General features: G+C 56.0%; 56 protein-coding genes and 5 tRNA genes (2 of these 61 running past the window's edge). 23 read left to right on the top strand and 38 right to left on the bottom strand.

All coding sequences use genetic code 11. From position 1 onward, the window contains the following. Positions 1–50, top strand: partial view of a pyridoxal phosphatase gene (locus WFN61_RS01970; RefSeq protein ID WP_312178157.1) — the final stretch only. It extends 769 nt beyond the left edge of the window; only the last 50 of its 819 coding nucleotides appear in the window; its start codon lies beyond the left edge, outside the window; its stop codon occupies positions 48–50. Here the strand turns inward: WFN61_RS01970 and modC are convergent, their stop codons facing one another. The 4 genes from modC to WFN61_RS01950 all read right to left on the bottom strand — a co-directional run bounded on the left by modC (position 51) and on the right by WFN61_RS01950 (position 2,897). Further along, positions 51–1,109 carry a molybdenum ABC transporter ATP-binding protein ModC gene (gene modC, locus WFN61_RS01965; protein ID WP_312178158.1) on the bottom strand — a complete coding sequence of 353 codons (1,059 nt, stop codon included), beginning with the start codon at positions 1,107–1,109 and terminating at the stop codon, positions 51–53. Between the two features lie 3 nt (positions 1,110–1,112). Next, the gene (modB, locus tag WFN61_RS01960; protein ID WP_144813431.1) at positions 1,113–1,802 is read right to left on the bottom strand and encodes a molybdate ABC transporter permease subunit; all 690 of its coding nucleotides are present in this window, start codon (positions 1,800–1,802) and stop codon (positions 1,113–1,115) included. Continuing rightward, entirely contained in the window at positions 1,799–2,575 is a 777-nt protein-coding gene (gene modA, locus WFN61_RS01955) for a molybdate ABC transporter substrate-binding protein (protein ID WP_337037402.1), read from the bottom strand. Before modA ends, modB begins: the two co-directional genes overlap by 4 nt. Positions 2,576–2,747: 172 nt before the next feature. Beyond that, the gene (locus WFN61_RS01950) at positions 2,748–2,897 is read right to left on the bottom strand and encodes an AcrZ family multidrug efflux pump-associated protein (RefSeq protein WP_144813437.1); all 150 of its coding nucleotides are present in this window, start codon (positions 2,895–2,897) and stop codon (positions 2,748–2,750) included. Between the two features lie 127 nt (positions 2,898–3,024). Here WFN61_RS01950 and modE point away from each other — a divergent pair, with 127 nt between their 5' ends. The 7 genes from modE (at position 3,025) to gpmA (ending at position 10,769) form a co-directional block, all read left to right on the top strand. Beyond that, positions 3,025–3,813 carry a molybdenum-dependent transcriptional regulator gene (gene modE / locus WFN61_RS01945; protein ID WP_144813440.1) on the top strand — a complete coding sequence of 263 codons (789 nt, stop codon included), beginning with the start codon at positions 3,025–3,027 and terminating at the stop codon, positions 3,811–3,813. A gap of 72 nt (positions 3,814–3,885) precedes the next feature. Then, complete coding sequence (modF, locus tag WFN61_RS01940) at positions 3,886–5,358, top strand: molybdate ABC transporter ATP-binding protein ModF (protein ID WP_337037398.1); 1,473 nt, start codon at positions 3,886–3,888, stop codon at positions 5,356–5,358. A gap of 192 nt (positions 5,359–5,550) precedes the next feature. Next, a complete protein-coding gene (gene galE / locus WFN61_RS01935) occupies positions 5,551–6,567 on the top strand; it encodes a UDP-glucose 4-epimerase GalE (RefSeq protein WP_042392200.1) in 1,017 nt (338 codons plus the stop codon). Positions 6,568–6,577: 10 nt separating this feature from the next. Then, complete coding sequence (gene galT, locus WFN61_RS01930; RefSeq protein WP_312178160.1) at positions 6,578–7,624, top strand: galactose-1-phosphate uridylyltransferase; 1,047 nt, start codon at positions 6,578–6,580, stop codon at positions 7,622–7,624. Between the two features lie 2 nt (positions 7,625–7,626). Continuing rightward, positions 7,627–8,775, top strand: coding sequence for a galactokinase (galK, locus tag WFN61_RS01925; protein WP_337037391.1), 1,149 nt, complete (start codon positions 7,627–7,629; stop codon positions 8,773–8,775). Then, a complete protein-coding gene (gene galM, locus WFN61_RS01920; RefSeq protein ID WP_337037389.1) occupies positions 8,769–9,809 on the top strand; it encodes a galactose-1-epimerase in 1,041 nt (346 codons plus the stop codon). Before galK ends, galM begins: the two co-directional genes overlap by 7 nt. A 207-nt stretch (positions 9,810–10,016) precedes the next feature. Further along, positions 10,017–10,769: a 2,3-diphosphoglycerate-dependent phosphoglycerate mutase gene (gene gpmA, locus WFN61_RS01915; RefSeq protein WP_042392192.1), complete on the top strand. Its 753-nt coding sequence runs from the start codon at positions 10,017–10,019 to the stop codon at positions 10,767–10,769. Positions 10,770–10,810: 41 nt separating this feature from the next. Here the strand turns inward: gpmA and aroG are convergent, their stop codons facing one another. Further along, positions 10,811–11,863, bottom strand: coding sequence for a 3-deoxy-7-phosphoheptulonate synthase AroG (gene aroG, locus WFN61_RS01910; protein ID WP_144813459.1), 1,053 nt, complete (start codon positions 11,861–11,863; stop codon positions 10,811–10,813). Between the two features lie 320 nt (positions 11,864–12,183). Between aroG and WFN61_RS01905 the strand changes: the two genes are divergently transcribed. Together WFN61_RS01905 and zitB are read left to right on the top strand one after the other, a co-directional pair. Continuing rightward, positions 12,184–12,621: a protein YbgS gene (locus tag WFN61_RS01905; protein ID WP_144813462.1), complete on the top strand. Its 438-nt coding sequence runs from the start codon at positions 12,184–12,186 to the stop codon at positions 12,619–12,621. Positions 12,622–12,735: 114 nt separating this feature from the next. Further along, complete coding sequence (zitB, locus tag WFN61_RS01900; RefSeq protein WP_337037386.1) at positions 12,736–13,680, top strand: CDF family zinc transporter ZitB; 945 nt, start codon at positions 12,736–12,738, stop codon at positions 13,678–13,680. Here zitB and pnuC read toward each other — a convergent pair. Both pnuC and nadA read right to left on the bottom strand, forming a co-directional pair. Continuing rightward, positions 13,677–14,396 carry a nicotinamide riboside transporter PnuC gene (gene pnuC, locus WFN61_RS01895; RefSeq protein ID WP_257756954.1) on the bottom strand — a complete coding sequence of 240 codons (720 nt, stop codon included), beginning with the start codon at positions 14,394–14,396 and terminating at the stop codon, positions 13,677–13,679. The two genes, zitB and pnuC, sit on opposite strands and share 4 nt — an antisense overlap. A gap of 66 nt (positions 14,397–14,462) precedes the next feature. Further along, positions 14,463–15,503, bottom strand: coding sequence for a quinolinate synthase NadA (gene nadA / locus WFN61_RS01890; protein WP_222890575.1), 1,041 nt, complete (start codon positions 15,501–15,503; stop codon positions 14,463–14,465). Between the two features lie 258 nt (positions 15,504–15,761). Between nadA and WFN61_RS01885 the strand changes: the two genes are divergently transcribed. Genes WFN61_RS01885 through WFN61_RS01875 form a run of 3 tightly spaced genes read left to right on the top strand, consistent with a single transcriptional unit; the run spans position 15,762 to position 17,370 of the window. Beyond that, positions 15,762–16,466, top strand: coding sequence for a hypothetical protein (locus WFN61_RS01885; protein ID WP_337037384.1), 705 nt, complete (start codon positions 15,762–15,764; stop codon positions 16,464–16,466). Next, on the top strand, positions 16,463–16,897 hold the full coding sequence (locus WFN61_RS01880) for a hypothetical protein (protein WP_257756951.1): 435 nt from the start codon (positions 16,463–16,465) through the stop codon (positions 16,895–16,897). The genes WFN61_RS01885 and WFN61_RS01880 overlap by 4 nt, the downstream gene beginning before the upstream one ends. Next, positions 16,897–17,370, top strand: coding sequence for a hypothetical protein (locus WFN61_RS01875; RefSeq protein WP_337037381.1), 474 nt, complete (start codon positions 16,897–16,899; stop codon positions 17,368–17,370). The genes WFN61_RS01880 and WFN61_RS01875 overlap by 1 nt, the downstream gene beginning before the upstream one ends. A gap of 260 nt (positions 17,371–17,630) precedes the next feature. Here the strand turns inward: WFN61_RS01875 and WFN61_RS01870 are convergent. The 16 genes from WFN61_RS01870 to cydA form a co-directional block, all read right to left on the bottom strand. Then, a tRNA-Lys gene (locus tag WFN61_RS01870) sits at positions 17,631–17,706 on the bottom strand. Between the two features lie 23 nt (positions 17,707–17,729). Continuing rightward, positions 17,730–17,805, bottom strand: a tRNA-Lys gene (locus tag WFN61_RS01865). Between the two features lie 48 nt (positions 17,806–17,853). Continuing rightward, a tRNA-Lys gene (locus WFN61_RS01860) sits at positions 17,854–17,929 on the bottom strand. Positions 17,930–17,932: 3 nt separating this feature from the next. After that, positions 17,933–18,008: transfer RNA gene (locus WFN61_RS01855), tRNA-Val, on the bottom strand. A 27-nt stretch (positions 18,009–18,035) separates the two neighbouring features. Beyond that, positions 18,036–18,111 (bottom strand) — tRNA-Lys (locus WFN61_RS01850). Positions 18,112–18,286: 175 nt separating this feature from the next. Next, entirely contained in the window at positions 18,287–19,087 is an 801-nt protein-coding gene (gene cpoB / locus WFN61_RS01845; protein ID WP_144813474.1) for a cell division protein CpoB, read from the bottom strand. 9 nt (positions 19,088–19,096) lie between these two features. After that, positions 19,097–19,618, bottom strand: a complete 522-nt coding sequence (gene pal, locus WFN61_RS01840; RefSeq protein ID WP_144813477.1) for a peptidoglycan-associated lipoprotein Pal — start codon at positions 19,616–19,618, stop codon at positions 19,097–19,099. A 34-nt stretch (positions 19,619–19,652) separates the two neighbouring features. Then, a complete protein-coding gene (tolB, locus tag WFN61_RS01835) occupies positions 19,653–20,945 on the bottom strand; it encodes a Tol-Pal system beta propeller repeat protein TolB (RefSeq protein WP_144813479.1) in 1,293 nt (430 codons plus the stop codon). Positions 20,946–21,075: 130 nt separating this feature from the next. Continuing rightward, positions 21,076–22,428 carry a cell envelope integrity protein TolA gene (tolA, locus tag WFN61_RS01830; RefSeq protein WP_257756948.1) on the bottom strand — a complete coding sequence of 451 codons (1,353 nt, stop codon included), beginning with the start codon at positions 22,426–22,428 and terminating at the stop codon, positions 21,076–21,078. Positions 22,429–22,467: 39 nt separating this feature from the next. Beyond that, positions 22,468–22,896 carry a colicin uptake protein TolR gene (gene tolR, locus WFN61_RS01825; protein ID WP_103819804.1) on the bottom strand — a complete coding sequence of 143 codons (429 nt, stop codon included), beginning with the start codon at positions 22,894–22,896 and terminating at the stop codon, positions 22,468–22,470. A 3-nt stretch (positions 22,897–22,899) separates the two neighbouring features. Then, positions 22,900–23,592, bottom strand: coding sequence for a Tol-Pal system protein TolQ (gene tolQ / locus WFN61_RS01820; RefSeq protein WP_144813485.1), 693 nt, complete (start codon positions 23,590–23,592; stop codon positions 22,900–22,902). Further along, a complete protein-coding gene (ybgC, locus tag WFN61_RS01815; RefSeq protein WP_042392171.1) occupies positions 23,589–23,993 on the bottom strand; it encodes a tol-pal system-associated acyl-CoA thioesterase in 405 nt (134 codons plus the stop codon). The genes tolQ and ybgC overlap by 4 nt, the downstream gene beginning before the upstream one ends. Before the next feature lie 147 nt (positions 23,994–24,140). Beyond that, entirely contained in the window at positions 24,141–24,434 is a 294-nt protein-coding gene (ybgE, locus tag WFN61_RS01810) for a cyd operon protein YbgE (RefSeq protein WP_144813489.1), read from the bottom strand. After that, the gene (cydX, locus tag WFN61_RS01805) at positions 24,434–24,547 is read right to left on the bottom strand and encodes a cytochrome bd-I oxidase subunit CydX (protein WP_103819808.1); all 114 of its coding nucleotides are present in this window, start codon (positions 24,545–24,547) and stop codon (positions 24,434–24,436) included. Before cydX ends, ybgE begins: the two co-directional genes overlap by 1 nt. A 14-nt stretch (positions 24,548–24,561) precedes the next feature. After that, on the bottom strand, positions 24,562–25,701 hold the full coding sequence (cydB, locus tag WFN61_RS01800) for a cytochrome d ubiquinol oxidase subunit II (protein WP_144813491.1): 1,140 nt from the start codon (positions 25,699–25,701) through the stop codon (positions 24,562–24,564). Between the two features lie 15 nt (positions 25,702–25,716). Further along, complete coding sequence (gene cydA / locus WFN61_RS01795) at positions 25,717–27,318, bottom strand: cytochrome ubiquinol oxidase subunit I (protein WP_337038081.1); 1,602 nt, start codon at positions 27,316–27,318, stop codon at positions 25,717–25,719. Between the two features lie 847 nt (positions 27,319–28,165). On the opposite strand from cydA, the gene glmS reads away from it, so the two are divergent. The 9 genes from glmS to WFN61_RS01750 all read left to right on the top strand — a co-directional run bounded on the left by glmS (position 28,166) and on the right by WFN61_RS01750 (position 38,506). Next, positions 28,166–28,615, top strand: coding sequence for a methylaspartate mutase subunit S (gene glmS / locus WFN61_RS01790; RefSeq protein WP_257756945.1), 450 nt, complete (start codon positions 28,166–28,168; stop codon positions 28,613–28,615). Then, complete coding sequence (gene glmL, locus WFN61_RS01785; RefSeq protein ID WP_257756944.1) at positions 28,615–30,015, top strand: methylaspartate mutase accessory protein GlmL; 1,401 nt, start codon at positions 28,615–28,617, stop codon at positions 30,013–30,015. Before glmS ends, glmL begins: the two co-directional genes overlap by 1 nt. Before the next feature lie 6 nt (positions 30,016–30,021). Then, positions 30,022–31,470, top strand: coding sequence for a methylaspartate mutase subunit E (locus WFN61_RS01780; protein ID WP_257756943.1), 1,449 nt, complete (start codon positions 30,022–30,024; stop codon positions 31,468–31,470). Next, positions 31,467–32,708 (top strand): methylaspartate ammonia-lyase, encoded by a 1,242-nt coding sequence (locus tag WFN61_RS01775; protein ID WP_312282834.1) that lies wholly within the window; start codon positions 31,467–31,469, stop codon positions 32,706–32,708. The genes WFN61_RS01780 and WFN61_RS01775 overlap by 4 nt, the downstream gene beginning before the upstream one ends. 3 nt (positions 32,709–32,711) lie before the next feature. Continuing rightward, positions 32,712–34,082: a DUF1446 domain-containing protein gene (locus tag WFN61_RS01770; protein WP_257756940.1), complete on the top strand. Its 1,371-nt coding sequence runs from the start codon at positions 32,712–32,714 to the stop codon at positions 34,080–34,082. Then, entirely contained in the window at positions 34,079–34,396 is a 318-nt protein-coding gene (locus WFN61_RS01765) for a DUF4387 domain-containing protein (protein WP_144813505.1), read from the top strand. Before WFN61_RS01770 ends, WFN61_RS01765 begins: the two co-directional genes overlap by 4 nt. Before the next feature lie 124 nt (positions 34,397–34,520). Further along, positions 34,521–35,804: a dicarboxylate/amino acid:cation symporter gene (locus tag WFN61_RS01760; RefSeq protein ID WP_257756939.1), complete on the top strand. Its 1,284-nt coding sequence runs from the start codon at positions 34,521–34,523 to the stop codon at positions 35,802–35,804. Then, the gene (gene glsA / locus WFN61_RS01755) at positions 35,797–36,795 is read left to right on the top strand and encodes a glutaminase A (protein ID WP_257756938.1); all 999 of its coding nucleotides are present in this window, start codon (positions 35,797–35,799) and stop codon (positions 36,793–36,795) included. The genes WFN61_RS01760 and glsA overlap by 8 nt, the downstream gene beginning before the upstream one ends. A 52-nt stretch (positions 36,796–36,847) precedes the next feature. Beyond that, positions 36,848–38,506: a class I fumarate hydratase gene (locus WFN61_RS01750; RefSeq protein ID WP_257756937.1), complete on the top strand. Its 1,659-nt coding sequence runs from the start codon at positions 36,848–36,850 to the stop codon at positions 38,504–38,506. On the opposite strand, the gene WFN61_RS01745 is transcribed toward WFN61_RS01750, so the two are convergent. The 9 genes from WFN61_RS01745 to sdhC form a co-directional block, all read right to left on the bottom strand. Next, positions 38,489–39,409: a LysR substrate-binding domain-containing protein gene (locus WFN61_RS01745; protein WP_257756935.1), complete on the bottom strand. Its 921-nt coding sequence runs from the start codon at positions 39,407–39,409 to the stop codon at positions 38,489–38,491. The genes WFN61_RS01750 and WFN61_RS01745 overlap by 18 nt on opposite strands. Before the next feature lie 204 nt (positions 39,410–39,613). After that, the gene (gene sucD / locus WFN61_RS01740) at positions 39,614–40,483 is read right to left on the bottom strand and encodes a succinate--CoA ligase subunit alpha (RefSeq protein WP_144813515.1); all 870 of its coding nucleotides are present in this window, start codon (positions 40,481–40,483) and stop codon (positions 39,614–39,616) included. After that, positions 40,483–41,649: an ADP-forming succinate--CoA ligase subunit beta gene (sucC, locus tag WFN61_RS01735; RefSeq protein ID WP_042392144.1), complete on the bottom strand. Its 1,167-nt coding sequence runs from the start codon at positions 41,647–41,649 to the stop codon at positions 40,483–40,485. The genes sucD and sucC overlap by 1 nt, the downstream gene beginning before the upstream one ends. A gap of 85 nt (positions 41,650–41,734) precedes the next feature. After that, positions 41,735–42,970, bottom strand: a complete 1,236-nt coding sequence (gene odhB / locus WFN61_RS01730; RefSeq protein WP_312282833.1) for a 2-oxoglutarate dehydrogenase complex dihydrolipoyllysine-residue succinyltransferase — start codon at positions 42,968–42,970, stop codon at positions 41,735–41,737. Positions 42,971–42,984: 14 nt separating this feature from the next. Beyond that, the gene (gene sucA / locus WFN61_RS01725; protein ID WP_144813519.1) at positions 42,985–45,792 is read right to left on the bottom strand and encodes a 2-oxoglutarate dehydrogenase E1 component; all 2,808 of its coding nucleotides are present in this window, start codon (positions 45,790–45,792) and stop codon (positions 42,985–42,987) included. Positions 45,793–45,990: 198 nt separating this feature from the next. Further along, positions 45,991–46,707 (bottom strand): succinate dehydrogenase iron-sulfur subunit SdhB, encoded by a 717-nt coding sequence (gene sdhB / locus WFN61_RS01720; RefSeq protein WP_144813521.1) that lies wholly within the window; start codon positions 46,705–46,707, stop codon positions 45,991–45,993. Positions 46,708–46,721: 14 nt separating this feature from the next. Continuing rightward, complete coding sequence (gene sdhA, locus WFN61_RS01715; RefSeq protein ID WP_042392136.1) at positions 46,722–48,488, bottom strand: succinate dehydrogenase flavoprotein subunit; 1,767 nt, start codon at positions 48,486–48,488, stop codon at positions 46,722–46,724. Next, positions 48,488–48,835: a succinate dehydrogenase membrane anchor subunit gene (gene sdhD / locus WFN61_RS01710; RefSeq protein WP_042392134.1), complete on the bottom strand. Its 348-nt coding sequence runs from the start codon at positions 48,833–48,835 to the stop codon at positions 48,488–48,490. Before sdhD ends, sdhA begins: the two co-directional genes overlap by 1 nt. Next, a complete protein-coding gene (gene sdhC / locus WFN61_RS01705; RefSeq protein WP_257756929.1) occupies positions 48,829–49,233 on the bottom strand; it encodes a succinate dehydrogenase cytochrome b556 subunit in 405 nt (134 codons plus the stop codon). The genes sdhD and sdhC overlap by 7 nt, the downstream gene beginning before the upstream one ends. A 639-nt stretch (positions 49,234–49,872) precedes the next feature. On the opposite strand from sdhC, the gene WFN61_RS01700 reads away from it, so the two are divergent. Further along, positions 49,873–51,159: a citrate synthase gene (locus tag WFN61_RS01700; protein WP_144813523.1), complete on the top strand. Its 1,287-nt coding sequence runs from the start codon at positions 49,873–49,875 to the stop codon at positions 51,157–51,159. A 44-nt stretch (positions 51,160–51,203) separates the two neighbouring features. Here the strand turns inward: WFN61_RS01700 and nei are convergent, their stop codons facing one another. The 6 genes in view from nei to phrB are tightly spaced (at most 17 nt apart) and all read right to left on the bottom strand, a layout consistent with a single transcriptional unit that may run on beyond the window. After that, positions 51,204–51,995 (bottom strand): endonuclease VIII, encoded by a 792-nt coding sequence (gene nei, locus WFN61_RS01695; RefSeq protein ID WP_144813526.1) that lies wholly within the window; start codon positions 51,993–51,995, stop codon positions 51,204–51,206. Positions 51,996–52,012: 17 nt separating this feature from the next. After that, a complete protein-coding gene (pxpA, locus tag WFN61_RS01690) occupies positions 52,013–52,753 on the bottom strand; it encodes a 5-oxoprolinase subunit PxpA (protein WP_222889908.1) in 741 nt (246 codons plus the stop codon). Then, entirely contained in the window at positions 52,740–53,672 is a 933-nt protein-coding gene (gene pxpC / locus WFN61_RS01685) for a 5-oxoprolinase subunit PxpC (protein WP_144813531.1), read from the bottom strand. The genes pxpA and pxpC overlap by 14 nt, the downstream gene beginning before the upstream one ends. Then, a complete protein-coding gene (pxpB, locus tag WFN61_RS01680; protein WP_222889907.1) occupies positions 53,666–54,322 on the bottom strand; it encodes a 5-oxoprolinase subunit PxpB in 657 nt (218 codons plus the stop codon). Before pxpB ends, pxpC begins: the two co-directional genes overlap by 7 nt. Positions 54,323–54,337: 15 nt before the next feature. After that, the gene (locus WFN61_RS01675) at positions 54,338–55,081 is read right to left on the bottom strand and encodes a type 2 GTP cyclohydrolase I (RefSeq protein WP_144813538.1); all 744 of its coding nucleotides are present in this window, start codon (positions 55,079–55,081) and stop codon (positions 54,338–54,340) included. Between the two features lie 9 nt (positions 55,082–55,090). Then, on the bottom strand, positions 55,091–56,458 hold the 3' portion of the coding sequence (gene phrB / locus WFN61_RS01670; RefSeq protein WP_257756924.1) for a deoxyribodipyrimidine photo-lyase. Its footprint extends 51 nt past the window's final position; only the last 1,368 of its 1,419 coding nucleotides appear in the window; its start codon lies off the right edge, out of view — the gene reads right to left on this strand; the stop codon is at positions 55,091–55,093.

Here is a 56,458-nt window from a genome sequence, read left to right as displayed (position 1 = left end):
ATAACACCACCGATACCATCGCCGAGTTTATCTATACCCACCTGCTGTGATCAGGTGGTGATCGAGACGCTCTTGATCTGCGCGTAGAGCCACAGGCCAGGCTTGATGCCTAGCTCATCCCTGGCCCATGGGCTGATGCGCGCCCAGAGCGTGCGGCTGCCCACCTCCAGCTGAACCTCAACCTGGCCCTGGTCGTCATAGCACTGGGCCACCTTCGCCCGCAGGATATTACGGATGCTGCTGTTGACCGGCGGCTGCAACACCAGCGACACGTCCGAGGCCTGGATGCGAATACGCAGCGCCGTCTGTAATGGGCTATCGAGCTTGTTGACCCACAGGTGCTGATCTCCCAGCGCCAGCGCGGTCATGGCATAGTGCGGATGGTGCTCCAGCACGCTGACCTTCAGCACGCTGCTCTGCTGCTCTGGCGGCAGCCACGGGTTCATCACCCGGCTACCCCAAATATCCTCGAGGTTGCCAAAGGCTTTTACCTCTCCCGCCTCGAGCACCATCACCTTATCGGCAAGATGCAGGATCTCATCCAGCGAGTGACTCACGTAGAGCATCGGGATATTAATCTCCCGCGCCAGCCGTTGCAGGTAGGGCAGCAGCTCGCGCTTGCGGGGGATATCCAGCGAGGCCAGCGGCTCGTCGAGCAGCAGCAGCTCGGGGGCGGTAAGCAGCGCCCGGCCAATCGCCACCCGCTGTTTCTCCCCGCCGGAGAGGCTCCCCGGCAGCCTGTCGAGCAGCGGCTCGATGCCCAGCAGGGTCACCAGCCGGTCAAACTGTCCGGCCATGCTTTTCGCCATGCCGTAGCGCAGGTTGCCGAGCACCTTATAGTGGGGAAAGAGACGCGCATCCTGGAAGACGTAGCCGATCCGGCGCTTCTCTGGCGGCAGGCAGATGTTTTTTTCGGTATCGTTCAGCACCCGCTCATTGAGTACGATGCGCCCCTGCTGCGGGCGCGTCAGGCCGCCGACAGCGTTAATCAGCGAGGTTTTCCCCGCCCCGGAGACGCCAAAGATGGCGGTGATACCGCTGGCGGGCAAATTCGCCTCAACGCGCAGCCGGTGCGTGCCCAGCGTCTGGGTAAAATCGAGTTCCAACATGATCTATCTCCCCGTCCGCTCGCGGCTAAGCCGCGCCAGCCACTCGGACACCAGCAGCGAAATCAGCGCCAGCACGATAGAGATCAGGCAGAGCCGCGCCGCCGCGCTTTCGCCGCCGGGGGTCTGGATCAAGGTGTACATCGCCGATGGAATAGTGCGCGTTTCGCCGGGGATGTTAGAGACAAAGGTGATGGTTGCACCAAACTCGCCGAGGGAGCGGGCAAAAGCCAGCACCGTCCCGACAATAATACCCGGCAGGGTGAGCGGCAGGGTGATGGTCATAAAGACCCGCCAGCGCCCGGCCCCAAGGGTACGCGCCGCCTGCTCCAGCTTGAGATCGACCCCCTCAAGTGCCAGGCGAATAGCCCGCACCATCAGCGGGAACGACATTACCGCCGCTGCCAGCACCGCGCCACGCCAGCTAAAGGCAAAGGTCAGGCCGAACCAGTCGTAGAGCCACTCGCCGATAAAACCCCGGCGACCCATCGCCACCAGCAGCAGGTAACCCACCACTACCGGAGGCAGCACGAGCGGCAGGTGCAGCAGACTATCGAGCAGGGCTTTGCCTGGAAACGTACAGCGGACCAGCAGCCAGGCAAAGAAGATCCCAAAGGGCAAGCTGAAGAAAACAGCCAGGGAGGAGACTTTCAGGCTCAGCAACACCGCCTGCCATTCGGGATCGGTCAATATCATTCGTGCGTCGTAAATCCGTAACGTTTAAAGATTTCAGAAGCCTGCGGGCCTTTCAGATAGTCATAAAACGCGCTTACCGTGGCGTTTTTATGCCCGTCGATGATAGCCAGCGGGTATTCCACCTTTTTATGTGAATCTTCCGGGAAGGTGCCGACCACCTTCACGCCCTTGCTGGCCACTGCATCAGAGCCGTAGACAATGCCCAGCGGGGCTTCGTTGCGCTCTACCAGCGCCAGTGCGCCACGCACGTCCTCTGCCGGAGCGAGCTTCGGCGACAGCGTATCCCAGGCACCCAGCTTCTGTAACGCCTCTTTGGCGTAGATGCCTGCCGGAACGTGCTCTGGATCGCCTACCGCCAGACGGCCCCCGTTCAGCAGGCGGGTCCAGTTGGTTTTATCGTTAATTGCGATCTCACCCTGGGCGTTGGCTTTTGGGGCGACCACCACCAGACTGTTACCGAGCAGCGTTTCACGGCTGGCGGTATCAATCGCTTTCTTCTCTACCGCGTAATCCATCCACTTCTGATCGGCAGAGATAAAGAGATCGGCAGGCGCACCGGCCTCAATCTGGCGCGCCAGCGTTGAGGAGGAGGCAAACGAAGAGACGACCTTAACTTTTTTCTCTTTCGTATAGGCGGTAGCGATATCCTGCATCGCATTGGTCAGCGACGCGGCAGCAAATACCGTGATTTTTCCCTCGTCCGCCAGAGCATGCCCTGCCAGCGTGAGCGTTAATGTTGCGCCTGCTAACAAGCGTAATCCCGAACGTGCCATATCTGACTCCTGTGAATATCGTTATATACTTCACAATATAACGATAACCCTCGGGTTTTTACAGGGATAATTTGTACCGCTTAAGCGGTAACCCCGGTATAAAACAGATATCGGCAACGGATAAAAAAGCTTGAATAGCAAAACGCCCGCGGCTGCGGGCGTTTTTAAGAAACTAACGGGACTCTCTGGACCGATCTTTGTGACCAATGCCGGAAAAAATGTTGAACACTTCGCCGAGGCCGTAGATTGCCCCCAGAATGATGGCCATCACCACGGGTACCATGATCACCGCGAATGCCAGACTTTTCAGTAACTCTAACATGGTCTACTCCAGATATAGTGAAGTTATCATTCTAACCTGGTGGCGCGGAATTACACGTCCCTTTTGTGCGATGCCCATTGCGCCGGTGCGCATTTACGGCACAATACCCCTTTTGCAAGGATTGACTATGCAGGCTGAAATCCTCCTTACCCTCCGGCTCCAGCAGCGGCTGTTTGCCGATCCCCGACGCATTGCTCTCCTCAAACAGATAGAACAGACCGGCTCCATAAGCCAGGGCGCAAAGAACGCTGGCATCAGCTATAAAAGCGCCTGGGACGCCATCAACGAGATGAACCAGCTCAGCGAGCAGCCGCTGGTTGACCGCGCAACCGGCGGTAAAGGCGGCGGCGGCGCACAGCTGACACGCTACGGCCAGCGGCTGATCCAGCTTTACGAGCTGCTGGCGCAGATCCAGCAGAAAGCCTTTGACGTGCTCAGTGATGACGATGCCCTCCCCCTTAACAGCCTGCTGGCGGCCATCTCCCGCTTCTCATTGCAGACCAGTGCCCGTAATCAATGGTTCGGCACGGTCACCGGCCGGGATAATTCTCACGTCCAGCAGCACGTCGACGTTCTGCTGGCGGATGGCACGACCCGGCTGAAGGTTGCCCTGACCGCCCGCAGCGGCGAGCGTCTTGGGCTGGACGAAGGCAAAGAGGTGCTGGTGCTGTTAAAAGCGCCGTGGGTGAACATCACCCAGGAGAGCGCCGCTGCCGCCGGGGCCGATAACCAGCTGCCGGGACGCATCAGCCACGTTGAACACGGCGAGGCGCACAGTGAAGTGCTGATGACCCTGCCGGACGGGCAGACGCTGTGTGCTACCGTCGCGCGGGAGCAGGCGGACCAACTGGTGGTAGAGAGCGACGCGATCGCCTACTTCAGCGCTGACCGGGTTATCGTCGCCACACTCTGCTAAGCCGCTGGCATTGACAATCCCGTCGGCAGCACGTATCTCTGTGCACTACTGCTGCAAAAAATGGGATACGTCATGTCGTTATTGCATATTTCGCAAGGCACGTTTCGTCTTAGCGATACACGCACGCTCGCTATCAGCGACCTTACCCTGCGCGCTGGAGAGAGCTGGGCCTTTGTCGGCACCAACGGCAGCGGCAAATCGGCCCTCGCCAGAGCGCTGGCCGGTGAGCTTACCCTGCTAAAAGGCACGCGCGAAAGCACCTTCGCCCGCGTCACCCGTCTCTCATTTGAGCAGCTGCAGAAGCTGGTCAGCGACGAGTGGCAGCGGAACAACACCGATCTGCTCAGCCCTGGCGAAGAGGATACCGGCCGCACTACGGCGCAGATTATCCAGGATGAGGTCAAGGATCCGGCACGCTGCGCCGATCTGGCCGCCCGCTTCGGCATTAGCGCTCTGCTCGATCGCCGCTTCAAATATCTCTCTACCGGCGAGACGCGTAAGACCCTGCTGTGCCAGGCGCTGATGACCGATCCCGAGCTATTGATTTTGGACGAGCCTTTTGACGGGCTGGACGTTGCCTCTCGCGCCCAGCTGGCGGATCTGCTGGGTCAGCTCAGTGCCCAGGGCATCACCCTCGTGCTGGTGCTTAACCGCTTCGACGAGATCCCAGATTTTGTCGCTAACGCCGGAGTGCTGGTGGATTGCACGCTGAGCGAAACCGGCGCGAAGCAGACCCTGCTGGAGCAGGCCCTGATTGCCCAGCTGGCGCACAGCGAGACGCTGGCAGGTGTAGCTTTGCCGCCGCCGGATGCGCCCCCCGCCCACCATCTGCTGGCCGCGGATAGCCCGCGCATTGTGCTTAACGATGGCGTGGTCTCCTACAACGATCGACCCATCATTAACCATCTGAGCTGGACCGTGAACCCCGGCGAACACTGGCAGATCGTTGGCCCCAACGGGGCGGGAAAATCGACCCTGCTTAACCTGATCACCGGCGATCATCCGCAGGGTTACAGCAACGACCTGACCCTGTTTGGCATACGCCGGGGCAGCGGGGAGACCATCTGGGATATCAAAAAGCATATCGGCTACGTCAGCAGCAGCCTGCATCTGGAGTACCGGGTCAGCACCACGGTGCGTAACGTGATCCTCTCCGGCTACTTTGACTCGATTGGTATCTACCAGGCGGTGTCGGATAAACAGCAGAAGCTGGTTCAGGAGTGGTTAGATATTTTAGGCATCGATGCCCGCACCGCCGACGCCCCTTTCCATAGTCTTTCCTGGGGACAGCAGCGGCTGGCGTTGATCGTCCGGGCGCTGGTCAAACATCCTACCCTGCTGATCCTCGATGAACCTTTGCAGGGGCTCGATCCGCTTAACCGCCAGCTGATCCGCCGCTTTGTTGACGTGCTGATAGGCCAGGGCGAAACCCAGCTGCTGTTCGTCTCCCATCACGCCCAGGACGCTCCCGCCTGTATTACCCACCGGCTGCACTTTGTACCCGAGGGTGATAACTATACCTACCTGATTGACCAGCCGGCTTAGACCGTTTGGCTGGCATTTTTCAGACCAGGCGCATGATCGCGCTTTAATTGCTTGATTTTAAAAAGTATTTAAAGCGCCATTTCCGTTGCGTGCTTTTAGTGTAAGCGATTCCACTACTTTCGTTCATGTCACACTTTTTACATCTCTGTTATGCTATCGTTATTAGATAACATATGGTTAATGGAGCCAAACATGCGAGTTCTGGTTACAGGTGGTAGCGGTTACATCGGCAGTCATACCTGCGTACAGCTGCTACAAAACGGTCACGACGTCGTTATTCTCGACAACCTCTGCAACAGTAAGCAAAGTGTCCTGCCGGTCATCGCCCGCCTGGGCGGTAAAGAGGCCACCTTTATCGAGGGCGATATCCGCAACGAAGCGCTGCTGGCCGATGTGCTTCGCGAGCAGGCTATCGATACGGTGATCCATTTTGCTGGCCTGAAGGCGGTAGGCGAATCCGTCGCGAAGCCGCTGGAGTACTACGATAACAACGTCAACGGTACCCTGCGCCTGGTGGCTGCCATGCGTGCAGCTAACGTCAAAAACCTTATCTTTAGCTCCTCGGCTACTGTCTACGGCGATCAGCCGAAGATCCCTTACGTTGAGAGCTTCCCCACCGGTACGCCGCAAAGCCCCTACGGCAAAAGCAAGCTGATGGTGGAGCAGATCCTTACTGACCTGCAAAAAGCCGACCCGGAGTGGAGCATTGCCCTTCTGCGCTACTTCAACCCGGTTGGCGCGCATCCGTCGGGTGATATGGGCGAAGATCCGCAGGGTATTCCAAATAACCTGATGCCCTACATCGCTCAGGTGGCGGTAGGTCGTCGCGAGTCGCTGGCTATCTTCGGCAACGACTACCCAACCGAAGACGGCACCGGCGTACGCGACTACATCCACGTGATGGACCTGGCCGACGGTCACGTAGCCGCCATGCAGACGCTGGCCGGTAAAGCTGGCGTGCATATCTATAACCTGGGCGCAGGCGTGGGCAGCAGCGTGCTGGACGTGGTTAACGCTTTCAGCAAAGCCTGCGGCAAACCTATTACCTATCACTTTGCCCCGCGCCGCGAAGGCGATCTGCCTGCCTACTGGGCCGACGCCAGCCGCGCCGATAAAGAGCTGAACTGGCGCGTTACCCGCTCTCTTGATGAGATGGCGCAGGACACCTGGCGCTGGCAGTCCCGTCACCCGCAGGGCTATGCGGATTAAGGAGGATCCTATGACACAGTTTAACCCGGTCGATCACCCCCATCGTCGCTACAATCCGCTGACCGGTCAGTGGATCCTGGTCTCCCCCCACCGCGCCAAGCGTCCGTGGCAGGGCGCGCAGGAGACACCGTCCCAGCAGACGCTGCCCGCGCACGATCCGGACTGCTTCCTTTGCCCTGGCAATACTCGGGTAACCGGCGATAAAAACCCGGACTACAGTGGCACCTTCGTGTTCACCAACGACTTTGCCGCCCTGATGAGCGACACGCCGGATGCGCCTGAGAGCGACGATCCGCTGATGCGCTGCCAAAGCGCCCGCGGCGTTAGCCGGGTGATCTGCTTCTCGCCGGATCATAGCAAAACCCTGCCGGAGCTGAGCCTCCCGGCGCTGGAAGAGGTCGTCCAGACCTGGCAGGCGCAGACCGCCGAGCTGGGTGAGACCTACCCCTGGGTGCAGGTGTTTGAGAATAAAGGCGCGGCGATGGGCTGCTCTAACCCCCATCCGCACGGTCAGGTCTGGGCCAACAGCTTCCTGCCCAACGAAATTGAGCGTGAGGACCGCCTGCAGCGGGACTATTTTGCCGCCAACGGCGCACCGATGCTGCTGGACTATGTGAAGCGCGAGCTGGCCGACGGCAGCCGCACCGTGGTCGAGACCGAACACTGGCTGGCGGTGGTGCCCTACTGGGCAGCGTGGCCGTTCGAGACGCTGCTGCTGCCGAAAGCCCCGGTGCTGCGCATTACCGATCTCAGCGACGACCAGCGCAGCGACCTCGCCCTGGCCCTGAAAAAGTTAACCAGCCGCTATGACAACCTGTTCCAGTGCTCCTTCCCCTACTCCATGGGCTGGCACGGGGCACCGTTTAACGGCGAAGAGAATTCACACTGGCAGCTGCACGCCCACTTCTATCCGCCTCTGCTGCGCTCCGCGACGGTGCGCAAGTTTATGGTCGGCTACGAGATGCTGGCGGAGACCCAGCGCGATCTGACGGCGGAACAGGCCGCCGAGCGCCTGCGGGCGGTCAGTGATATCCATTTTCGCGAATCAGGAGTTTAACCATGAGTCTGAAAGAAAAAACACAATCTCTGTTTGCTGAGAAATTCGGCTACCCTGCCACGCATACGTTTCAGGCTCCGGGCCGCGTCAACCTGATCGGCGAACATACCGACTACAACGACGGCTTCGTACTGCCGTGCGCCATCGACTACCAGACAGCGATCAGCGCCGCGCCGCGTACGGATCGCACCGTACGCGTTATCGCCGCTGACTACGACAACCAGACTGACGAGTTCTCTCTCGATGCACCGATCCTCGCTCACGATAGCCAACAGTGGTCGAACTACGTGCGTGGCGTGGTGAAACACCTGCTCAACCGCGATAAGAGCTTTGGCGGCGCAGATCTGGTGATCAGCGGCAACGTACCGCAGGGCGCGGGATTGAGCTCATCGGCCTCGCTGGAGGTTGCCGTGGGTACGGTCTTCCAGCAGCTTTATCACCTGCCGCTGGACGGAGCGCAGATTGCCCTCAACGGCCAGGAGGCAGAGAACCAATTCGTGGGCTGCAACTGCGGCATCATGGATCAGCTGATCTCTGCCCTCGGCAAAAAAGATCATGCTCTGCTGCTCGACTGTCGCACGCTGGGTACCCGCGCGGTCTCCATGCCGCAGGGCGTGGCGGTGATCATCATCAACAGCAACTTCAAACGCACCCTGGTTGGCAGCGAGTACAACACCCGCCGCGAGCAGTGTGAAACCGGCGCACGCTTCTTCCAGCAGCCTGCCCTGCGCGACGTCTCCCTGGAGCAGTTCAACGCCGTGGCCGCCGAGCTGGATCCGCTTGTCGCCAAACGCGTACGCCACGTGCTGACTGAAAACCAGCGCACCCTGGAAGCGGCCGACGCGCTGGAAAAAGGCGATCTGCAGCGAATGGGCGAGCTGATGGCGGCCTCCCATGCCTCTATGCGCGATGATTTCGAGATCACCGTGCCGCAGATCGATACCCTGGTTGAGATTGTTAAGCAGACCATTGGCGACAAAGGCGGCGTGCGCATGACCGGCGGCGGCTTCGGCGGCTGCATCGTGGCGCTGGTGCCGGAAGCGCTGGTTTCCCAGGTTCAGGACGCGGTGGCGGCACAGTATGAAGCCAAAACCGGCATCAAAGAGACCTTCTACGTCTGCAAAGCATCAGAGGGGGCCGGACAGTGCTAAACGAAACCCCTGCGCTGGCCCCGGACGGGCTGGCATACCGCTTAATCACCCTGCGTAACAGCGCGGGGATGGTGGTTACCCTGATGGACTGGGGCGCGACCCTGCTCTCTGCCCGTGTGCCGATGCCCGACGGCTCGGTGCGTGAAACGCTGCTGGGCTGCAATACGCCCCAGCGCTACGTGGAGCAGACCGCCTATCTGGGCGCATCGGTAGGCCGCTACGCCAACCGCATCGCCAAAAGCCGCTTCACCCTTGACGGTCAGAGCTACTCGCTGCTGCCGAGCCAGGGCGAAAACCAGCTTCACGGCGGGCCAGAAGGCTTTGATAAGCGCCGCTGGCGCATCGTGCGTAAGAATGACAGCGAAGCGCTGCTGAGCCTGACCTCCCCCGACGGCGACCAGGGCTATCCTGGCAACCTGAATGCCAGCGCCCTCTTCCGCCTGACGGAGGATAACCGCATTGCGATTGAGTACCGCGCCACAGTGGATAAACCCTGCCCGGTAAACCTGACCAATCACGCTTACTTCAACCTTAACGGCGTGCAGTCGGACGTGCGCGACCACCAGCTGCAGCTGCTGGCCGATGCGTACCTGCCCGTGGATGAGACCGGTATTCCTTACCAGGAGCTGAAAGCGGTTGAAGGTACCAGCTTCGACTTCCGCCAGCCGAAAACCATCGCGGATGATTTTTTACAGGATGAAAATCAGCGGAAGGTGAAGGGTTACGATCACGCTTTCCTGCTCCAGGCGAAGGGCGATCTCAGCCAGCCCGCGGCGCACCTCTGGTCGGCGGATAAGAAGCTGCAGATGAGCGTCTATACCACCGCGCCAGCGCTGCAGTTCTACTCCGGCAACTATCTGGAAGGCACCCCAGCCCGCGAGCAGGGCGAGTACAGCGCGTATCAGGGGCTTGCTCTGGAGAGCGAATTCCTGCCGGATAGCCCGAACCACCCGGAGTATCCGCAGCCTGATGTCACCCTGCACCCCGGCGCGGAGTACGTGAGCGTTACCGAATATCAGTTTATTCCGCAGTAACCGTACAGCCCCGTTTTAACGGGGCTTTTTTTGCGCATCCTGCTGAAATAAGCACCGTTTACCGACAAAATCCTAACCCCGATTTCACAAGCACCTTACACTGCGCCACTATTTTCGCTATGGTAATGGTTATGCGTTGCTGCTGGCGTCGCCTCGGCAATATAATGAGAATTGTTATCATTCAATCAGGTTTATTAAGGAGAGAGTATGGCTGTTACTAAGCTCGTTCTGGTTCGTCATGGCGAAAGCCAGTGGAACAACGAAAACCGCTTCACCGGCTGGTACGATGTTGACCTGTCCGAGAAAGGCGTGAGCGAAGCAAAATCAGCAGGTAAGCTGCTGAAAGAAGAAGGCTTCAGCTTTGATTTTGCCTACACTTCCGTGCTGAAACGCGCCATCCACACCCTGTGGAACGTCCTTGATGAACTCGATCAGGCCTGGCTGCCGGTAGAGAAATCCTGGAAATTGAACGAGCGTCACTACGGTGCGCTGCAGGGCCTGAACAAAGCGGAAACCGCTGAGAAGTACGGTGACGAGCAGGTTAAGCAGTGGCGTCGCGGCTTCGCGGTGACTCCGCCGGCGCTGACCAAAGACGACGAGCGCTTCCCGGGTCACGATCCGCGTTACGCATCCCTGACCGAGCAGGAGCTGCCGCTGACCGAGAGCCTGGCGCTGACCATCGATCGCGTGATCCCTTACTGGAATGAAACCATTCTGCCGCGCCTGAAAAGCGGCGAGCGCGTGATCATTGCCGCTCACGGTAACTCCCTGCGTGCGCTGGTGAAGTACCTGGACGACATGGGTGAAGATGAGATCCTTGAGCTGAACATCCCGACTGGCGTGCCGCTGGTGTATGAGTTTGACGAAAACTTCAAGCCGATCAAACACTACTATCTGGGCAACGCTGACGAAATCGCTGCAAAAGCGGCGGCGGTAGCAAACCAGGGTAAAGCGAAGTAATGCAAGATTGCCCGGCGGCATAGTGCTGCCGGGCATGATTATCAACCGCGACGCGCTTTCACCGCGTTGGCCAGCTGACGCAGAATAGCGTCGGTATCTTCCCAGCCGATACAGGCATCCGTCACGCTCTTGCCATAGACCAGCGGCTCACCGCTCTCCAGGCTCTGGTTGCCTTCAACCAGATGGCTCTCAATCATCACGCCAATCACCGCTTTCTCGCCGCCAGCAATCTGCTGACAGACATCTTCACCCACGGTCATCTGCTTCTTGAACTGCTTGCTGGAGTTAGCGTGGCTGAAGTCAATCATCACCTGCGGTGCCAGGCCGGCTTTTTCCAGCCCCTGCTTCACGTCGGCAACGTGCTTCGCGCTGTAGTTCGGCTCTTTACCGCCGCGCAGAATGATATGGCAGTCGCCGTTGCCGCTGGTATTCACAATCGCCGAGTGGCCCCACTTAGTGACGGAGAGGAAGCAGTGCGGCGCACCGGCAGCGTTAATCGCGTCAATCGCTACCTTGATGGTGCCATCGGTACCGTTTTTGAAGCCCACCGGGCAGGATAGCCCGGACGCCAGCTCGCGATGCACCTGAGATTCGGTAGTGCGTGCGCCAATTGCCCCCCAGCTCATCAGATCGGCAAGGTACTGCGGGGTGATCATATCGAGGAACTCCCCCGCCGCAGGCAGGCCGCTGTCGTTAATCTCCAGCAGCAGCTTGCGAGCAATGCGCAGACCGTCATTGATCTGGAAGCTGTTATCCATGTGCGGATCGTTAATCAGCCCTTTCCAACCCACGGTGGTGCGCGGCTTTTCAAAATAGACGCGCATCACGATCTCAAGCTCGCCCTTCAGCTCTTCACGCAGCGTCAACAGGCGGGCGGCATACTCTTTGGCTGCGGCAGGGTCATGAATAGAGCATGGCCCGATCACCACCAGCAGGCGGTCGTCGCTGCCTTTGAGGATCTTATGGATAGCCTTACGGGCGTGTGAAACCGTATTGGCTGCGGTCTCCGTCGCCGGGAATTTCTCCAGTAGCGCGACAGGGGGTAACAGTTCGTTAATCTCTTTAATGCGTAAATCGTCGTTCTGATAATTCATGATCGTTCCAGCGTTTGCCATACTTATGTCAGAGAGTGCAATCCCTCCAATCTAACGGCTCAGCCAGGAAGTGTAAACGGGCTTTTACACTCAGTACGGAATATTCCTGAAAAGTGATAAAAAAGGGCTAGCCGCTAGCGAACGCCGGCAACGTGGCTAAACTTTTTACCTGTAACCACTTTGTTTTTATTTTTTATCCAGATTCCACTCTACCTTTTCAGGAAGAATTGGCATCTTTCACTACTGAGCGAATATTCCGTTTCGCATCTGCACTGTTGGATATCGCTATCCAATGTAATGACGAGAACAGGAGCACGATTATGAAAATGAATAAACTGGCCACAATTTTACTGACCACTACCCTGACTCTGGCTAGCGGCGCAGCACTTGCAGCATCCAACAGCAACGGTGCAGCTAACGCTGCCGCAGACGCCGGGGCCGTAGCACCGGGCGCAAAAGAGAATCTGCAGCCTAATAACGTAAATAATAACGATATCAATACCGGCAACACCAATGCCGCGACCGGCTCTACCGGCACTAATACTACCGGCACAACCGGCACCACCTCTACCGGCGGTATGCTGCACTCCAACGGCGGAGCGTCAACCAGCGCTGACGGCCAGCATATGGATAAAGACGACATCCATAAAAACAGCATGTGTAAAGACGGTCGCTGCCCGGACGTGAATAAAAAAGTCGAAACGGGTGATGGTATGAACAACGACGTTGATACTAAAACCGACGGCACTTCACAGTAATTACCCTGATGTGACGATAAGGAGAGCTAAGGCTCTCCTTATTTTTTTGTGGCGAGGAAATAAAAATCTGCAATGATGTAAGTCGCTGAGAATATATAAAATGGAATAAAACTCATGGCGCATCACCACTCACACGCTTCCCCTTCTGAACACCATGATGGCAACGCTCGTCGTTTGCTGTTGGCCTTTAGCGTTACCGCTCTGTTTATGGTGGTCGAGGTTATTGGCGGCCTTGTCTCCGGTTCGCTGGCGCTGCTGGCAGACGCAGGTCATATGCTTACCGATGCAGCTGCCCTGCTCTTTGCTCTGCTGGCCGTGCGCTTTGCCCGTCGTCCCCCGAGTGACCAACGCACCTTCGGCTGGCTGCGGCTCACTACCCTGGCGGCGTTCGTTAATGCCCTGGCGCTGGTCGTCATCACCGTTATGATTGTCTGGGAAGCGATTGTGCGCTTCTACCATCCGCAGCCGGTGGCGGGCTTCACGATGCTGGGCATTGCCATAGCGGGACTCGTCGCTAACATCGTCTCTTTCTGGATCCTGCATCGCGGCAGTGAAGAGAAAAACCTGAACGTGCGGGCCGCCGCGCTCCATGTTTTAGGCGATCTGCTCGGCTCGGTCGGGGCGATTGTGGCTGCGCTGGTGATCCTGTGGACAGGCTGGACGCCGGTCGACCCGATACTTTCGGTGCTGGTCTCTTGCCTGGTGCTGCGCAGCGCCTGGACGCTGCTTAAAGAGAGCGTAAATGAACTGCTGGAGAGCGCACCGGTATCGCTGGATATTGCCGCTCTGCGCCGCCATCTGCGCCGTGATATCCCGGAAGTGCGTGACGTGCACCATGTGCACGTCTGGACGGTAGGAGAGAAGTCGGTGATGACCCTGCACGTGCAGGTGATCCCCCCGCACGATCATGATGCGCTCCTGGAACACATCCAGCACTTTCTGATCCATCACTATGAGATTTCACACGTGACGATCCAGATGGAGTACCGTCCCTGCAGCGGACCGGAGTGCGATCTCAATACCCTGCCCTCCGGTCACGCCCATCATCATCACCACTAGCCGACCAGCGCGCGTGAGCCTCGTTCCCGCGCGCTGTTAATCCACATCCGGCTACCGTTTAGCGCAATAAAGGTCAGGATCAGATACTCCAGCGACATGGCGTAGACCCCCTGCAGGGCAAAGATCACCACGCTAATCACGTTTACCACAACCCACAATAGCCAGTTCTCAACGTATTTGCGGGTCATCAGCACCATTGCCACGATCGACAGCACCATCAGGCAGGCGTCCCAGAACGGGAAGGCATCGGGTTGCAGCTCAGGCATCGCCACGTTTAAACCCAGCGCCTGCATAATCGAGACCGCAATACGGGTCAGGAAGGTAAACACCGGATCGATAAACAGGGTCATCAGGCCAATCGCCAGGGCGCAGACAACCAGCCAGACAATCGCCTTGCCGCGCGGCAGCCAGCGGATTTGCAGCACGGCCTCGTTCTGCGTCGTTTGCCGCGACCAGGCATACCAGCCATAGATGTTGGCCGCAAAGAAGAAGAGCTGTAACAGCAGGCTAGCGTAGAGCTGGATCTGGAAAAAAATCACCGCAAACAGCGTCACGTTGATTAAGCCAAAGGCATAGTTACTGATCTTCTCAAGGCTGGCGAGCCAGATACACAGCAGTCCGGCAAGGGTACCCACCGCTTCGATCCACGAGAGATCGTAACCGCCTGCCCCCAGCGGTATGTGAACCAAGATATTCTGCGTACTAAAAAAATCCATTTCTGCCCCGCATATTGAAAAGTGAAATTGTCTTAACAATCATAGCCGTTATCGCACGGTACGTAATTAACGCAGCGTTGCAGCAAAATCCAGCATGCGATTCAGCGGCAGCAGTGCCCCTTCACGCAGTTTTGCATCGACATGGATCTCGTGTAGCGCGCCGCCCTTCTCCAGCCCCTCAGCGATAGCCTGAAGGCCGTTCATGGCCATCCACGGACAGTGTGCACAGCTGCGACAGGTTGCACCCTCACCGGCGGTAGGCGCTTCCAGCAGCTCTTTCCCCGGAACAGCCTGCTGCATTTTGTAAAAGATACCGCGATCGGTGGCGACAATAAGCTGCGGATGCGGCAGCGTTTTGGCCGCGTTGATCAGCTGGCTGGTTGAGCCCACGGCGTCAGCCATATCCACTACCGCCTGCGGTGACTCAGGGTGAACCAGAACAGCCGCGTCAGGATAGAGCGCTTTCATGCGCGCCAGCGCCTGGGTTTTAAACTCGTCGTGGACGATGCACGCCCCCTGCCAGCAGAGGATATCGGCCCCGGTCTGTTTCTGCACGTAGCTGCCGAGATGGCGATCTGGCGCCCAGATGATCTTCTCGCCAAGGCTATCCAGATGCTCAATCAGCTCGACGGCGATGCTGGATGTCACGACCCAGTCCGCGCGCGCCTTAACCGCAGCGGAGGTATTGGCGTAGACCACGACGGTGCGGTCCGGGTGCGCATCGCAGAAGGCGCTGAACGCTTCAATGGGGCAGCCAAGATCGAGAGAGCACTCGGCATCGAGCGTGGGCATCAGAATGGTTTTTTCCGGGCTGAGGATTTTAGCGGTCTCGCCCATAAAGCGAACCCCAGCCACCAGCAGCGTGGAGGCAGGATGCTTCGCCCCAAAGCGCGCCATCTCCAGGGAATCAGAGATACAGCCGCCGGTCTCCTCGGCAAGCTGCTGGATCTCTGGATCGGTATAGTAGTGGGCAACCATAACCGCATCGCGCTCCTTCAGTAGCCTTTTGATCTTTTCGCGATAAAACGCTTTTTCGTCGAGGCTCAGCGGGCGCGGCTTAGGCGGGAAGGGGTAAATCGTAGCTTCAGGATCGAACATTACGCTCATCATGCTTTCTCGTTTTGCTGACTTAACAATAATACCCTGACCTACGCTGTCTGACGGAGGATGAGGCATTTGTGTTTTATATACTAAACAAGATAGCGGATTGCCAGGGAAAAGTCACATCAATTAGGCGCAATGCTAAACCCTCCAGTGATAAAAACCCCCAGCCCCAAAGACCGCACTAAATGTAGGTAAATAAGTAGAGCTAATCGGCATGATGGACAGAGCGAAGGGTTTTAGCAGAGGATGGAGACAATCAGGATGAGTAAACGTAAAGATATAGTTGATGGAGCGCGTGCCGCAGAGTTAACTGCTGGATTAATATATACGGAAGTTTTAGGCTGGATAGACCTAGGCCACGCCCGTGGTGTAGATATTCGTGACTTACTAAGAAATATTCGGCAGGGGGAAGCATCAGGAAAGGCATTCTATGAGGTAAGATATTCCCAAGGTATGACTTCCCCATACGGTTTTTTCCGTTCTGGGAAGATGGTAACCTGGCGAATCAAACATGGACGGCCTGACTGGGAGCAAAAAAGTATAGCGTTAGCTATGATGATGACGGTAGCAAGAAAATTCGAATTTTTTCAAGGCGTTTTTCCCAATAACTGGGTAACTGATAGTAGCTACAGCGGCGAAGATTTGGTGTCTGACTTGCTGGGATTCTATCGCATGGTATCTATTCAAAACCCCTTCAGCATGCTTCGCCCGCTCAGCAAAGCTGAGGCACTGAAACGCTGGGATTACTATGGCAAAATTGGCTCATGGAAAAATGAGACGTTTCAGCCTCTGCTGTTTCCCGATCCTGACAAATCCCCTCATTCCCGCCCACGTAAAGGGCTGCTTCCGCCGTTTATGCGTACTATTTCTCCTTATCATGATTTTCAATCAGGTAATGTGATCCTGCCGCAACATGGCAAGACCTTTGCAATTTTAGGTGCCAGTAACGGTAGAGAAGGACTATGAAGAAAATTTTAACAGGGTTGGCCGTTGTTGTTCTCATAGGCATCATCGCGCTTACTGTCGCCTGGCCTTATGTGAAAATGGAGTTTGCTAGCTCTGCACAATACACCGAACTCGATAGGCAAGAGTATGAGTATTATACACCTGCATTATTGAAACAAATGCCCCGTATTTCAGATGATTATGAGTTTCGCTATGCGAATATCAGCGGGCCCCAGGCTTTTGTCTATAGCATAGAGTTCAAAGGTGTTACTGATGCGAGCAAAATCCGTGGTTACTTAAGTCAGGCTGGATATCAGCTACAAAGATCCTGTGATATCGAAGCTGAATGTTGGATATCAAGCCACTCTAAGCAAGATATTGTGACGTTGAATCAATCACTCCCTCTTCAGGTAGTGGGGGTTGATATCTACCGTCGGCCTAACAAAGAGTAATGGTGCATTTGATCTTGTTAAGCACACGAAAATTTATTAAAGCCACTGCCATAGCTGTCTTCGTGGGCGTCATCGTGCTCACTATTGTCTGGCCTTACGTAAAAATGGAGTTTGCCAGCTCTGCGCATTACACCGAGCAAGACATACGCGAGTATGAATACTTCACGCCGGATCTATTGAAAAACATGCCCAGGCTCACAACCGATTACAGATTCGAATATGGCAATGTTACAGGCCCAGAAGCGCATATTTTTACGGTTCATATCTATGGTACAACTGACAGTAGCAAAATCCGGGACTACCTAAAAGCTCAGGGGTATGAGCCACAAAACGTTTGTGACGTTGAGGCGGAATGCTGGCGAAGCCATAAGAACAGCGATGTAGTTACAATTGCTAAGTTCATGTCACCAAAAGAGGTTTTTGTACAGCTGTCACAGAGCCCATACAATGAGCCGCTGGCAGATGACCGGTGATAATACATCGTAGGCCGGGTAAGCGTAGCGCCACCCGGCAGTATGTCGCTGTGTCGGGCGGCGCTGTGCTTGCCCGACCTACAAAAACAGTGCTGTGAAAATGGCATATCGCAGATAGCAAAAAAGCGCCTTTAGGGCGCTTTTTTACATTGGTGGGTCGTGCAGGATGACTCACTACGTTCGACCCGAACCTGCCGCAGGCTCGAATCTTTCGAAAACGGCAGATAGCAAAAAAGCGCCTTTAGGGCGCTTTTTTGCATTGGTGGGTCGTGCAGGATTCGAACCTGCGACCAATTGATTAAAAGTCAACTGCTCTACCAACTGAGCTAACGACCCCTTTTGGGGAACTCTCTTCGAAGTGGTGGGTCGTGCAGGATTCGAACCTGCGACCAATTGATTAAAAGTCAACTGCTCTACCAACTGAGCTAACGACCCATTCGGGTGCTGACTTCGAAGATTATTTTACTCGGTACCACCAGAAAGTGGTGGGTCGTGCAGGGCTCGAACCTGCGACCAATTGATTAAAAGTCAACTGCTCTACCAACTGAGCTAACGACCCGAGTGGTGGGTGATGACGGGCTCGAACCGCCGACCCCCTCCGTGTAAAGGAGATGCTCTACCAACTGAGCTAATCACCCACTCTTTACTGCTGAAACGGCTTTAAGTGGTGGGTCGTGCAGGATTCGAACCTGCGACCAATTGATTAAAAGTCAACTGCTCTACCAACTGAGCTAACGACCCACTATTTTACCGCTTTTGCGCTGCTTTCGGGCTGTGCGATATCCCGTGGCAACGGCGGCATATATTACTGATTTATGAAGTTGGCGCAACTAAAATTTCGAGCGAGATCACTTAACTGCTTATGATTCACCCGACAAGACCAGAAATAGAGCGATATCTGGTCATGCCGCATTCATTACATCGCACTGAGCTTTTTCTGCGCCTGTTTTGCACCGTCGGTGCCAGGATATTTGCTTACAACCTGCTGATAAACCGCTTTGGCTTTAGCAGTATCCCCTTTCTCCTGCATGATCACCCCGACCTTAAACATCGCGTCTGGTGCCTTGGGAGATTTCGGATAGTTTTTGACAACGGAGGCAAAATAGAATGCCGCATCGTCTTTTTTACCCTTGTTGTAGTTCAACTGACCCAGCCAGTAGTTCGCATTAGGAACGTAGGTGGAGTCCGGGTAATTTTTAACAAAGCTGCTAAACGCGGCGATAGCGTCGTCCTGGCGGGATTTATCCTGCACCAGTGCGATGGCTGCGTTGTAGTCGGTATTCGCATCACCGCTCTGTACCGGCGCGCTGGGGGCCGCTGCTGCCCCTGCTGCGGGCGCTGGTGCAGGTGTAGCGGTAGCCGCCCCACCCTGATCGCCTGCCGCTGGCTGCGCTGCTGCTGCACCGCCGCTGCCCAGGCTATCAATCTGCAGGAGGATCTGTTTCTGGCGTTCAACCACCTGATTCAGCTGATACTGGCTCTCCTGGATCTGACCACGTAGAGAGTCGATATCCGACTGGTTGTCAGAGAGCTGCTGCTGAAGCTGGGTTAAAAGCTGGCTGTGAGCGTTAGAGATGCGCTCAAGTTGGGTGACCCGGTCTTCAACCGAGCCTGAGCCGACACTACTGATTGGCGCTTGCGCAAAAGCGGCCCAGGGGGCCGCTATGCCAACCAGTAACGACAGACTCAACAGATGATGTCTGAAGTTACTGCTCATGCAATTCTCTTAGTAAACCAGTACGGCGCGACGGTTTTTAGCGTAAGCTGATTCGTCGTGACCCAGTACTGCAGGTTTCTCTTTACCGTAAGAAACGATGGAGATCTGGTCAGCAGAAACGCCTTTACCCTGCAGGTACATTTTAACGGCGCTAGCACGACGTTCACCCAGGGAGATGTTGTACTCAGGAGTACCACGTTCGTCAGCGTGACCTTCTACGGTGACTTTGTAGGACGGGTTGCTACGCAGGAAGTTAGCGTGCGCATCCAGCATCGCAGCGAAGTCAGAACGGATATCGTACTTGTCCAGATCGAAGTAAACGATGTTGTTCTGCTGCAGCTGCTGCATCTGCAGGCGTGCCTGCTCTTCGGAAGAGGCGTTGCCGCTGCCGTTTGCGTCCATACCAGTGCCGGCACCCAGCATGCCTTCGCCGCTCTGGTCGTTGCTTGCGTTCTTGTTAGAAGAACACGCTGCGATTGCCATAACAGGCAGAGCCAGCATCAGCCCTTTCAGCACTTTGTTCAGTTGCATTTCTTTGATTCCTTTAGTAATCACTTAATTATTATTACAGATACGGAGACCAGGCAGGGAATTTGACCTGTCCATCAGTCGCCGGAAGACGCGCTTTGAAACGCCCATCTGTAGAAACCAGATTCAGCACGGATCCCATCCCCTGAGAAGAGCTGTAGATTACCATAGTGCCGTTAGGTGCCAGACTTGGCGTTTCATCCAGGAACGTTGACGACAAGACTTGTACGCCACCCGCTGCCAGATCTTGTTTGGCAATGTGCTGCTGCCCACCGTTGGAGCTGACCATTACCATAAACTTGCCGTCGCTGCTGACGTCAGCATCCTGGTTCTGAGAACCTTCCCAGGAGATACGCTGCGGAGCACCGCCGTTTACATTCACTTTATACACCTGCGGACGACCTGCCTGGTCAGAGGTAAAGGCCAGGTTCTGGCTATCCGGGAACCAGGTCGGCTCGGTGTTGTTGCTACGTCCGTCGGTGACCTGACGGATCTGGCCAGAGCCGATATCCATCACGTAGAGGTTCAGGCTACCGGTTTTCGACAGTGCGAACGCCAGTTTAGACCCGTCCGGAGAGAATGCCGGTGCACCGTTGTGACGCGGGAACGAAGCCACCTGACGTACGGCGCGGTTAGCCAGCGTCTGGATCACCAGTGCAGAACGACCGCTCTCAAAGGTTACGTAGGCCAGCTTGCTGCCATCCGGAGACCAGGCCGGTGACATCAACGGCTGCGGTGAACGGTGAACCACGAACTGGTTATAGCCGTCGTAGTCAGAGACGCGCAGTTCGTATGGGAACTGGCCGCCGTTGGTCTGAACCACGTAAGCGATACGCGTACGGAACGCGCCTTTAATACCGGTCAGCTTCTCGAATACTTCATCACTGGCAGTATGACCCGCATAGCGCAGCCACTGCTTGTTTACCTTATAGGAGTTCTGAGCCAGCACGGTACCCGGCGCGCCGCCGGTATCCACCAGCTGATACGCCACGGTATAGCCACCGTCCGGGTTAGGCGTAACCTGACCAACAACCACGGCATCGATACCCAGCGCAGACCAGGCTGCAGGCTGAACTTCCTGAGCGCTGCCCGGCTGCTGCGGCAGACGAGAGCGATCCAGCGGGTTGAACTTGCCGCTGTTGCGCAGGTCAGCGCCGACAATGCCGCCGATATCTTCAGGCGCAGCGCCAGGCCCCGCCCACTGGAAAGGAACAACGCCAATCGGGCGCGCTGAATCCACGCCCTGGGTAATCTCAATGCGCACTTCCGCGTGCAGCACGGCCGCCCACAGCACTAAAAAACCAAACACTACACGTAATGCCTGCTTCATCTCATCTCCCTTATCCGGGCGGTAAACCCGCGATAATTTAGCAGAATGTTAACAAACTAAATATCCAAAATGACCACAGCCCAGTGGAAACAGTAGTACCCTTTCCACCTTTACGTGGGGAAAGTGTAACCTAAGGTTTAAAGTCCAGTGGAGCATTTTTAAACACTTCGTAAACGGCCTGGCTCGGCGGTTTCGGGATCTTGGCCTGACGTGCTGCCGCTAATGCAGCCTGACAGAGCGCAGGATCGCCACCTTCAGACTGAATATCCAACAGCAAACCGTCCGGGGCCAGTTTTATGCGCAGCGTACAGGTTTTCCCTGCATACGACGATGCGTCATAGAACTTAGTCTCGATCGCTGATTTGATCATCCCGGCGTAGTTGCTGATATCCGCACCCGACGCGCCATTGTTTTTAGTACTACCACTTCCTGCCGGGGCTGCGTTATTTCCTTTCGCGCCGCCGCCGGTTTTCGGCGCATTCTTACCTGAACTCAGGTCACCGAACAGATCGTCAACGTCTGACGCAGCGGCTTTCTCCGCAGCGGCAGCTTTCTTCGCCGCAGCCGCTTTGGCTGCCGCAGCTTTATCGGCAGCGGCTTTTTCTGCGGCGGCTTTCTTCTCAGCGGCGGCTTTTTCTGCCGCGGCGGCTTTCGCAGCGGCGGCCTTCTCGGCGGCAGCGGCCGCTTTCGCTTCAGCGGCCTTTTCAGCAGCAGCCTTCTTCTCAGCGGCGGCTTTTTCTGCCGCTGCTGCTTTCGCAGCGGCAGCCTTCTCGGCAGCAGCGGCCGCTTTTTCAGCTGCAGCTTTCTCCGCTGCCTGCTTAGCGGCCTCGGCTTCGGCTTTCTTCTCGGCGTCCTGCTGCGCTTTCTTCGCCGCTTCGGCTTCGGCTTTCTTCTGGGCGTCCGCTGCGGCTTTCTTCGCCGCGTCTGCCGCTACTTTTGCCTCGGCTACGGCTTTGGCTTTCGCATCCGCTGCGGCTTTTTGTGCCGCCTCTTCTGCTGCCTTCGCCTGAGCATCAGCCTGCGCTTTCGCATCAGCCGCCGCCTTCGCCGCGGCTTCTTCAGCCTGCTTCTGTTTCTCCTGCGCCTGCTTCGCCGCCTCTTCAGCCTGTTTCTGCTGCTGGGCCTGCTCGCGGGCCTGCTCCTGCGCCTGCAAACGCTCTTTTTCCAGCTGCTTCAGACGCTCCTGCTCGGCGGCCTGCTTTTCACGCAGCTCTTCCGCCTGCTGTTGCGCCTGTTTTTCACGCTGCTCTTCTGCACGCTTCGCGCTTGCCTGCTGTTGCTGCTGACGGTTGTACTGCTGCACTACCGCGCCGGGATCGACCATAACGGCGTCAATGGACGAGCCACCGCCGCCGCCTGCAGAGGCATCTATATGCTCATCAAACGAGCTCCAGATCAGCGCTGCAAACAGAATGACGTGCAGCACCGCTGAAATAATGATTGCTCGTTTAAGCTTGTCGTTTTGTTCGGTTGCCTTTGACACTCTCGGTTCCCAAAAACTGTCTGCCTGCTCAGCAGCGGATTAGATAGGCTGGGTCATTAAGCCAACCGACTTCACGCCCGCGCTATGGAGCAGATTCAGCGCTTTAATTATTTCATCGTAAGGCACTTCTTTCGCGCCACCGATTAAGAAGACCGTTTTCGGATTGGATTGCAGGCGGCGTTGCGCTTCAGCAATCACCTGCTCCGGCGGTAGCTGATCCATGCGATCTTTTTCCACTACCACGCTGTATTGACCCACGCCGGAAACTTCAATGATAACCGGCGGATCGTCATTAGAGCTGACGGTTTGCGACTCGGTCGCATCCGGCAGATCAACCTCTACACTCTGCGTAATGATGGGTGCCGTCGCCATAAAGATCAGCAGCAGCACCAGCAGTACGTCGAGCAAGGGTACGATATTGATCTCGGACTTTAGCTCACGACGACCCCGACCGCGTGTTCTGGCCATGGCTTACCCCTTATTGCTCTCGGTGCTGGTAAACGCCTGACGATGCAGAATTGCGGTGAACTCTTCCATAAAGTTGTCGTAGTTCAGCTCAAGCTTATTAACGCGCTGGTTCAGACGGTTATAGGCCATGACCGCAGGAATCGCGGCAAACAGGCCGATAGCAGTCGCAATCAGCGCTTCCGCGATCCCCGGTGCAACCATCTGCAGAGTTGCCTGCTTCACCGCGCCCAGCGCGATAAAGGCGTGCATGATCCCCCACACCGTGCCGAACAGACCGATATACGGGCTGATAGAACCGACGGTGCCGAGGAACGGAATATGCGTCTCCAGCGTTTCTAGCTCGCGGTTCATGGAGATACGCATCGCACGGGCTGCACCCTCTACGATCGCCTCCGGCGCATGATTGTTCGCCCTGTGCAGGCGGGCAAACTCTTTAAATCCGCTGTAGAAAATTTGCTCTGAGCCAGACAGGTTTTCACGGCGTCCCTGACTCTCCTGATAGAGGCGGGAAAGCTCAATACCGGACCAGAATTTGTCCTCGAATCCTTCGGATTCACGGGTAGCAGCGTTAAGAATACGCGTTCGCTGAATAATGATTGCCCAGGATGCGATAGAAAAACCAATCAAAATCAACATGATAAGTTTGACCAGAAGGCTTGCCTTCAGGAACAAATCAAGGATGTTCATGTCAGTCACTGCTTAAACTCCGCGACAATAGACTTGGGAAGCGCACGAGGCTTCATTAAGAGTGGATCAACGCAGACAATCAGTACCTCAGCTTCGTTCAGCACATTATTCTCTGCATTGACGATCCGCTGCGTGAAGACCAGAGAGGTTCCACGCATTGATGTAATTTCCGTTTGGACTTCGAGCATGTCGTCGAGTCTGGCGGGTGCAAAATACTCCAGCGTTATCTTGCGCACTACGAATGCTACACGCTCTGCCAACAAAACCTGCTGGCTAAAGTGGTGATGCCGCAGCATCTCCGTGCGTGCTCTCTCGTAAAAAGCGACGTAGCTGGCATGGTAAACCACACCACCGGCATCGGTGTCTTCATAGTAGACTCGAACCGGCCACTTAAATAACGTTGTATTCACTTTACATCCCGGTAATGCAATATAAGTAGAGCGTTCAAACGCTGCTACTATACGCGGGGGAAGGGTGGTTTGGAATGGGTTAGAGTAAACGCAGCGTAAAAATTTATGGGCTTATGCAAGCCCATATCGTTAACGGACATTTCTTATTCAAAAGAAGAAAAAGAAGAGCCCTGCGGCGAGGACAATATCGGCGATGAGCGGGCAGAAGATCCCTTGCCAGTGAACGGCTTTCGGACGAAACCCTACCCCGTGGATCACGCCTGCACAGACGGCCCACATCAGCAGCAGACCGTGCCAGACGGTCAGGTCGCTGGTCTTTGCCGCAAAGCGGCTGGGATCCCAGAACATGCACCCTGCCAGTACCAGCGCCATCACCAGTGAAAGGGCCCTGAGCGGGCCCTTATCCATTACCGCATACAGTTTTGCGATAAGACTTACCATCAGGCTTTTTCTTTACCTGCCTGAGTCGCTTCAACGTGCTCTAGCGCCAGGGCGGTAATCACGCCAAATGCACAGGCAAGAAGCGTTCCTAAAATCCATGCGAAATACCACATTGTATGCTCCTTACTTAGTACAGAGAGTGCGTGTTGCTTTCAATATGCTCTTTGGTAATGCGACCGAACATCTTCCAGTAGCACCACGTGGAGTAGAGCAGAATAATCGGAACGAACACCGCAGCAACCCAGGTCATCAGGTTCAGCGTCATCTGGCTCGACGTTGCATCCCACATGGTCAGGCTAGCGTTCATTACCGTGCTGGACGGCATGATGAACGGGAACATCGCAATACCGGCGGTCAGAATGATGCAGGCCAGCGTCAGGGACGAGAAGAAGAACGCCCATGCCGATCTGTTCAGACGACCCGCAACAAAGGTAAACAGCGGTAGCACAACGCCCAGCGCCGGGATCAACCACAGGATCGGGGTGGTGTTGAAGTTCACCAGCCAGGCTCCCGCCTCACGTGCTACCTGCTTGGTCAGCGGGTTAGACGCCGCGTGATGATCGATAGCCGAGGTGACCACATAGCCATCGATACCGAACATCACCCAAACGCCTGCCAGCGCGAAGCAGACCATAGTCACCAGCGCCGCCACCTGAGTCGTTGTCCGTGAACGGACATACACTTCGCCCGCCGTACGCATCTGCAGGTAGGTTGCACCCTGCGTCAGGATCATCGCCACGCTCACCACGCCAGCCAGCAGACCAAACGGGTTCAGCAGCTGGAAGAAGTTGCCGGTATAGAAGAGGCGCATGTACTCATCCATATGGAAAGGTACGCCCTGCAGCAGGTTACCGAAGGCCACACCAATCACCAGCGGCGGTACAAAGCTGCCGATAAAGATGCCCCAGTCCCACATGTTGCGCCAGCGCGGATCTTCAATCTTCGAGCGGTAGTCGAAACCCACCGGACGGAAGAACAGCGAGGCCAGCACCAGGATCATTGCCACATAGAAGCCAGAGAAGGCAGCGGCGTAGACCATCGGCCAGGCAGCAAACAGCGCGCCGCCGGCGGTGATCAGCCACACCTGGTTACCGTCCCAGTGCGGCGCAATAGAGTTGATCATAATACGGCGTTCGGTGTCGTTACGACCCAGGAAGCGGGTTAACATCCCCACGCCCATGTCCCAGCCGTCGGTGACTGCAAAGCCAATCAGCAAAATGCCAACCAGCAGCCACCAGATAAAACGTAATACTTCATAATCGATCATTTGACGACTCCTGTCTTAGCGTGCCGGCTGAGAAGCAACGGTGGACTGCCCATACTGGGTATCGGTCTCAACGTTAGCCTGCTCGTAGTGGTAACGACCCGTTTTCAGGCTGCTCGGCCCAAGGCGAGCAAACTTAAACATCAGGAAGACTTCCGCCACCATAAACAGGGTGTAGAGGCCGCAGATAAGGATCATAGAGAACAGCAGGTCACCTACTGTCAGCGAGGAGTTAGCAACGGCGGTTGGCAGCACCTCACCGATCGCCCATGGCTGACGGCCATACTCTGCAACAAACCAGCCGGTCTCGATAGCGATCCACGGCAGCGGAATACCGTACAGCGCAGCGCGCAGCAGCCAGGATTTGCTGCCGATACGGTTACGGCAAACGGTCCAGAAGGAGACAGCGAAGATGAGCAGCATCAGCACGCCACAGGCAACCATGATACGGAAGGCAAAGTAGAGCGGCGCAACGCGCGGGATGGAGTCCTGCGTAGCCTGCTTGATCTGATCTTCGGTCGCATCGGTGACCTTAGGCGTATAGCGTTTCAGCAGCATGCCGTAGCCGAGGTCTTTCTTCATGCTGTTGAACTGGTCGCGCACGTTTTGATCGGTGGAGCCAGCACGCAACTCTTCCAGCAGCTGGTACGCTTTCATCCCGTTACGGATACGCTCTTCATGCTGCACCATCAGATCTTTCAGACCGATAACCGGTGTATCAACCGAGCGCGTGGCGATAATCCCCAACGCATACGGGATCTGGATAGCAAAATTGTTCTCTTGCTTATCCTGATCTGGCACACCAAACAGGGTAAATGCTGCCGGTGCTGGCTGGGTCTCCCACTCGGCTTCAATAGCAGCCAGTTTGGTTTTCTGCACGTCGCCCATCTCATAGCCGGACTCATCGCCCAGAACAATAACAGAGAGCACGGCAGCCATACCGAAGCTGGCAGCAATCGCAAAGGAGCGCTTGGCGAACGCCATATCGCGGCCGCGCAGCAGGTAGTAGGAGCTAATGCCAAGGATAAACATTGCGCCGCAGGTGTAGCCCGCTGCCACGGTGTGAACGAACTTCACCTGAGCAACCGGGTTCAGCACCAGTTCAGAGAAGCTCACCATCTCCATACGCATGGTTTCAAAGTTGAAATCCGACGCGATCGGGTTCTGCATCCAGCCGTTTGCTACGAGGATCCACAGAGCCGAGAGGTTAGAGCCCAGCGCAACCAGCCAGGTCACCGCCATATGCTGCACTTTGCCCAGGCGATCCCAGCCAAAGAAGAACAGGCCAACAAAGGTGGACTCAAGGAAGAACGCCATCAGGCCTTCAATGGCCAGAGGGGCACCAAAGATATCGCCTACGTAGTGAGAGTAATAGGACCAGTTAGTCCCGAACTGGAACTCCATGGTCAGACCGGTGGCCACGCCCAGCGCAAAGTTGATACCAAACAACTTGCCCCAGAACTTGGTCATATCTTTATAGATTTGTTTGCCGGACAGAACGTAGACCGTTTCCATGATTGCCAGTAAAAACGCCATACCAAGCGTTAACGGAACAAACAGGAAGTGGTACATCGCGGTTAAGGCAAACTGCAAGCGTGACAGTTCGACTATATCTAACATCATGACTCCTTGCGCATCGCATGAAGACTTCGAGAGCAAACCCCGTTAGAGAGGGTCCACACACATGCCCCAATACAAAATTATCTATTGCTTTTCACTGGGACTGGTGCGCATGAGAGCAGACAGCCGCAAAGAAAAGTTACAGACAGGTTAATAAAATCCCAAATTGATCTCGCGATATATTACGCCGCAAATCCCTTACAATAAATAGGTTTTTAATAAACCTTTTTTATGTTTTTCGACGGGGATCAATTTATCGCCAGTTTACAACTTTCGGACCATTTTGATCAGCGACAATTTAACGCTTTTAAGAAATTTTTTCCACGCTTTAAATATTGATCTAAATCAATTTTTGCCGCAATTGTTAATAATGTGTCTCTGCGGTTCGTATGGTAAAAAACATGTTAAAAATATGTTCCAAAACAAGCATTGTGGTTAAAAAACAGTGTCTCGCCACCGGAAAAACGTGTCCACAATCACGTATTAATAATGCGATATCTTAATGTATACCATTTAATTATATTTCCATCCTGTCTTTATTGAATATTTAAACAGACACAGTCAACTGCGGCTATATTTTAGAACAGGCTCACATTTCATCATAACGGTTAATTCGCTAAAACCTCGTATAAATATTAGAGTCATGGCAGGAAGCAATGATAACCAATTGATTTTGTTATATTTTTAAAGGATAAAAAGATAAATCACTCTTTTAAAGAAAGAGCTATTGAAAATAGATCAATTGCCTCCATCCCCCCCTCCCCTCACACTCCTCACTATTCTATACCTTTGTACTTTCAAGTCTGACTGACACAAATGTTAGCAATAAATTAATTGAGGATGCCCCATGAAAAAAGCAACGCTCGTTATTGGCGTAATTGGTGCCGACTGCCATGCGGTTGGCAACAAGGTTCTGGATCGCGTTTTTACCACCCATGACTTTCGGGTGATCAACCTCGGCGTGATGGTCAGTCAGGATGAGTACATTGATGCCGCGATCGAAACCGGGGCCGATGCCATTGTTGTCTCCTCTATTTACGGTCACGGCGATATTGACTGTCTCGGCTTACGTGAACGCTGCATCGAGCGTGGGGTTGGTGAGATTTTACTTTATGTCGGGGGCAACCTCGTGGTCGGCAAACATGATTTTGCTGAAATAGAGCACAAATTTATAGACATGGGCTTTGACCGTGTTTTTTCTCCGAGTCACGATTTGGAAGACGTTTGTGAATTAATTGCCACCGACATTAACAATAAATTAACTAATTGCCCTCCACAGCCAGAAGAGGTTGTGTGATGCGTACGGTATCCGTTGATATTGGTTCAACCTGGACCAAGGCTGCTCTTTTTGAAATAAGCGGTAATAACGCCCTCAGACTTCTTAATCAGGCGGTCACACCTACCACTACCCGACATCTTGCCGACGGTTTTTTTGCCAACCTCAACCAGCTGCTGGAGGTCAAGGATGCCAGACCGCTGCTGAGACGCGGCGACGTTACGCTTAAATACTCCTCTTCGGCTAAAGGTGGACTGGCCGTCGCCGCAATGGGTTTAGTGCCCTCTATTACCCTTGAAGCAGCGAAGGTGACTGCCCATTCAGCCGGGGCTAAAATCACCGACTATTACTCCTACAAGCTGACACCACAGGATATACGCCAGCTTGAGACCGCCTCGCCCGATATTCTGCTGTTCGCCGGAGGAACAGATGGCGGAGAGACGCGCTATGGCCTGCACAATGCACGGCTGCTCGCTGCGTCCGGACTGGAGTGCGCGATTGTCTACGCCGGCAATCGTGATATTCAATTTGAAGTTGAACAACTACTGGCTCATAAGCAGCTCACCGTGGTGGATAACATTCTGCCCGAGCTGGATTCACCTAATCCCCTCCCCGCCCGTCAGGCGATCTGTGACATTTTCCTCTCTCACATCGTGAAAGGAAAAGGGCTGGATGTCATCGTTGACGAGACAGGCGAAGCCCCTATGCCTACGCCGTGGACGGTGTTTGAGCTGGTTAAGTTGATGAGCCAGCATGATGATGCCTGGCAGTCGTTCATGCTGATTGATATGGGCGGCGCAACCACTGACGTCTACTCCGCCTGCACCAATACCCTCCCTCCGGATACCGTTCTACACGGCCTGCCTGAGCCCTTTATCAAACGCACCGTTGAGGGCGATTTAGGAATGCGGGTCTCTGCTGCGGTAGTGGGCGAAAGTGCCAGAGCACTTATCGATACGCTTTTTGCCTCGCAGCCCGACTTGCACACCGCGTTCTATCGCTATCTCGACAAACTTGTTGCCTGCCCCGGCTCCCTGCCTGCAGGCCCTGAAGAGCAGCGCTTCGATACCTTGCTGGCCGGGCTCTGCGTAGCCTATGCCAGTGAACGCCATGCGGGAACAAAAAAAGCGGTAGCTACCTGCGTGGGGACAGTCGATCTGCAAACCGGGCGCGATCTAACTCCCGTACGCAAAGTTGTCGGCTCCGGCGGCTGGCTATCGCGCGCAGCGTCATTTGATATTCACCGCTGGCTTAAATATCGCGATCTTGATGCTCGCGGCAACCGGATCCTGCTGCCCGCGCAGTTTGATTACTACCGTGATGAAAAAGGCCTGATCCCCCTGCTGGCTAATGCCGCAAGACTCTATCCCCAGGCGGCTGCGCTCGCCAGCATTCACTGTTTAACCCCAAACCCAAGGTAGCAACGAATGGAACTCAGCAATAAAAAGATAACCCATGACGATTTTATGTCTGAGCGGCAAGGCGTTCTGGACACCTGGCCTACCGGGAAAGACGTTACCCATTTTGAAGATGGCGTAAAGTACCAGCAGACCATCCCGGAGGCCAAAAACTTCGCCCGTGCGCTGCGCATAGCGGATGAGGAGGGCATTACTCTCAGCCAGCCTCGTGCCGGCGTGGCGCTGCTGGACGAGCATATTGCGCTGCTTAAAGTACTTGAGCAGGAGTGCGATCTGCTGCCCACCACCATTGATGCCTACACCCGCCTGAACCGCTACGAAGAGGCCGCGGTGGGCATTCAAAAATCGATCGAAGCAGGCACCTCAAAACTTAATGGTTTACCGGTCGTTAACCACGGCGTTGCTGCCTGCCGTCGCTTGACCGAATCGTTGCAGAAACCGCTCCAGGTGAGGCACGGGACCCCTGATGCCCGGCTGCTGGCTGAGATCTCCATCGCTAGCGGGTTTACCAGCTATGAAGGGGGCGGCATCTCCTACAACATTCCCTACGCAAAACGCGTCACGCTCGAAAAATCCCTGCGCGACTGGCAGTACTGCGATCGCCTGATTGGCCTGTATGAAGAGCATGGCATCCGCATTAACCGCGAACCTTTTGGCCCCCTGACCGGCACGCTGATCCCGCCGTTTATGTCGCACGCGGTTGCCATCATTGAAGGCTTACTGGCACTGGAGCAGGGTGTGCGCTCCATTACGGTTGGCTATGGCCAGGTGGGCAGCCTTACGCAGGACGTTGCCGCCATTAAAGCGCTGCGCGAACTCTCTCATGACTATTTCCGCCAGCAAGGCTATGAAGATTATGAGCTCAGTACCGTCTTCCATCAGTGGATGGGCGGCTTCCCGGAGGATGAAGCAAAAGCGTTTTCCGTGATCGCCTGGGGCGCTGCCGTCGCCGGCATGGCGGGCGCAACCAAAGTCATTACCAAAAGCCCACATGAAGCCTTCGGCATTCCTACCGCTGCCGCTAATGCCCAGGGGCTTAAGGCATCGCGCCAGATGCTTAACATGGTTCGCGATCAGCCCTTCCCAGCCTGTCATGCCGTCGATCTTGAGGTTGAACTCATCAAACGCGAAGTGCGTGCCGTACTGGACCACGTCTTTGCTCTCGGTAAAGGGGATATCGCCCGCGGTACGGTGCTGGCCTTTGAAGCTGGCGTACTGGACATCCCTTTCGCTCCGGCAGCCTGTAACGCAGGCAAGATGACGCCGGTACGCGACAACGCTGGCGCTATCCGCATCTTAGAGGCCGGTGCCGTTCCGCTACCGGATGACATCCTGGCTATGCATCACGACTTTGTTGCCGCGCGCGCCAGCGTTGAACGCCGCCCCGCCTCATTCCAGATGGTGGTTGACGATATCAATGCCGTATCCCACAGCAAGTTAATAGGAAGACCAGAATGAAAATTAAACAGGCAATTTTTACCGCAGGTTACTCCTCCTTCTACTTTGACGATCAGCAGGCCATTAAAGACGGCGCAGGCCATGACGGCTTTATCTATACCGGTCAACCGGTAACGCCGGGCTTTACCTCAGTGCGCCAGGCCGGTGAGTGTGTCTGCGTGCAGCTGATCCTGGAGAACGGGGCCGTTGCCGTGGGAGACTGTGCGGCGGTGCAGTACTCTGGAGCCGGTGGGCGCGACCCGCTCTTCCTGGCAGCAACCTTTATTCCGTGGCTCAACGATCATATTAAGCCGCTACTGGAGGGCCGCGACGTACAGGCTTTCCTGCCCAATGCCCGCTTTTTTGACACACTGCGCATCGAGGGTAAACCGCTGCATACCGCCGTACGCTATGGCCTCTCGCAGGCACTGCTGGACGCTGCCGCGCTAGCAACGGGCCGACTCAAAGCAGAGGTTATCGCCGACGAATGGCAGCTGCCGACGATTGCCGAGCCGATCCCGCTGTTTGGCCAGAGCGGAGATGACCGCTACATCGCCGTCGATAAAATGATCCTCAAGGGCGTTAACGTCCTGCCCCATGCGCTGATTAACAACGTTGAAGAGAAGCTAGGCCATGACGGTGAGAAGCTGCGCGAATATGTGCGCTGGTTGGCAAACCGTGTGATGACGTTACGCACCAGTCCGCGTTACCACCCTACGCTACACATTGATGTCTACGGCACTATCGGCCTTATCTTCAGCCAGGATCCACAGCGCTGTGCGCACTATATCGCCAGCCTGGAGAAAGAGACGCAGGGTCTGCCGCTCTATATTGAGGGGCCGGTTGATGCAGGTAACAAAGCCGATCAGATCTTTCTCCTGACGGCAATCACACGCGAGCTGACGAAGCTCGGCTCTGGGGTCAAAATCGTTGCCGACGAGTGGTGTAACACCTATCAGGATATCGTCGACTTTACCGACGCTGGCAGCTGTCACATGGTGCAAATCAAGACGCCCGATCTGGGCAGTATCCACAACATTGTTGATGCGGTGCTCTACTGCAACAAGCATGGCATGGAGGCCTACCAGGGCGGCACCTGTAATGAAACAGAGGTGAGCGCCAGAACCTGCGTGCATGTCGCCCTCGCCGCCCGCCCCATGCGCATGCTAGTCAAACCCGGCATGGGATTTGACGAGGGTCTTAATATTGTCTTTAACGAAATGCAGCGCACCCTTGCGCTCCTGCAGGCAAGGGGATAAGCGATGGCTAAGACCTTTAAGATCCTGTCGCCGACCGCCATCCTCGGCTACGGCTTTCCAGAAGAGAGCTTTTTAAGCGCGCTGGCTGAATCCCCGGATCTGATCGCCGTGGATGCAGGTTCGTCCGATCCGGGCCCGCACTATCTCGGCGCGGGAAAGCCTTTTACCGATCGCGCCGGAGTGAAGCGTGACCTGCGCTATATGATCTCAGCCGGGGTTAAACAGGGCATCCCGGTGGTTATCGGCACGGCGGGCGGCTCGGGTGCAGCTCCCCATCTCGCGTGGTGTCGTGAGATCGTGCTAGAGATTGCCCGTGAAGAGCAGCTCTCATTCACTCTGGCAACTATCCCCGCCGATGTCGACAAGCAGATCGTTCATCAGGCGCTGGATGCGGGCAACATCACGGCCCTCGACTTTGTGCCGCCGTTAACCCATCAGGATATTGATGACAGCACCTCTATTGTCGCGCAGATGGGCATAGAGCCTTTCCAGCGGGCGCTGGCAGCCGGGGCACAGGTAGTATTAGGCGGACGCGCTTACGATCCTGCCTGTTTTGCGGCTCTGCCCATCATGCAGGGCTTTGACGAGGGGCTGGCGCTGCACTGCGGGAAGATCCTTGAATGCGCCGCGATTGCCGCTACGCCAGGTTCGGGATCGGACTGCGCTATGGGGATCCTCGACGACAAGGGCTTCACCCTGAAAGTGTTTAACCCCAAGCGGAAGTTTACCGAAACCTCTGCGGCAGCCCATACGCTGTATGAAAAGTCTGACCCCTATTTTCTGCCGGGTCCTGGCGGCGTGCTTAATTTGCAGGCCTGCACTTTTAAAGCGGTCAATGAGCGAGAGGTCTACGTCAGCGGCTCCCGCCACGAGACCACGCCCTACCGGCTAAAACTGGAGGGCGCCCGGCGGGTGGGCTCCCGCTGCCTGACCATTGCGGGGGTCCGCGATCCCATTATGATCGCCGGGATTGAAACCATCCTGGAAGAGGTTAAGTCCAGCGTCGTCAGCAATCTGAGCCTTAATGCGCAAGAGATCCGTATTACCTTCCATCTCTATGGCAAAAATGGCGTGATGGGCGAGCATGAGCCGGTACCGCAGGCCGCACACGAGCTGGGGATCGTTCTCGACGTGGTAGCCCCGGACCAGCAGCTTGCTAACAGCGTCTGCTCGCTGGTGCGCTCAACGCTGCTGCACTATGGCTACGAAGGCAGGATAGCTACGGCGGGTAACCTGGCATTCCCCTTTTCGCCCTCGGATGTCCCTTGCGGGCCGGTCTATGAGTTCTCTGTCTACCACCTTATTGAGGCCAGCGAGGCGCTGCAGTTCCCCTTCGTCCTTGAGCAGATCACGCCGGAAGGAGTAGTGGCATGAAACAGTCCATTCGTTCGTTGGCCTTAGTTATTCGCTCTAAAAACGCCGGACCCTATGAGCTGGTGCTGGATATTCTCTTCAAACAGCAAAGCGACTATCTGGCGGTGAAAGCCTCGGGGCAGTTTACCGCGCAGCTGATTGCAGATCTGTACAACCTTGATCAACGGCAGATCCCCCGCCTTATCTGGTTCGATCCGGCGAACGCTGTCAAAGCCATTTTACCGAGAAGTACCGTTTCAGGTAACAGAGGAGACAACGACGTATATGGCGCTCAGCAGCACGCGCCGTTATTAAACATCGTTTTAGATATTTAACAGAAATAACAATAACTCTCCACGGGTACGCCGCTGCGTACCCCTTTCTAAAACTTGCTGGTCATTAGAAAAAATTGAAAACCTAATCTTCGCGCTACCAGCGCCTCAATCCGATGGAGTGACAATGAAGTCGAAAAGCTTAACCACGATGATTATCGCGGGTCTGGTACTGGGTATTATTGCCGGATTTTTTGTTAATATGGTTGCCTCACCTGCGACGGCTAAAGCCTACTCACAGGACATATCTATCCTAACCGCGATATTTCTGCGCTTAATAAAAATGATTATTGCGCCGTTAATTATCTCTACGCTGGTCGTTGGGATAGCAAAAATGGGCGATGCAACAACGCTAGGGCGAATTTTTTCCAAGACCCTGTTTCTGTTTATCTGCGCCTCGCTAATCTCCATTGCTTTAGGCCTGATTATTGTCAATATTTTCCAGCCCGGTGTCGGAATTAACTTTGTTGCCCATGATGCTGCCGGCGTCGCTGCGCTAAAGGCTGAACCGTTTACTTTTAAGGTCTTTATTTCGCACGCTATTCCCACCAGTATCGTTGACGCCATGGCACGCAACGAAGTGCTGCAGATCGTTGTCTTCTCTATTTTCTTAGGCTGCGGGCTGGCGGCTATAGGCGATAAGGGTGCTCCCATCGTCCATGTACTGGACTCGCTGGTTGAGGTAATGCTCAAAATTACCGGCTACGTTATGCTCTTCGCCCCCTTTACGGTGTTTGCCGCTATCTCCGCCATGATCGCAGAGCGCGGGCTGAGCGTGCTGGTTAGCGCCGGTATCTTTATGGGCGAGTTTTATATGACGCTCGCGCTGCTATGGGTGATTTTAATCGGCGCTTCTTTCGCCATTATTGGTCCCTGCGTTATCCGCTTAACCCGGGGGATCTCCGAGCCTGCCCTGCTGGCATTTACCACCTCCAGTTCAGAAGCAGCCTTTCCCGGCACGCTGAAGGCGCTGGAAAAGTTTGGCGTCTCGCCAAAAATTGCCAGCTTTGTCCTGCCGATTGGCTACTCATTTAACCTCGTCGGCTCGATGGCGTACTGCTCCTTCGCCACCATCTTTATCGCCCAGGCGTGCAATATTCACCTTGGCATGGGGGAGCAGATCACCATGCTGCTTATCCTGATGCTGACATCTAAAGGCATGGCCGGGGTGCCGCGCGCCTCGCTGGTGGTTATCGCCGCTACCCTCAATCAGTTCAATATTCCTGAAGCCGGGTTAATTCTACTGATGGGTGTCGATCCCTTCCTTGATATGGGCCGCTCCGCCACCAACGTAATGAGCAACGCCATGGGTGCTGCCCTTGTTAGCCGCTGGGAGGGTGAACACTTTGGCGAAGGATGCCGTGGAAAAGCGTCCCAGCCTGCAGAGACATTAAGGAGCGAAAATGTTTAATAACATCTTAAAAAGTGTGTTAGCGACGCTACTGCTATTAAGCGTGGCTGCTTCAGCTAACTCCGTTGATTATAATGTGCTGATCAAGCAGGCGCACCAGCAGTACAAAACAGCAAATGAAGGAAAAGTAGCTGATTATATTCCAGCACTTGCTGCCTATAGTCCCGATAATTTTGCCATTGCCATCGTGACCGCTGATGGCAAAGTTTACGCTACCGGTGATAGCGATAAAACCTTCCCGCTTGAGTCAATTAGTAAAGTATTTACCCTTGCGTTAGTCATGGAACAGCGCGGAAGCGATGAGGTACTGGCAAAGCTTGGTGCTAATGCTACGGGATTACCCTTTAACTCTGCCCTGGCAGTAGAGTTGAATCCTGGCGAACCGCAAAACCCACTGGTCAACGCAGGCGCAATCAGCACCGTTAGCCTGGTTAAAGCAGAGAATAAAACCGAACGCTGGCACAGGATCCTCAATAATCTTAGTGCTTATGCCGATGCCAACCTGACAGTCAACGAGCCAGTATTTGCTTCAGAAATGGCAACTAATCAACACAACCAGGCGCTGGCTCAACTGATGTTGTCCTATGACGTTTTTTATGGCGATCCCCGCGAGGCGGTAGAGATTTATACCCGTGAGTGTTCGGTTGACGTTAACGTTATTCAATTGGCAAAAATGGGGGCGGTTCTTGCAAACCAGGGTAGATCGCCTTTTAACGGCAAACAGCTACTCAACGCGAAATATGTCCCTCAGGTGCTGGCAGAAATGGCTATTGCTGGCTTATACGATGGCAGCGGTAAATGGCTTTATACAGCGGGCATACCGGCTAAAAGCGGTGTCAGTGGAGGAATGGTTGCCGTGGTGCCGGGGAAATTCGCCATTGCCGTTTATTCGCCGCCTCTTGATAGAGCAGGCAATAGCGTTCGTGGACAAAAAGTTATCCGCCATATTGCCGATGCAACGCGGGCTAGCCTGTTTACCCATATGCAATAAATACTACCGCGCGCCAGCGCGGTCTAATCCTCTCTATACATGAGAACTAAAAATGGCTAAACCTTTTATCTGGCAAGAACCTTTTCCACATGATAAGGATCCAACCGAGTATTATCTTTTTAGCGACCAGTATGTGTCGGTCAACGAAGCAGATAATAAAACCCTTATTAGCGTAGAGCCGCAGGGATTAACGCTGCTGGCGAAGCAGGCTTTTTATGAGGCCTCTTTTTTCTTACGCAGCGCGCATATTAAGCAGGTTGCGTCGATCCTGCACGATCCGGAAGCCAGCGACAACGATCGCTACGTTGCCCTGCAACTCCTGCGCAATGCCGAGGTTTCGGCCAAAGGGGTTCTGCCTAACTGCCAGGATACCGGCACTGCGACCATCGTGGCCGAAAAGGGGCAGTCGATCTGGACCGGCAACAACGATGCTGAGGCGTTAAGCCAGGGGATCTATGAAACTTTTCAGGAAAATAGCCTACGCTACTCACAAAACGCCCCGCTGGATATGTACAGCGAGGTGAATACCGGTACTAACCTTCCTGCGCAGATTGATATCGCAGCAACCTCAGGGGAGGAGTATAAATTTCTGTTTATTAATAAGGGCGGCGGCTCTGCTAACAAGACAGCGCTGTTTCAGGAGACCCGGTCTATTCTTGATCCAGAAAAGCTTATTCCCTTCTTAGTAGCCAAAATGCAGGCTCTCGGCACCGCCGCCTGTCCGCCATACCATATTGCCTTCGTCGTGGGTGGCACCTCTGCCGACCAGGCCTTGAAAGTTGCTAAACTGGCATCAACAAAGTATTACGATACGCTGCCCACCAGCGGCAACGAGCTTGGGCAGGCTTTTCGCGATCTGCACCTGGAGTCAACGCTGCTTAACGCCAGCCGTGAGCTGGGCATCGGTGCGCAGTTTGGCGGTAAATATTTTGCCCACGACATCCGGGTCATTCGTCTGCCACGTCACGGTGGCTCGTGCCCGATTGCGCTAGCCCTCTCCTGCTCCGCCGACCGTAATATCAAAGCTAAAATTAATCGTCATGGGATCTGGCTGGAGAAGCTGGAGCGCGATCCGGGACGATTTATCCCTGAGAAGCTACGCGTTCCTCACCACACCAACGAAATCAGAATTGATTTGAACCGGCCGCTAAATGAAGTCATGACCGAGCTGTCGCGCCATCCGGTGGGCACACGCGTTTCCCTGAGCGGGCCTCTGATTGTCGCCCGGGATATCGCCCACGCCAGGCTAAAAGCCCGGCTTGATGCAGGTGTGGCCCTGCCGGAGTATATGAAGAACTATATTGTTTACTACGCTGGCCCCGCTAAAACGCCGGAGGGCGGCACGGCAGGATCTCTGGGGCCAACAACCGGTGGCCGGATGGACAGTTATGTCGATGCCTTTCAGACCGCAGGCGGAAGCCTGGTGATGCTATCGAAAGGTAATCGCAGCCAGCAGGTTACCGACGCCTGCGCCAGACACGGTGGATTTAATCTGGGTAGCATCGGTGGCGCAGCGGCGCTGCTGGCGCAGGAGTATGTCAAGAGTTTACGCTGCGTGGAGTATGGCGAACTGGGCATGGAGGCGGTATGGATGATGGAGGTACAAAATATGCCTGCTTTTATCCTGGTGGATGACAAAGGTAACAACTTTTATCAGCAGTTTGAACAGCATCACTGCTGCCACCACTGCCCGTCACAGAGTCTGAAGTAGCGCATGCCGCTCGACCGCTGACTGTTTGAGCAACCAGTCGCGGAAGAGTGGCATTCCGCCTGACTCCACGCCGTCGTCCCGCCAGGTCAAAATAAAGCGGTTGCCGGTACGCATGGGCACGTCGCAGGGAATAACCATGCTGCCGTTATCAAGATCGTGCTGGACGGAAAAGCGCGGCAGCAACGCGACGCCCAGCCGCGAGTGAACGGCCGCAATCAGCATCGAGATAAGATCAAAACGCGGCCCCTGCTTTACTCTGGGGCTGCTGATACCGGAGAGGGCGAACCACTCGACCCAGCTCTCAATACGCGTGCTCTGATGCAGCAGCGTAAAGTTATCAAGCAGGCGCTCGACCGTTATCTTTCTCCCGGCGTAACCCGGTAACGTTCTGCTGCAAACCGGCAGCAGCGCCTCCTCAAAGAGAGAGTCGACCCGCGCCAGGGGGGCGCAGAAATCTTCCCGCATGATGACCGCATCATAGTTTCTGTTAAGAAAATCACCTACGCTTGCCAGCGAGTTAATATTTATGACGACGTCGGGATAGCTTTTATTAAATTCTCCAAGCTTTGGAATAAGCCAGTGGGTGCTTAACGTTGGATTAACCGCCAGCTCTATGACCCGTGAGGTTGGCTGCCAGGTCATAATAGCATGCGTGTCACGCTCGAATTTATTTAATGTATCCCGCACCATGTCGAGATAATATCTCCCTGCGTCATTGAGGAAAATACGCTTTTTAGCATGGCTGAACAGCTCGGTATTAAGAAATGCCTCCAGCGCTGCCATCTGGCGAAATACCGCACTCTGCGTCAACGCCAGCTCTTCTGCCGCACGGGTATAGCTCTCATGTCGCGCTACGGCCTCGAACGTAATCAATAGCTCTGTTTTCGGTAACTTCCCTCGCATACCCCCTCCCTGCTGCTTTTGAGCGATATCCTACCACTCCTTATCATTACGCCCGAACTGTTAGCAAAAATATTCGCCATATCGTGATCGCTATCGATTATTTCTTCGGACATATTTGAGAAAGATATAATATTTTAAAAAACATTTATGCCAACAATAAAAAAGGCCACCTTGCGGTGGCCAACCATGTCGAGATTTTTTTATTTACTTAATAATAGATTTCAGCGCTTCGCCAATATCAGCCAGGCTACGCACGGTTTTCACCCCTGCGGCTTCCAGCGCGGCAAATTTCTCGTCTGCTGTGCCTTTACCACCGGCGATGATCGCCCCTGCGTGACCCATACGCTTGCCTTTTGGCGCGGTCACGCCGGCAATGTAGCCGACAACCGGTTTGGTCACATGATCTTTGATATAAGCAGCTGCTTCTTCTTCTGCACTACCACCGATCTCACCGATCATAACAATCGCTTCGGTCTGCGGGTCAGCTTCGAACAGCTTCAGAATATCGATAAAGTTAGAGCCAGGGATCGGGTCACCGCCGATACCAACGCAGGTAGACTGGCCGAAGCCGTAGTCAGTGGTCTGCTTAACCGCTTCATAGGTCAGCGTACCGGAGCGGGAAACGATGCCCACTTTACCCGGCTGGTGGATGTGGCCCGGCATGATGCCGATTTTGCACTCGCCTGGGGTGATCACACCCGGGCAGTTTGGACCGATCATCCGCACGCCTGCTTCATCCAGCTTCACTTTTACCGTCAGCATATCCAGAGTCGGGATACCTTCGGTAATGGTGATGATGAGCTTAATGCCTGCATCGATGGCTTCCAGAATCGAGTCTTTACAGAATGGAGCCGGAACATAGATCACAGTGGCGGTTGCGCCAGTGGCTTCAACGGCTTCACGCACGGTGTTGAACACCGGCAGACCGAGGTGCGTGGTGCCGCCCTTGCCTGGGGTTACGCCGCCAACCATCTGCGTACCATAGGCGATAGCCTGCTCTGAGTGGAAGGTCCCCTGGCTACCGGTGAAGCCCTGGCAGATTACCTTTGTATTTTTGTCGATCAGAATGGACATTATTTCCCCTCCACTGCGGCAACAACCTGCTGTGCTGCGTCCGTCAGACTTTTCGCTGCGATAATGTTCAGGCCGCTGTCAGCCAGTTTTTGTGCGCCCAGTTCAGCGTTGTTCCCTTCCAGACGAACCACGACCGGAACGTTAACGCCTACCTCTTCCACCGCACCAATGATACCGTCGGCAATCAGGTCGCAGCGCACGATACCGCCGAAAATGTTAACCAGTACGGCTTTCACTTTATCGTCGGAGAGAATGATTTTGAACGCTTCTGTGACGCGCTCTTTGGTTGCGCCGCCGCCCACGTCAAGGAAGTTAGCCGGTTCGCCGCCGTGCAGCTTAACGATATCCATGGTGCCCATTGCCAGGCCCGCACCGTTAACCATGCAGCCGATGTTGCCGTCGAGGGCAACATAGTTCAGCTCCCACTGTGCCGCCTGTGATTCACGGGCGTCTTCCTGAGAGTGGTCGCGCATCTGGCGCAGATCCGGCTGGCGGAACAGCGCGTTGCCGTCAGCGCCCAGTTTGCCGTCGAGGCAGATCAGGTCGCCCTGCTTGGTGATCACCAGCGGGTTGATCTCGATCAGCGCGAGGTCGCGCTCAAGGAAGATGGTCGCCAGACCCATGAAGATTTTGGTGAACTGCTGAACCTGCTTACCTTCCAGGCCCAGTTTAAATGCCAGCTCGCGTCCCTGGTACGGCATTGGGCCGGCCAGCGGATCGAGAGCGACTTTGTGGATCAGGTGCGGCGTCTCTTCCGCCACTTTTTCAATTTCCACGCCACCTTCGGTAGAGGCCATGAACACTACGCGACGAGAGCTGCGGTCAACAACCGCGCCCAGATAGAGCTCTTTATCGATATCGGTCGCAGCTTCTACCAGGATCTGGTTAACCGGCTGGCCGTTGGCATCCGTTTGGTAGGTCACCAGACGCTTGCCCAGCCAGTGCTCAGCAAACGCACGGATCTCTTCTTTGCTGTGAACGACTTTAACGCCGCCCGCTTTACCGCGGCCACCGGCGTGTACCTGGCACTTGACTACCCACGGGCCGCTGCCGATTTTAGAGGCGGCTTCTTCTGCTTCGCGTGGCGTATTGCAGGCATAGCCTACCGGCGCGGGTAAACCGTAGCGGGCAAACAGCTGTTTTGCCTGGTATTCATGTAAGTTCATCTGTTCCGTCCATTTTTCAGGTAATCGTCAGGTCATGATTTTATCGGCCCGGCGAACTATGCGCCGCCGGGCAAGCGTGCGAAAACTACACGTCCAGCAGCAGACGGGTCGGATCTTCCAGCAGCTCTTTGATGGCCACGAGGAAGCCTACCGATTCACGGCCATCAATCAGACGGTGATCGTAGGAGAGCGCCAGGTACATCATCGGCAGGATCTCTACTTTGCCATCCACCGCCATCGGGCGATCTTTGATTGCGTGCATGCCAAGAATGGCGCTCTGCGGCGGGTTGATAATCGGCGTAGACATCAGCGAGCCGAAGACGCCGCCGTTGGTGATGGTGAAGTTACCGCCGGTCAGATCTTCAACGGTCAGCTTGCCGTCACGGCCTTTGACCGCCAGCTCTTTGATGCGCTTCTCGATGTCGGCCATGCCCAGCGCATCGACGTCACGCAGCACCGGGGTCACCAGGCCACGCGGGGTGGAGACCGCCATGCTGACGTCGAAGTAGTTGTGGTAGACCACATCTTCGCCATCGATAGAGGCGTTCACTTCCGGATAGCGTTTCAGCGCTTCAACAACGGCTTTCACGTAGAAAGACATAAAGCCCAGACGGATACCGTGACGCTTCTCGAAGGCGTCGCCGTACTGCTTGCGCAGATCCATGATTGGCTTCATGTTCACTTCGTTGAAGGTGGTCAGCATCGCGGTGGAGTTTTTTGCCTCCAGCAGACGCTCGGCCACGCGCTTGCGCAGACGGGTCATCGGCACGCGTTTTTCGGAACGGTTGCCCGCTACCGGGGTAACAGAAGGGGCGGCAGCGGCAGTAGCCGGTGCTTTCTCTTCGGTTGCGGTTGCCGTTGACGATTTCGCCAGATGCTTCTCAACGTCTTCACGGGTCAGACGGCCGCCGACGCCGGTGCCTTTAATGGCGTTGGCATCAAGGGTGTGCTCTGCCAGCAGACGACGGATCGCCGGGCTTAACGCCTCGTTGTTCTGCTCTTCGAGAGACGCCTGCTGACGCTGAGCCGGAGTCGACTCTTTGCTTTCAGATTTCGCGCTGCTCTCTTTACCGTTGCTGTTGCCTTCACGCAGGCGGCCAAGGATCTGGCGAGAGGTCACCGTGGTGCCCTCCTCTTCCAACACGGCATCCAGGATGCCGTCCGCTGACGCCGGTACTTCCAGTACCACTTTATCAGTTTCGATCTCTACCAGAACTTCATCACGTTGGACGCTATCGCCCGGTTTTTTATGCCAGGTGGCCACGGTCGCATCGGCTACGGACTCAGGCAGGTCAGGAACAAGAATATCTACGCTACTCATTATTTATCCTTTAATTAATCGACGTTCAGCGCGTCGTTGACCAGATCTTGCTGCTGCTTCTGGTGAACGGACATATAGCCTACTGCTGGAGAGGCAGAGGCCGGGCGACCTGCATAACGCAGAGCGGACCCAAACGGAATCACTTCACGGAAATGATGCTGGCTACAGTACCATGCGCCCTGGTTCAGCGGCTCTTCCTGGCACCAGACAAAATCATGTACGTGGGCATAAGGTTTTAACGCTTCCTGCACCGACTGATGCGGGAACGGATACAGCTGTTCAATACGCACAATGGCGACGTCTTTCTGGTCGTTCTTACGGCGCTGCTCAAGCAGGTCGTAATAAACCTTACCAGAACAGAGGACAACACGCTTAACGCCTTGCGGATCAAGATCGTCAACCTCACCGATGGCCGGCATGAAGGTGCCGTTTGCCAGCTCGTCGAGCGTCGATACTGCCAGCGGATGGCGCAGCAGAGACTTCGGCGACATCACCACCAGCGGACGGCGCATACCGCGCAGCGCCTGACGGCGGATCATGTGGTAAACCTGCGCCGGCGTGGACGGCACGCAAACCTGCATGTTCTGCTCAGCGCAGAGTTGCAGATAGCGCTCCAGACGTGCAGAGGAGTGCTCCGGACCCTGGCCTTCGTAGCCGTGCGGCAGCAGCATTACCAGACCGCACATACGGCCCCACTTCTGCTCGCCGGAGGAGATGAACTGGTCGATCACCACCTGCGCACCGTTAGCGAAGTCACCAAACTGCGCTTCCCAGATGGTCAGGGTGCGCGGCTCGGCGGTGGCATAGCCATATTCGAACGCCAGTACCGCCTCTTCAGAGAGCACGGAGTCCCAGACGCGGAAGGTGCCCTGCGAATTGTGAACGTGGTGCAGCGGCGTGTAGGTAGAGCCGTTAGCCTGGTTATGGATCACCGCATGACGGTGGAAGAAGGTGCCACGACCGCTGTCTTCCCCAGACAGACGTACCGCAATCCCTTCGTCTACCAGCGTAGCGTAGGCCAGGTTTTCCGCGCCGCCCCAGTCAAAGAGCTTCTCGCCTGCGGCCATCGCCTGGCGGTCACCGTAGATTTTCGCTACGCGCGACTGCATTTCGATAGCGTCTGGTACGGTACTGATACGCTTCGCCAGCTCCTGGACGCGCTTCATCTCTACCTTGTTCGGGTAGCTCTCGTCCCACTCGTGGTTCAGGTACGGTGACCAGGTAAAGGAGTGCATGTTCATTGGACGCCACTCTTTTACTACGCACTCACCGGCATCGAGCATGTCGCGGTAGAGGTTGACCATCTCGGTGGCATCTTCCAGAGAGGCGACCTTCTCCTGCTCCAGGCGGTCAGCGTAGATTTTACGCGGCGTCGGGTGCTTTTTGATCTTCTGGTACATCAGCGGCTGGGTTGCGCTTGGCTCGTCGGCTTCGTTGTGGCCGTGACGGCGGTAGCATACCAGGTCAATAAAGACGTCGCGCTTAAAGGTGTTACGGAAATCCAGCGCGAGGCGGGTAACAAAGGCCACTGCTTCCGGATCGTCAGCGTTAACGTGGAAGATCGGTGCCTGCACCATTTTACCGATATCGGTGCAGTATGGCGTAGAGCGCGCATCAAGCGGGTTAGAGGTGGTAAAGCCTACCTGGTTGTTGATGACGATACGCACCGTGCCGCCCACTTCGTAGCCGCGGGCTTTGGACATGTTCAGCGTTTCCTGCACTACGCCCTGTCCGGCTACCGCCGCATCGCCGTGAATGGTGATTGGCAGGACTTTGCTGCTGCTTGGCTCATCAAGGCGGTCGATACGTGCACGCACGGAGCCCATTACTACCGGGCTAACGATCTCCAGATGCGACGGGTTAAACGCCAGCGCCAGGTGAACCAAACCGCCCTCGGTTTCGATATCGGACGAGAAGCCCATGTGGTACTTCACGTCGCCGGTGCCAAGGTGCTCTTTATGCTTGCCTGCAAACTCGTCGAACAGATCCTGAGTCTTTTTACCCAACACGTTAATCAGAACGTTGAGACGACCACGGTGTGCCATACCCAGCACCACTTCACGGGTGCCGCTCTTACCGGCGTGGCGGATCATCTCTTTCAGCATCGGGACAAGGGCATCACCGCCCTCCAGCGAGAAGCGTTTCGCCCCTGGGAATTTCGCCCCCAGATAGCGCTCCATCCCCTCGGCTGCCGTCAGCTCGCTGAGAAAACGTTTTTTCTCTTCAGCGCTAAAGGCCGCGCGGCCCGCTACGGACTCAATGCGCTGCTGGATCCAACGCTTCTCGTCGGTGCTGGTAATGTGCATATACTCAGCGCCGATAGAGCCGCAGTAGGTCTGCTTCAGGGCGTCGATCAGTTCGCCCAGCGGCATCGTGTCTTTGCCAAAGGCAAAGGAGCCGATGTTAAAGCTCTGCTGCAGATCCGCTTCGGTCAGGTCGTGATAAGCCGGATCGAGATCGGCAACGCGCTCCTGTTGCCACAGTCCCAGCGGATCGAGGTTCGCCTGCTGGTGACCGCGGAAGCGGTAGGCGTTGATGAGCTGCAGGACTTTTACCTGCTTAACGTTGGTATCAGGGTCGGAAAGTGAGGAGGTGTAACGTGAGGCATCCTTCGCCAGACGACGAAAATAATCACGTGTTTTGGAATGAAATTGATCCGGTTTAACGCCGGTACCAGGCAGCTCCTGGAACATGGAACGCCAGTTTGCGTCTACCGAATCAGGATCGGTTAAGAAGTCTTCATAGAGCTGTTCTATCCAGCTCTGGTTAGACCCAGAGAGGTAAGAAGAGTCCAGCCAGGCTTTCATTGCGCCGTTCTGCATCGTGATCCCTTAAGCATTTGTATGCTTACTTCGCCGTGGATAACTACAACGTACACCGTATAGCGCACGTACCGGGGTTCACAAGCGAGCTCTCTGGCCCGCTAAGGAACCTTTAAAAACTGTCTGTCAGGCAGTTTTTAAAGATCTCCTGCATGTTATTTGCCTGCTGCCGTAGCGACAGCAGGCAAAACGACTTACTTATGCACTGCGCTGTAAAAGCATCGACTTAATATGGCCGATAGCGCGCGTTGGGTTCAGCCCCTTCGGACACACGCTGACGCAGTTCATGATGCTATGACAGCGGAATACGCTGAAAGCATCGCTCAGCCCGTCGAGACGGCTCTCGGTTTCGGTATCGCGGCTGTCGATCAGGAAACGATACGCTGCCAGCAGGCCGGCTGGGCCGATGAACTTGTCCGGGTTCCACCAGAATGACGGACAGGAGGTGGAACAGCAGGCGCAAAGAATGCACTCATAGAGCCCATCGAGTTTCTCACGCTGCTCAGGAGCCTGTAAGTGCTCGCGAGCGGGTGGATTTTGCCCATTATTCAATAAGTAAGGCTTAATCTTCTCATATTGTGCATAGAATTGCCCCATGTCTACCACCAGATCGCGTACAACCGGTAATCCAGGCAGCGGACGGATAACAATTTTTTTGGTGCCGTTGCCCAGCGCCGAGATCGGTGTGATGCAGGCCAGACCGTTTTTGCCGTTCATGTTCAAGCCGTCGGAGCCGCAAACCCCTTCACGACAGGAGCGGCGGAACGCCAGGGTCGGATCCTTCTCTTTCAGCTGGATTAACGCATCCAGCAGCATCATATCCCGACCCTCTTCCCCTTCCAGGGTGTAGTCCTGCATACGCGGCGCGGCGTCGACATCCGGGTTATAACGATAGATTGAAAATTCGATTCTCATTTTCCGGTCTCCGCTTAGTAAGTACGAATCTTCGGCGGGAACGCCGGACGCAGTTTAGGCTCCATGTTCACGCTGCGGCGCGTCATGGATTCCGATTCAGGGAGATACAGAGAGTGGCAGAGCCAGTTCTCGTCGTCGCGGTCCGGGAAGTCGAAGCGGCTATGTGCCCCACGGCTCTCGGTACGGAAGTTAGCCGACACCGCCGTAGCAAAGGCGGTCTCCATCAGGTTATCCAGCTCCAGACACTCGACGCGCTGGGTGTTGAACTCGCTGGAGGTGTCGTCCAGGCGGGCGTTTTTCAGGCGCTCGCGGATGGCCTTCAGCTGCTCCAGACCCTTCGCCATCGCATCGCCTTCGCGGAATACCGAGAAGTTGTGCTGCATGCACTCCTGCAATGCTTTACGGATCGCCACCGGATCTTCACCATCGCGGTTGTTGTTCCAGCGGTTCAGGCGCGCCAGCGAGGCGTCAATTTCGTCGTCGGTCGCATCACGCAGTGCGCCCTGCTCGGCAATAGACTCCTGCAGATGCAGACCTACCGCACGACCAAAGACCACCAGGTCCAGCAGCGAGTTACCGCCGAGGCGGTTAGCACCGTGTACCGATACGCAGGCGATCTCACCCACCGCAAACAGACCCGGGATGACTACGTCTTCGCCCTGGGCGTTTACGGTCAGCGCCTGGCCGGTCACTTTGGTTGGGATACCGCCCATCATATAGTGACAGGTCGGGATAACCGGGATCGGCTCTTTCACCGGATCGACGTGGGCAAAGGTACGGGAGAGCTCAAGGATGCCCGGCAGGCGGGACTCAAGAACCTCTTTACCGAGGTGGTCAAGCTTGAGCTTGGCATGTGGACCCCACGGACCGTCGCAGCCGCGGCCTTCACGGATCTCGATCATGATAGAGCGTGCTACCACGTCGCGGCCCGCCAGATCTTTGGCGTTCGGCGCGTAACGCTCCATAAAGCGTTCGCCGTGCTTGTTCAGCAGATAGCCGCCTTCACCGCGGCAGCCCTCGGTGACCAGAACGCCCGCACCGGCGATACCGGTTGGGTGGAACTGCCACATCTCCATATCCTGCACCGGCACGCCTGCGCGGAGCGCCATACCGACACCGTCACCGGTGTTGATGTGAGCGTTGGTGGTGGACTGGTAGATACGGCCTGCGCCGCCGGTGGCCAGCACCGTTGCACGCGCTTTGAAGTAAACCACTTCCCCAGTTTCGATGCACAGGGCGGTACAGCCGACCACCGCGCCATCTGCGTTTTTCACCAGATCCAGCGCATACCACTCAGAGAAAATGGTGGTCTTGTTTTTCAGGTTCTGCTGATAAAGGGTATGCAGCAGGGCGTGGCCGGTACGGTCCGCCGCCGCCGCGGTACGTGCCGCCTGCTCGCCACCGAAATCTTTCGACTGGCCGCCAAACGGACGCTGATAAATGGTGCCATTCTCCAGTCGGGAGAACGGCAGGCCCATATGATCCAGCTCCAGAATCGCTTCCGGGCCGGTTTTACACATATATTCAATGGCGTCCTGGTCACCGATATAGTCGGAACCTTTCACCGTGTCATACATGTGCCATTCCCAGTTGTCTTCATGGGTATTGCCCAGCGCCACGGTGATACCGCCCTGCGCAGAGACCGTATGGGAACGGGTTGGGAAAACTTTAGACAGCAGCGCACAGCTCTGGCCGCTTTGGGAAATTTGCAGCGCCGCGCGCATACCTGCGCCACCGGCACCAATTACAACCGCATCAAATTCTCTGACTGGCAGTTTCATTACACACCCCACACCACAACGAATCCATAAATAACGTATACCAGCAGCGCCACAACGGTGAGCAGCTGTAAACCAAGGCGCAGCGCCGTGGATTTTACGTAGTCAGTAAACACCTGCCACATGCCAATCCAGGTGTGGATCAACGTGGAAACGAGCGCCAGCAAGGTGAACACTTTGGTAAAGGCGGAGGAGAAAAAGCCCGTCCAGGCTTCATAGGTGACATCGCCAGTGATGGCGAAAAAACCAACCATATAGATGATGTACAGCGTCAGAACGATAGCGGTAGCGCGGACCAAAATGAAGTCATGTACGCCGTTGCGTCCTAATGCGGAGGCGTTGCTTACCATACGAGGACTCCTGCGAGAATTGAAAGCACGACAGTAATTGCGATAGCAATATAGGCAGAACGTTGACCTGCTGCGAACGTCTCTTCCAGATAGCCGACATCCATCAGCATGTGGCGGATACCGCCCACGGCGTGATAGGCCAGTGCGGTGAGAATGCCCCACATGATGAACTTAACGAAAAAGCTATCCATGATGGCAGAGGCGTGCTGGAAGCCCTCTTGTGAGGAGAGTGACAGGCCCAGCAGCCACAGCAGAATGCCGATCGCCACGAAGGTGATGACGCCGGACACGCGGTGGAGGATGGACGCTATAGCCGTAACAGGGAACCGGATCGTTGTGAGATCCAGATTGACAGGTCTTTGTTTCTTAGCATTTTTTATCATGAATAACGCCCACATGCTGTTCTTATAGTTTCCTTCCTCCGGTCTGCAGGCGGGTCAGACAGCGTCCATTTGTATAACTGCTCGTCATGCAAAATTTCATGCTTTCGTAGGCTAAACGACGCATTACAACGCTGGTGGCTCGGGACGGCAGGGTATTCCGGAGACCTGGCGGCAGTATAGGATGTTCACAAAATCATTACAATTAACCTACATACACTTTGTCGGGTTTTATGCTGAACAGTGAGCTCCATCACGATACCAACATATTTTTAATTTTTAACCATGAGATTTGACAAAACTTAAACATTATTGTTACAAACGTCAGCGGAAAAGTCATATAATTCGTAAAAGTTATGGGGTCTCTCTTTCACCTGAGAATTAGTTATGTAACAGTGAGAAGGATTGACCGCCGTTATCAGGACAGTTATTAGTGATAGATAGGTTTGACAAATTCGGACTGTTAAAAAGGCTGATTTGCTGATTTTTCACGGTATTTTAATGTTTGCCTGCTAGCGCTCATCGCTCTGTACCCTGCTTACTCCGCTCAACAGAGACACGCGCCAAATAACAAAGTGGTAACATTGATTTTCTGTATGAATGCAAATTCGGCTTCTTCCCAACAGTCTTAAGCATAAGGCGCTAAGGAGACCGTAAATGGCTGATAAGAAAGCTACCCTAACCTACAATGGTGGCGATGCTATTGAACTGGATGTGCTACAGGGCACGCTCGGTCAGGACGTCATTGATGTCCGCACGCTCGGCTCGAAAGGAGTTTTTACTTTTGACCCGGGTTTCACCTCTACCGCATCCTGCGAATCTAAAATCACCTTTATCGACGGTGACGAAGGCATTCTGCTCCATCGCGGTTTCCCCATTGACCAGCTGGCAACCGAATCAAACTACCTGGAAGTGTGCTACATCCTGCTGAAGGGTGAGAAGCCAACTCAGGCCGAGTTTGACGAGTTCAAAACCACCGTCACGCGTCACACTATGATCCACGAGCAGATCACCCGTCTGTTCCACGGCTTCCGTCGCGACTCTCACCCGATGGCGGTGCTGTGCGGCGTGACTGGCGCGCTGGCGGCCTTCTATCACGACTCGCTGGATGTCAATAATCCGCGCCACCGTGAGATCGCCGCCTTCCGTCTGCTGTCCAAGATGCCAACCGTAGCGGCAATGTGTTACAAGTATTCCATCGGACAGCCTTTTGTTTATCCGCGCAACGATCTCTCCTACGCGGGCAACTTCCTGAACATGATGTTCTCTACGCCGTGTGAGAAGTATGAGGTCAATCCGGTGCTGGAACGCGCCATGGACCGCATCCTGATCCTGCACGCCGATCACGAGCAGAACGCCTCGACCTCTACGGTACGTACCGCGGGCTCCTCGGGTGCTAACCCGTTTGCCTGTATCGCGGCCGGTATCGCCTCCCTGTGGGGACCGGCACACGGCGGCGCGAACGAAGCGGCGCTGAAGATGCTGGAAGAGATCAGCACCGTTGAGCACATTCCGGAATTCGTACGTCGTGCCAAAGATAAAAACGACTCTTTCCGCCTGATGGGCTTCGGTCATCGTGTTTATAAAAACTATGACCCGCGCGCCACCGTGATGCGTGAAACCTGTCATGAAGTGCTGAAAGAGCTGGGCACCAAAGACGATCTGCTGCAGGTGGCGATGGAGCTTGAGCACATTGCGCTCAACGATCCGTACTTCATTGAGAAGAAACTCTACCCGAACGTGGACTTCTACTCCGGCATCATCCTGAAAGCGATGGGTATTCCGTCATCCATGTTTACCGTTATCTTCGCGATGGCGCGTACCGTTGGCTGGATCGCCCACTGGAACGAAATGCACGACGACGGCATCAAAATCGCCCGTCCGCGTCAGCTCTATACCGGCTACGAACAGCGCGATTTCAAATCCGATCTGCAGAACCGCTAATCTGCTCTTCTGCTCTGCCCGGCGGCGCTACGCTGCCGGGCCTTTTATTTTTGGCATCCCGGACACCAATAAAACGGCCGCGACGACAGGGTCGTCTTCTCGATCGTTCCCCCGCAGCGACTGCACGCCTTTCCCGCCCGATGAAATACGTTAAAACGAAAAAGTGCCCCATGGTGACGCTTCTCATTGACCTTGCCGCGCGTGCGGTAAGAGAGACGCGGTACGTCCAGCAGCGCGGCGGCCAGCGCATCCAGCTGTGTCTCACTGAGATCGGCGGCGCGATGGGTGGGAGCAAGCTCGGTCGCCCAGAGAATCTCGACCCGCAGATAGTTACCCAGCCCGGCTAAAAATGCCTGATCCAGCAGCAGCCCCGAAAACTGACGACGGCGAAAACGCGGCGAGATAAGCCGCTCTCTGACCGTCGCCGCATCCAGATCGGGATCGAGCACGTCCGGCCCCACGCGCAGTAAAAATGGGTGGGCGGCCAGCTGCTCAGGGGTGAGCATCTCGATATCCGAGGCGCTGTAGAGCAAAATAGCCTTATCGGCGGCAGCCAGCTTGACCCGCAGGATCCGATTGGTCTGCGGCTCCTCACCCGCCTTTACGACTCGCCAGACGCCATAGAGCTGGTTATGGCTGTAGAGGGTCATGCCGCCGGAGAAGTGCGTCAGCAGCGCTTTACCGCGCGTTTCGATACGATCGACGTGCTGCCCGGCAAGCTCTGCCTCCCAGGGCTTCAGATGTTCATAGGCAAACCAGGCTTCGGTGAGCGGCTTGCCCTGAATGGCTTTCTCAAGACTGTCCGCCGCCCGGCGGATCTCGGGGCCTTCCGGCATAGCTTCTCCTTACTCAATTAACTGGCGGTGACAGCAATATTGCTGGCGGCAAAGGCCTCGCGCAGGCGTTGAGCAAACAGCAAGGCATGTTCGCCGTCGCCATGCAGGCATACCGTCTGAGCGTTAACGCGAGTCCACTGGCCCTGAATGCTCTTTACCCGTCCGGCCTGCACCATCTCTAAGGTTTGCGTCAGGGCCTGCGCTTCGTCGCCGATCAGCGCCCCTGGCTGCGAGCGCGGCACCAGCGAGCCGTCGCTCATATACCCCCGGTCGGCAAAGACCTCTTCCCGGGTGGGCAAACCAGCGCGCTCCCCGGCGCGGATCAGCTCGCTGCCCGCCAGCCCAACCAGAATCAAAGCGGGATCGCAGGCGTGCACCGCTCGGGCAATCGCCTCGGCGAGAGCCGGATCCTTCGCCGCCTGGTTGTAGAGCATGCCGTGCGGCTTAACGTGCCGCATCCTGCCGCCTTCAGCGTGAACGATAGCCGCCAGCGCGCCGACCTGATAGAGCGTTTGCGCATAGACGGTCTCGGGCGGCAGATCCATCGCCGTACGGCCAAAGTTCTGCCGATCGGGAAAGCTGGGATGCGCCCCTACCGCCACGCCGTTTTTTAGCGCCTCGCGCACGCAGGCCAGCATGGTTTGCGCATCGCCCGCGTGAAAACCACAGGCGATGTTGGCCGAAGAGACAAGCTGTAACAGGGCGCTGTCGCTGGCGCTTCCCTCTCCGAGATCGGCGTTAAGATCAATCTTGAGCACGTAGCCCCCGCGCTAGCTGGTCGAGGAACAGCCGCTGCTCGCGGCGGGCGCGGAGCGCATCTTCCAGAGTGCAAGGAACAAGGTGGATAGGATCGCCAAGACGGATCTGTCCCAGGTGATACATATCCGCCTCGATAATGCAGGCGATGCGCGGGTAGCCGCCGGTGGTCTGAGCGTCATTCATCAGCACGATAGGCTGGCCGTTATGCGGCACCTGAATCACACCGGGAACCAGCCCGTGAGAGAGCAGCTCCCGCGCTTCACGGCGCTTGAGCTGCGGCCCCTGAAGACGGTAGCCCATGCGGTTACTCTGCGGGCTAAGCTGCCACGGCAGCCGCCACAGGGCCTCCTGCGAGGCAGTATCGAATGACTGGTACTCTGGCCCCGGCAGGGCACGAATGCGGTTGCCCCACAGGAGCTGCTTGACCCCCTGCGGGCCAGAGAAATGGCGCTCGCAGGCGCGGATCGGCAGCCGATCGCCATCCTGCAACAGCCGTCCAGCAAAGCCGCCGATACCGACCTTCAGGTCGGTGCTGTAGGAGCCCATCACCTCGGGCACGTCAAAACCGCCCGCTACCGCCAGGTAGCTGCGCATCCCATGCCGGGGACGCTTAAGCACCAGCCGCTGTCCGGCGCGGGCCTGATGCCGCCAGCCGGTCCACACGGCCTGGCCGTCCAGCGTCGCGTCACAGCCTGCTCCGGTAAGGGCAAACCAGCCGTCATGGGCAAACTCAAATTCGCACTGGCCGAGCGCCATCTCCAGCGCCGCATCGTCAGGCGCATTGCCTACCAGCGCATTGGCAATTTCCAGCGCGGGTGCATCCAGCGCGCCGCAGTAGCTGATGCCGGACTGGCGCAGCCCCTTGCGTTTGCCACCCTGTACCGAGGTGTACATCCCGGCACGAATTACCGTCAGCATACGCCCTCCTTCTGTGGGACAAAGCGCACCCGGTCGCCGGGGCGCAAAAGCACAGGATCGTTGTTATCAGGGTTGAACAGCGCCAGCGACGTATGGCCGATAAGCTGCCACCCTCCCGGAGTCGCCAGCGGGTAGATGCCGGTCTGCTCGCCGCCGATGCCTACCGATCCGGCAGGTACTGAGAGACGTGGCTCCGCCCGGCGCGGGGTATGCAGCCTTTCCGGCAGCCCGCCCAGATAGGGAAAGCCGGGCTGGAAGCCAAGGAACCAGACCACATAGTCAACGGAGGCATGCAGCTCAACCACCTGCTTTTCGCTGAGATTACTGTGCTCTGCCACTACAGCCAGATCCGGCCCCGCCGCGCCGCCGTAAACCACTGGGATCTCAATAAAGCGCGACTCAGGCTCAAGCGCCTCGCTCTCCTCCCACCAGCGCTGGAGTCGCTCAATGGCGTCCAGCGCTCTCTCCTGCGGATCCGCCAGCACAACGGTCACGTTGTTCATACCGGGGATCACATCGACAACATTGGGCAGTTCAACCACCCGCTGAGCCAGTCGCCAGATACGCTTCTGGCTAGCCAGGGTCACCGGAGGCTCAAGCTCCAGTACCACGGCGGTCTCACCTAATAGATAACAACGTGCTCGCTGCACTAAGTCCCCCTTGCATCATGCTGGATTGGGAATATCGATAAATGTGACGTCTAAATCTGTATTTTCGGTCAGCCACTCGCTGAGGGCGCGGATGCCTCCGCGCTCGGTCGCGTGATGCCCCGCCGCGTAGAAGTGCAGCCCCTGCTCCCGGGCGCTATGAATGGTCTGTTCGGAGACCTCACCGGTGATAAAGGCATCGACGCCGAAACGCGCGGCGCTGTCGATAAAGCCCTGCCCGCCGCCGGTACACCATGCCACGCGCCGAACTTCCGCCGGGCCGGTATCCCCGCTCCACAGCGGTCGACGGCCAAGCCGGGCTTCAATCCACGACGCCAGCTCCAGGCCTGGAACCGGCATCGCCAGCTCGCCCCAGGGAACCAGCGGCTCAATTTCGCCCTTCACGGTAATGCCCAGCAGCGCCGCCAGCTGAACGTTATTCCCCAGCTCCGGGTGAGCATCCAGCGGCAGGTGCCAGCCATAGAGGTTGATATCGTTGGCGAGCAGGGTCTTGAGGCGATTGCGCTTCATGCCGCGGATTACCGGGGATTCGCCTTTCCAGAAGTAGCCATGGTGGACGATGATGGCATCGGCCTGCTGGCGCACGGCCTCATCGATCAGCGCCTGGCTGGCGGTCACGCCGGTAATAATTTTTTGTACTTCATCACGGCCCTCGACCTGCAGGCCGTTGGGCGCATAGTCACTGAAGGTCGCGCTGTTAAGCTTGTCGTTAATCAGGCGTTCCAGTTCGCTGTTATTCATCATCTCTCTCTACGATTTTCTTGCGGCTTCATACGCGGCCAGGGTGGCCGTGCGAGCCTGTTTATGATCGACCACCGGGCGGGGATAGTCCAGCGTCACGCCCTGCTTATCCGCCCATCCCCAGGGTTCATGCAGCGATGCCGCAGGCACCTCTGCCAACTCAGGCAGCCACTGGCGGATAAACTCGCCGTGCTTATCAAATTTTTCGCCCTGGGTGGTGGGGTTAAAGATGCGAAAATAGGGTGCGGCATCGGTACCCGTTGACGCCGCCCATTGCCAGCCGCCGTTGTTGGCAGCCAGATCGCCATCGATAAGCTGAGAGATAAAATAGCGCTCTCCGATGCGCCAGTCGATCAGTAAGTCTTTTACCAGGAAGCTGGCGGTAATCATTCGCAGACGGTTATGCATCCAGCCGGTGTTATTCATCTGTCGCATCGCCGCATCGACAATGGGATAGCCGGTGCGCCCCGTCTGCCAGGCCTGAAGATGCGCCTGGTCACGTTGCCACTGCACGCGTTCGGTCCAGGGAATAAAGGGCCGGTGTTTGCAGAGATCGGGATACCAGGTCATCAGATGGCGATAGAAATCGCGCCAGATAAGCTCATTCAGCCAGACAGCGCCCGCACCGCCGTTCAGGGCATCGGGCTGCTCCGCCAGCAGCCGGTGCAGGCACTGGCGCGGAGAGATGACGCCCAGCGCCAGACAGGCTGAGAGCCGGCTGGTGGCATCAAGCGCGGGGAAATCACGCCGGGCCTCATACGCTCCTACCTCATTGCGGCAAAACTCGCGCAGTCGCTCAACGGCCGCCTGTTCGGTTGCTGGAAAGAGGCTGGGATCAAAGTCCTGCTGTGGGTAGTTGATAGTCAGCGGCTTCAGGGGCTCGCTTAGCGCCCCACCCTCGCGCACGGCGGGCGCAGGCACGCACTCGGGCAGATCCTCCCTGAGTCGGCGCAGAAAGGCGTTTTTATAGGGGGTGAATACTTTATACATCTGCCGGTCGCCGGTCATCACGCTGCCGGGAGCAAGCATGACGCTATCATCCAGCCCCTGGCAGGTGACCTCCGGGAGCGCCCGCTCAACGGCGGCATCGCGCTGACGTTCGTTAATCTCATACTGATAGTTGTAGAAAAGGTGGGAAACGCCGTGCTCTTCACAGACCTTTTTTACCGCCGCCACGCTGGCGTGAAAATCATCCACCTCAACGAACAGCAGCGGGATCCCTTTTTCCGCCAGCCCATGCTGGAGGCTGTGAAGATGGGCCTGCATAAACGCCGCCTGCCGCGCCGCCATGTCATGCTTTTCCCACTGCCTGGGGGTCGAAATAAAGAGTGCCAGCACCCTGGCGTGGCGATCCCGGCAGGCGGCGGCGAGGGCAAG

Source organism: Pseudescherichia sp. AS216, assembly GCF_037152055.1.
Classification (GTDB): domain Bacteria; phylum Pseudomonadota; class Gammaproteobacteria; order Enterobacterales; family Enterobacteriaceae; genus Pseudescherichia.
Note: the sequence above shows the minus strand (reverse complement) of the source record. Positions and strands in the feature narration are given on the sequence as shown.

Excerpts from the sequence above, each read along its gene's own strand:
- modC (WP_312178158.1), bottom strand. The coding sequence starts at position 1,109 with ATGTTGGAACTCGATTTTACCCAGACGCTGGGCACGCACCGGCTGCGC.
- modB (WP_144813431.1), bottom strand. The coding sequence starts at position 1,802 with ATGATATTGACCGATCCCGAATGGCAGGCGGTGTTGCTGAGCCTGAAA.
- modA (WP_337037402.1), bottom strand. The coding sequence starts at position 2,575 with ATGGCACGTTCGGGATTACGCTTGTTAGCAGGCGCAACATTAACGCTC.
- WFN61_RS01950 (WP_144813437.1), bottom strand. The coding sequence starts at position 2,897 with ATGTTAGAGTTACTGAAAAGTCTGGCATTCGCGGTGATCATGGTACCC.
- modE (WP_144813440.1), top strand. The coding sequence starts at position 3,025 with ATGCAGGCTGAAATCCTCCTTACCCTCCGGCTCCAGCAGCGGCTGTTT.
- modF (WP_337037398.1), top strand. The coding sequence starts at position 3,886 with ATGTCGTTATTGCATATTTCGCAAGGCACGTTTCGTCTTAGCGATACA.
- galE (WP_042392200.1), top strand. The coding sequence starts at position 5,551 with ATGCGAGTTCTGGTTACAGGTGGTAGCGGTTACATCGGCAGTCATACC.
- galT (WP_312178160.1), top strand. The coding sequence starts at position 6,578 with ATGACACAGTTTAACCCGGTCGATCACCCCCATCGTCGCTACAATCCG.
- galK (WP_337037391.1), top strand. The coding sequence starts at position 7,627 with ATGAGTCTGAAAGAAAAAACACAATCTCTGTTTGCTGAGAAATTCGGC.
- gpmA (WP_042392192.1), top strand. The coding sequence starts at position 10,017 with ATGGCTGTTACTAAGCTCGTTCTGGTTCGTCATGGCGAAAGCCAGTGG.
- aroG (WP_144813459.1), bottom strand. The coding sequence starts at position 11,863 with ATGAATTATCAGAACGACGATTTACGCATTAAAGAGATTAACGAACTG.
- WFN61_RS01905 (WP_144813462.1), top strand. The coding sequence starts at position 12,184 with ATGAAAATGAATAAACTGGCCACAATTTTACTGACCACTACCCTGACT.
- zitB (WP_337037386.1), top strand. The coding sequence starts at position 12,736 with ATGGCGCATCACCACTCACACGCTTCCCCTTCTGAACACCATGATGGC.
- pnuC (WP_257756954.1), bottom strand. The coding sequence starts at position 14,396 with ATGGATTTTTTTAGTACGCAGAATATCTTGGTTCACATACCGCTGGGG.
- nadA (WP_222890575.1), bottom strand. The coding sequence starts at position 15,503 with ATGAGCGTAATGTTCGATCCTGAAGCTACGATTTACCCCTTCCCGCCT.
- WFN61_RS01885 (WP_337037384.1), top strand. The coding sequence starts at position 15,762 with ATGAGTAAACGTAAAGATATAGTTGATGGAGCGCGTGCCGCAGAGTTA.
- WFN61_RS01880 (WP_257756951.1), top strand. The coding sequence starts at position 16,463 with ATGAAGAAAATTTTAACAGGGTTGGCCGTTGTTGTTCTCATAGGCATC.
- WFN61_RS01875 (WP_337037381.1), top strand. The coding sequence starts at position 16,897 with ATGGTGCATTTGATCTTGTTAAGCACACGAAAATTTATTAAAGCCACT.
- cpoB (WP_144813474.1), bottom strand. The coding sequence starts at position 19,087 with ATGAGCAGTAACTTCAGACATCATCTGTTGAGTCTGTCGTTACTGGTT.
- pal (WP_144813477.1), bottom strand. The coding sequence starts at position 19,618 with ATGCAACTGAACAAAGTGCTGAAAGGGCTGATGCTGGCTCTGCCTGTT.
- tolB (WP_144813479.1), bottom strand. The coding sequence starts at position 20,945 with ATGAAGCAGGCATTACGTGTAGTGTTTGGTTTTTTAGTGCTGTGGGCG.
- tolR (WP_103819804.1), bottom strand. The coding sequence starts at position 22,896 with ATGGCCAGAACACGCGGTCGGGGTCGTCGTGAGCTAAAGTCCGAGATC.
- ybgE (WP_144813489.1), bottom strand. The coding sequence starts at position 24,434 with ATGGTAAGTCTTATCGCAAAACTGTATGCGGTAATGGATAAGGGCCCG.
- cydX (WP_103819808.1), bottom strand. The coding sequence starts at position 24,547 with ATGTGGTATTTCGCATGGATTTTAGGAACGCTTCTTGCCTGTGCATTT.
- cydB (WP_144813491.1), bottom strand. The coding sequence starts at position 25,701 with ATGATCGATTATGAAGTATTACGTTTTATCTGGTGGCTGCTGGTTGGC.
- cydA (WP_337038081.1), bottom strand. The coding sequence starts at position 27,318 with ATGTTAGATATAGTCGAACTGTCACGCTTGCAGTTTGCCTTAACCGCG.
- glmS (WP_257756945.1), top strand. The coding sequence starts at position 28,166 with ATGAAAAAAGCAACGCTCGTTATTGGCGTAATTGGTGCCGACTGCCAT.
- glmL (WP_257756944.1), top strand. The coding sequence starts at position 28,615 with ATGCGTACGGTATCCGTTGATATTGGTTCAACCTGGACCAAGGCTGCT.
- WFN61_RS01780 (WP_257756943.1), top strand. The coding sequence starts at position 30,022 with ATGGAACTCAGCAATAAAAAGATAACCCATGACGATTTTATGTCTGAG.
- WFN61_RS01775 (WP_312282834.1), top strand. The coding sequence starts at position 31,467 with ATGAAAATTAAACAGGCAATTTTTACCGCAGGTTACTCCTCCTTCTAC.
- WFN61_RS01770 (WP_257756940.1), top strand. The coding sequence starts at position 32,712 with ATGGCTAAGACCTTTAAGATCCTGTCGCCGACCGCCATCCTCGGCTAC.
- WFN61_RS01765 (WP_144813505.1), top strand. The coding sequence starts at position 34,079 with ATGAAACAGTCCATTCGTTCGTTGGCCTTAGTTATTCGCTCTAAAAAC.
- WFN61_RS01760 (WP_257756939.1), top strand. The coding sequence starts at position 34,521 with ATGAAGTCGAAAAGCTTAACCACGATGATTATCGCGGGTCTGGTACTG.
- glsA (WP_257756938.1), top strand. The coding sequence starts at position 35,797 with ATGTTTAATAACATCTTAAAAAGTGTGTTAGCGACGCTACTGCTATTA.
- WFN61_RS01750 (WP_257756937.1), top strand. The coding sequence starts at position 36,848 with ATGGCTAAACCTTTTATCTGGCAAGAACCTTTTCCACATGATAAGGAT.
- WFN61_RS01745 (WP_257756935.1), bottom strand. The coding sequence starts at position 39,409 with ATGCGAGGGAAGTTACCGAAAACAGAGCTATTGATTACGTTCGAGGCC.
- sucD (WP_144813515.1), bottom strand. The coding sequence starts at position 40,483 with ATGTCCATTCTGATCGACAAAAATACAAAGGTAATCTGCCAGGGCTTC.
- sucC (WP_042392144.1), bottom strand. The coding sequence starts at position 41,649 with ATGAACTTACATGAATACCAGGCAAAACAGCTGTTTGCCCGCTACGGT.
- odhB (WP_312282833.1), bottom strand. The coding sequence starts at position 42,970 with ATGAGTAGCGTAGATATTCTTGTTCCTGACCTGCCTGAGTCCGTAGCC.
- sucA (WP_144813519.1), bottom strand. The coding sequence starts at position 45,792 with ATGCAGAACGGCGCAATGAAAGCCTGGCTGGACTCTTCTTACCTCTCT.
- sdhB (WP_144813521.1), bottom strand. The coding sequence starts at position 46,707 with ATGAGAATCGAATTTTCAATCTATCGTTATAACCCGGATGTCGACGCC.
- sdhA (WP_042392136.1), bottom strand. The coding sequence starts at position 48,488 with ATGAAACTGCCAGTCAGAGAATTTGATGCGGTTGTAATTGGTGCCGGT.
- sdhD (WP_042392134.1), bottom strand. The coding sequence starts at position 48,835 with ATGGTAAGCAACGCCTCCGCATTAGGACGCAACGGCGTACATGACTTC.
- sdhC (WP_257756929.1), bottom strand. The coding sequence starts at position 49,233 with ATGTGGGCGTTATTCATGATAAAAAATGCTAAGAAACAAAGACCTGTC.
- WFN61_RS01700 (WP_144813523.1), top strand. The coding sequence starts at position 49,873 with ATGGCTGATAAGAAAGCTACCCTAACCTACAATGGTGGCGATGCTATT.
- nei (WP_144813526.1), bottom strand. The coding sequence starts at position 51,995 with ATGCCGGAAGGCCCCGAGATCCGCCGGGCGGCGGACAGTCTTGAGAAA.
- pxpC (WP_144813531.1), bottom strand. The coding sequence starts at position 53,672 with ATGCTGACGGTAATTCGTGCCGGGATGTACACCTCGGTACAGGGTGGC.
- WFN61_RS01675 (WP_144813538.1), bottom strand. The coding sequence starts at position 55,081 with ATGAATAACAGCGAACTGGAACGCCTGATTAACGACAAGCTTAACAGC.